Annotated in this window: 56 protein-coding genes and 1 riboswitch (1 of these 57 cut by a window edge); of the genes, 16 read left to right on the forward strand and 40 right to left on the reverse strand. The window is 55.5% G+C overall.

The window, feature by feature from the left end; all coding sequences use genetic code 11:
• Positions 1 to 101: 101 nt before the first annotated feature.
• Positions 102 to 485 carry a hypothetical protein gene (locus tag C2U68_RS09175; protein WP_140912188.1) on the forward strand — a complete coding sequence of 128 codons (384 nt, stop codon included), beginning with the start codon at positions 102 to 104 and terminating at the stop codon, positions 483 to 485.
• 94 nt (positions 486 to 579) lie between these two features.
• Here the strand turns inward: C2U68_RS09175 and trmL are convergent, their stop codons facing one another.
• The 3 genes from trmL to secA form a co-directional block, all read right to left on the reverse strand.
• On the reverse strand, positions 580 to 1,062 hold the full coding sequence (trmL, locus tag C2U68_RS09180; RefSeq protein ID WP_140912189.1) for a tRNA (uridine(34)/cytosine(34)/5-carboxymethylaminomethyluridine(34)-2'-O)-methyltransferase TrmL: 483 nt from the start codon (positions 1,060 to 1,062) through the stop codon (positions 580 to 582).
• A gap of 8 nt (positions 1,063 to 1,070) precedes the next feature.
• On the reverse strand, positions 1,071 to 3,572 hold the full coding sequence (locus tag C2U68_RS09185; RefSeq protein WP_140912190.1) for a glycogen/starch/alpha-glucan phosphorylase: 2,502 nt from the start codon (positions 3,570 to 3,572) through the stop codon (positions 1,071 to 1,073).
• Between the two features lie 127 nt (positions 3,573 to 3,699).
• Positions 3,700 to 6,450 carry a preprotein translocase subunit SecA gene (gene secA, locus C2U68_RS09190; RefSeq protein WP_140912191.1) on the reverse strand — a complete coding sequence of 917 codons (2,751 nt, stop codon included), beginning with the start codon at positions 6,448 to 6,450 and terminating at the stop codon, positions 3,700 to 3,702.
• A 350-nt stretch (positions 6,451 to 6,800) separates the two neighbouring features.
• On the opposite strand from secA, the gene trkA reads away from it, so the two are divergent.
• Entirely contained in the window at positions 6,801 to 8,156 is a 1,356-nt protein-coding gene (trkA, locus tag C2U68_RS09195; protein WP_140912192.1) for a Trk system potassium transporter TrkA, read from the forward strand.
• Here trkA and C2U68_RS09200 read toward each other — a convergent pair.
• Genes C2U68_RS09200 through C2U68_RS09225 form a run of 6 tightly spaced genes read right to left on the reverse strand, consistent with a single transcriptional unit; the run spans position 8,144 to position 11,814 of the window.
• Positions 8,144 to 8,695 (reverse strand): hypothetical protein, encoded by a 552-nt coding sequence (locus C2U68_RS09200; RefSeq protein ID WP_140912193.1) that lies wholly within the window; start codon positions 8,693 to 8,695, stop codon positions 8,144 to 8,146. The genes trkA and C2U68_RS09200 overlap by 13 nt on opposite strands.
• On the reverse strand, positions 8,686 to 9,219 hold the full coding sequence (locus tag C2U68_RS09205) for a hypothetical protein (protein WP_140912194.1): 534 nt from the start codon (positions 9,217 to 9,219) through the stop codon (positions 8,686 to 8,688). Before C2U68_RS09205 ends, C2U68_RS09200 begins: the two co-directional genes overlap by 10 nt.
• A gap of 4 nt (positions 9,220 to 9,223) precedes the next feature.
• Positions 9,224 to 9,598: a VOC family protein gene (locus C2U68_RS09210; protein WP_140912195.1), complete on the reverse strand. Its 375-nt coding sequence runs from the start codon at positions 9,596 to 9,598 to the stop codon at positions 9,224 to 9,226.
• A gap of 32 nt (positions 9,599 to 9,630) precedes the next feature.
• The gene (locus tag C2U68_RS09215; RefSeq protein ID WP_140912196.1) at positions 9,631 to 10,428 is read right to left on the reverse strand and encodes a hydroxypyruvate isomerase family protein; all 798 of its coding nucleotides are present in this window, start codon (positions 10,426 to 10,428) and stop codon (positions 9,631 to 9,633) included.
• A 2-nt stretch (positions 10,429 to 10,430) separates the two neighbouring features.
• The gene (locus C2U68_RS09220; RefSeq protein ID WP_140912197.1) at positions 10,431 to 11,309 is read right to left on the reverse strand and encodes an NAD(P)-dependent oxidoreductase; all 879 of its coding nucleotides are present in this window, start codon (positions 11,307 to 11,309) and stop codon (positions 10,431 to 10,433) included.
• 10 nt (positions 11,310 to 11,319) lie between these two features.
• Positions 11,320 to 11,814, reverse strand: a complete 495-nt coding sequence (locus C2U68_RS09225; RefSeq protein ID WP_140912198.1) for a nucleoside triphosphate pyrophosphohydrolase family protein — start codon at positions 11,812 to 11,814, stop codon at positions 11,320 to 11,322.
• A 225-nt stretch (positions 11,815 to 12,039) separates the two neighbouring features.
• Between C2U68_RS09225 and C2U68_RS09230 the strand changes: the two genes are divergently transcribed.
• On the forward strand, positions 12,040 to 14,217 hold the full coding sequence (locus C2U68_RS09230) for a TonB-dependent receptor family protein (protein ID WP_186289556.1): 2,178 nt from the start codon (positions 12,040 to 12,042) through the stop codon (positions 14,215 to 14,217).
• A 105-nt stretch (positions 14,218 to 14,322) separates the two neighbouring features.
• On the opposite strand, the gene C2U68_RS09235 is transcribed toward C2U68_RS09230, so the two are convergent.
• Together C2U68_RS09235 and C2U68_RS09240 are read right to left on the reverse strand one after the other, a co-directional pair.
• Positions 14,323 to 14,811: a hypothetical protein gene (locus C2U68_RS09235; RefSeq protein WP_186289557.1), complete on the reverse strand. Its 489-nt coding sequence runs from the start codon at positions 14,809 to 14,811 to the stop codon at positions 14,323 to 14,325.
• Positions 14,811 to 15,362, reverse strand: coding sequence for an FMN-binding protein (locus tag C2U68_RS09240; RefSeq protein WP_140912201.1), 552 nt, complete (start codon positions 15,360 to 15,362; stop codon positions 14,811 to 14,813). The genes C2U68_RS09235 and C2U68_RS09240 overlap by 1 nt, the downstream gene beginning before the upstream one ends.
• A gap of 251 nt (positions 15,363 to 15,613) precedes the next feature.
• On the opposite strand from C2U68_RS09240, the gene C2U68_RS09245 reads away from it, so the two are divergent.
• Together C2U68_RS09245 and C2U68_RS09250 are read left to right on the forward strand one after the other, a co-directional pair.
• Positions 15,614 to 17,137, forward strand: coding sequence for a hypothetical protein (locus tag C2U68_RS09245; protein WP_140912202.1), 1,524 nt, complete (start codon positions 15,614 to 15,616; stop codon positions 17,135 to 17,137).
• Between the two features lie 51 nt (positions 17,138 to 17,188).
• Positions 17,189 to 18,406, forward strand: a complete 1,218-nt coding sequence (locus C2U68_RS09250) for a cytochrome-c peroxidase (protein WP_140912203.1) — start codon at positions 17,189 to 17,191, stop codon at positions 18,404 to 18,406.
• Between the two features lie 58 nt (positions 18,407 to 18,464).
• Here C2U68_RS09250 and C2U68_RS09255 read toward each other — a convergent pair whose 3' ends face one another.
• Genes C2U68_RS09255 through C2U68_RS09270 form a run of 4 tightly spaced genes read right to left on the reverse strand, consistent with a single transcriptional unit; the run spans position 18,465 to position 20,200 of the window.
• Positions 18,465 to 18,734 (reverse strand): GIY-YIG nuclease family protein, encoded by a 270-nt coding sequence (locus C2U68_RS09255; protein ID WP_140912204.1) that lies wholly within the window; start codon positions 18,732 to 18,734, stop codon positions 18,465 to 18,467.
• A 13-nt stretch (positions 18,735 to 18,747) separates the two neighbouring features.
• Positions 18,748 to 19,020: a hypothetical protein gene (locus tag C2U68_RS09260; protein WP_140912205.1), complete on the reverse strand. Its 273-nt coding sequence runs from the start codon at positions 19,018 to 19,020 to the stop codon at positions 18,748 to 18,750.
• A gap of 11 nt (positions 19,021 to 19,031) precedes the next feature.
• Complete coding sequence (gene rnhA / locus C2U68_RS09265) at positions 19,032 to 19,484, reverse strand: ribonuclease HI (RefSeq protein WP_140912206.1); 453 nt, start codon at positions 19,482 to 19,484, stop codon at positions 19,032 to 19,034.
• Positions 19,485 to 19,486: 2 nt separating this feature from the next.
• Entirely contained in the window at positions 19,487 to 20,200 is a 714-nt protein-coding gene (locus C2U68_RS09270; protein WP_140912207.1) for a class I SAM-dependent methyltransferase, read from the reverse strand.
• Positions 20,201 to 20,495: 295 nt separating this feature from the next.
• Between C2U68_RS09270 and C2U68_RS09275 the strand changes: the two genes are divergently transcribed.
• On the forward strand, positions 20,496 to 21,881 hold the full coding sequence (locus C2U68_RS09275) for a LysM peptidoglycan-binding domain-containing protein (RefSeq protein WP_260839277.1): 1,386 nt from the start codon (positions 20,496 to 20,498) through the stop codon (positions 21,879 to 21,881).
• A 109-nt stretch (positions 21,882 to 21,990) separates the two neighbouring features.
• On the opposite strand, the gene C2U68_RS09280 is transcribed toward C2U68_RS09275, so the two are convergent.
• The 11 genes from C2U68_RS09280 to rsxA all read right to left on the reverse strand — a co-directional run bounded on the left by C2U68_RS09280 (position 21,991) and on the right by rsxA (position 30,819).
• Positions 21,991 to 22,920: an HDOD domain-containing protein gene (locus C2U68_RS09280; protein WP_140912209.1), complete on the reverse strand. Its 930-nt coding sequence runs from the start codon at positions 22,918 to 22,920 to the stop codon at positions 21,991 to 21,993.
• A gap of 13 nt (positions 22,921 to 22,933) precedes the next feature.
• Complete coding sequence (locus C2U68_RS09285; protein WP_140912210.1) at positions 22,934 to 24,229, reverse strand: sigma-54 interaction domain-containing protein; 1,296 nt, start codon at positions 24,227 to 24,229, stop codon at positions 22,934 to 22,936.
• Between the two features lie 317 nt (positions 24,230 to 24,546).
• Positions 24,547 to 25,011 (reverse strand): bacterioferritin, encoded by a 465-nt coding sequence (gene bfr / locus C2U68_RS09290; protein ID WP_140912211.1) that lies wholly within the window; start codon positions 25,009 to 25,011, stop codon positions 24,547 to 24,549.
• 28 nt (positions 25,012 to 25,039) lie between these two features.
• Positions 25,040 to 25,237 carry a bacterioferritin-associated ferredoxin gene (locus C2U68_RS09295; protein ID WP_140912212.1) on the reverse strand — a complete coding sequence of 66 codons (198 nt, stop codon included), beginning with the start codon at positions 25,235 to 25,237 and terminating at the stop codon, positions 25,040 to 25,042.
• A gap of 3 nt (positions 25,238 to 25,240) precedes the next feature.
• Complete coding sequence (locus C2U68_RS09300) at positions 25,241 to 25,504, reverse strand: RnfH family protein (RefSeq protein WP_140912213.1); 264 nt, start codon at positions 25,502 to 25,504, stop codon at positions 25,241 to 25,243.
• Positions 25,505 to 25,516: 12 nt separating this feature from the next.
• Positions 25,517 to 26,239, reverse strand: a complete 723-nt coding sequence (locus C2U68_RS09305) for an electron transport complex subunit E (protein ID WP_140912214.1) — start codon at positions 26,237 to 26,239, stop codon at positions 25,517 to 25,519.
• Between the two features lie 94 nt (positions 26,240 to 26,333).
• Entirely contained in the window at positions 26,334 to 27,077 is a 744-nt protein-coding gene (gene rsxG / locus C2U68_RS09310; RefSeq protein ID WP_140912215.1) for an electron transport complex subunit RsxG, read from the reverse strand.
• A gap of 8 nt (positions 27,078 to 27,085) precedes the next feature.
• On the reverse strand, positions 27,086 to 28,147 hold the full coding sequence (locus C2U68_RS09315; RefSeq protein WP_140912216.1) for an RnfABCDGE type electron transport complex subunit D: 1,062 nt from the start codon (positions 28,145 to 28,147) through the stop codon (positions 27,086 to 27,088).
• On the reverse strand, positions 28,144 to 29,682 hold the full coding sequence (gene rsxC / locus C2U68_RS09320) for an electron transport complex subunit RsxC (RefSeq protein WP_140912217.1): 1,539 nt from the start codon (positions 29,680 to 29,682) through the stop codon (positions 28,144 to 28,146). The genes C2U68_RS09315 and rsxC overlap by 4 nt, the downstream gene beginning before the upstream one ends.
• Positions 29,683 to 29,693: 11 nt before the next feature.
• Positions 29,694 to 30,227: an electron transport complex subunit RsxB gene (rsxB, locus tag C2U68_RS09325; RefSeq protein WP_140912218.1), complete on the reverse strand. Its 534-nt coding sequence runs from the start codon at positions 30,225 to 30,227 to the stop codon at positions 29,694 to 29,696.
• 10 nt (positions 30,228 to 30,237) lie between these two features.
• Complete coding sequence (gene rsxA, locus C2U68_RS09330; protein ID WP_064023544.1) at positions 30,238 to 30,819, reverse strand: electron transport complex subunit RsxA; 582 nt, start codon at positions 30,817 to 30,819, stop codon at positions 30,238 to 30,240.
• Positions 30,820 to 31,088: 269 nt separating this feature from the next.
• Here rsxA and nifL point away from each other — a divergent pair, with 269 nt between their 5' ends.
• From nifL to C2U68_RS09345, 3 genes are all read left to right on the forward strand, one after another.
• Positions 31,089 to 32,726 carry a nitrogen fixation negative regulator NifL gene (gene nifL / locus C2U68_RS09335; RefSeq protein ID WP_140912219.1) on the forward strand — a complete coding sequence of 546 codons (1,638 nt, stop codon included), beginning with the start codon at positions 31,089 to 31,091 and terminating at the stop codon, positions 32,724 to 32,726.
• Positions 32,719 to 34,245 carry a nif-specific transcriptional activator NifA gene (nifA, locus tag C2U68_RS09340; RefSeq protein ID WP_140912220.1) on the forward strand — a complete coding sequence of 509 codons (1,527 nt, stop codon included), beginning with the start codon at positions 32,719 to 32,721 and terminating at the stop codon, positions 34,243 to 34,245. The genes nifL and nifA overlap by 8 nt, the downstream gene beginning before the upstream one ends.
• Before the next feature lie 320 nt (positions 34,246 to 34,565).
• Positions 34,566 to 35,648 carry an acyltransferase family protein gene (locus tag C2U68_RS09345; protein ID WP_140912221.1) on the forward strand — a complete coding sequence of 361 codons (1,083 nt, stop codon included), beginning with the start codon at positions 34,566 to 34,568 and terminating at the stop codon, positions 35,646 to 35,648.
• Positions 35,649 to 35,680: 32 nt separating this feature from the next.
• Here the strand turns inward: C2U68_RS09345 and C2U68_RS09350 are convergent, their stop codons facing one another.
• Together C2U68_RS09350 and C2U68_RS09355 are read right to left on the reverse strand one after the other, a co-directional pair.
• Positions 35,681 to 36,280 carry a hypothetical protein gene (locus tag C2U68_RS09350; protein ID WP_140912222.1) on the reverse strand — a complete coding sequence of 200 codons (600 nt, stop codon included), beginning with the start codon at positions 36,278 to 36,280 and terminating at the stop codon, positions 35,681 to 35,683.
• Positions 36,281 to 36,340: 60 nt separating this feature from the next.
• Positions 36,341 to 36,676: a DUF1508 domain-containing protein gene (locus tag C2U68_RS09355; protein ID WP_140912223.1), complete on the reverse strand. Its 336-nt coding sequence runs from the start codon at positions 36,674 to 36,676 to the stop codon at positions 36,341 to 36,343.
• Positions 36,677 to 37,101: 425 nt separating this feature from the next.
• Here C2U68_RS09355 and C2U68_RS09360 point away from each other — a divergent pair, with 425 nt between their 5' ends.
• The 5 genes from C2U68_RS09360 (at position 37,102) to C2U68_RS09380 (ending at position 41,545) form a co-directional block, all read left to right on the forward strand.
• Positions 37,102 to 38,382 carry a DUF2130 domain-containing protein gene (locus C2U68_RS09360; RefSeq protein WP_140912224.1) on the forward strand — a complete coding sequence of 427 codons (1,281 nt, stop codon included), beginning with the start codon at positions 37,102 to 37,104 and terminating at the stop codon, positions 38,380 to 38,382.
• Between the two features lie 208 nt (positions 38,383 to 38,590).
• A complete protein-coding gene (locus C2U68_RS09365) occupies positions 38,591 to 38,845 on the forward strand; it encodes an AbrB/MazE/SpoVT family DNA-binding domain-containing protein (RefSeq protein ID WP_140912225.1) in 255 nt (84 codons plus the stop codon).
• Positions 38,839 to 39,240, forward strand: a complete 402-nt coding sequence (locus tag C2U68_RS09370) for a type II toxin-antitoxin system PemK/MazF family toxin (protein ID WP_140912226.1) — start codon at positions 38,839 to 38,841, stop codon at positions 39,238 to 39,240. Before C2U68_RS09365 ends, C2U68_RS09370 begins: the two co-directional genes overlap by 7 nt.
• Before the next feature lie 208 nt (positions 39,241 to 39,448).
• A riboswitch (cyclic di-GMP riboswitch) is annotated at positions 39,449 to 39,525 on the forward strand.
• Positions 39,526 to 39,815: 290 nt separating this feature from the next.
• A complete protein-coding gene (locus C2U68_RS09375) occupies positions 39,816 to 41,033 on the forward strand; it encodes a hypothetical protein (protein ID WP_140912227.1) in 1,218 nt (405 codons plus the stop codon).
• Positions 41,034 to 41,146: 113 nt separating this feature from the next.
• Positions 41,147 to 41,545, forward strand: coding sequence for a transposase (locus C2U68_RS09380; RefSeq protein WP_260839279.1), 399 nt, complete (start codon positions 41,147 to 41,149; stop codon positions 41,543 to 41,545).
• A gap of 251 nt (positions 41,546 to 41,796) precedes the next feature.
• Here C2U68_RS09380 and C2U68_RS21170 read toward each other — a convergent pair whose 3' ends face one another.
• Positions 41,797 to 42,093 (reverse strand): hypothetical protein, encoded by a 297-nt coding sequence (locus C2U68_RS21170; protein WP_186289576.1) that lies wholly within the window; start codon positions 42,091 to 42,093, stop codon positions 41,797 to 41,799.
• On the opposite strand from C2U68_RS21170, the gene C2U68_RS09385 reads away from it, so the two are divergent.
• Positions 42,034 to 42,579 (forward strand): flavodoxin, encoded by a 546-nt coding sequence (locus C2U68_RS09385; protein ID WP_140912228.1) that lies wholly within the window; start codon positions 42,034 to 42,036, stop codon positions 42,577 to 42,579. The two genes, C2U68_RS21170 and C2U68_RS09385, sit on opposite strands and share 60 nt — an antisense overlap.
• Before the next feature lie 178 nt (positions 42,580 to 42,757).
• Here C2U68_RS09385 and C2U68_RS09390 read toward each other — a convergent pair whose 3' ends face one another.
• On the reverse strand, positions 42,758 to 44,464 hold the full coding sequence (locus C2U68_RS09390; protein WP_140912229.1) for an AAA family ATPase: 1,707 nt from the start codon (positions 44,462 to 44,464) through the stop codon (positions 42,758 to 42,760).
• Between the two features lie 3 nt (positions 44,465 to 44,467).
• The gene (locus C2U68_RS09395) at positions 44,468 to 45,826 is read right to left on the reverse strand and encodes a (Fe-S)-binding protein (protein ID WP_140912230.1); all 1,359 of its coding nucleotides are present in this window, start codon (positions 45,824 to 45,826) and stop codon (positions 44,468 to 44,470) included.
• On the opposite strand from C2U68_RS09395, the gene C2U68_RS21570 reads away from it, so the two are divergent.
• The gene (locus C2U68_RS21570) at positions 45,825 to 46,433 is read left to right on the forward strand and encodes a DUF6156 family protein (RefSeq protein ID WP_260839280.1); all 609 of its coding nucleotides are present in this window, start codon (positions 45,825 to 45,827) and stop codon (positions 46,431 to 46,433) included. The genes C2U68_RS09395 and C2U68_RS21570 overlap by 2 nt on opposite strands.
• A gap of 150 nt (positions 46,434 to 46,583) precedes the next feature.
• Here C2U68_RS21570 and C2U68_RS09405 read toward each other — a convergent pair whose 3' ends face one another.
• The 9 genes from C2U68_RS09405 to C2U68_RS09445 form a co-directional block, all read right to left on the reverse strand.
• Positions 46,584 to 46,775 carry a hypothetical protein gene (locus C2U68_RS09405; protein ID WP_140912231.1) on the reverse strand — a complete coding sequence of 64 codons (192 nt, stop codon included), beginning with the start codon at positions 46,773 to 46,775 and terminating at the stop codon, positions 46,584 to 46,586.
• Positions 46,776 to 46,958: 183 nt separating this feature from the next.
• Entirely contained in the window at positions 46,959 to 47,339 is a 381-nt protein-coding gene (locus tag C2U68_RS09410; protein WP_140912232.1) for a NifB/NifX family molybdenum-iron cluster-binding protein, read from the reverse strand.
• Positions 47,340 to 47,508: 169 nt separating this feature from the next.
• Positions 47,509 to 48,882, reverse strand: a complete 1,374-nt coding sequence (locus tag C2U68_RS09415) for an autotransporter outer membrane beta-barrel domain-containing protein (protein WP_140912233.1) — start codon at positions 48,880 to 48,882, stop codon at positions 47,509 to 47,511.
• A gap of 125 nt (positions 48,883 to 49,007) precedes the next feature.
• Complete coding sequence (gene creC, locus C2U68_RS09420; protein WP_140912234.1) at positions 49,008 to 50,435, reverse strand: two-component system sensor histidine kinase CreC; 1,428 nt, start codon at positions 50,433 to 50,435, stop codon at positions 49,008 to 49,010.
• Positions 50,432 to 51,118, reverse strand: coding sequence for a two-component system response regulator CreB (creB, locus tag C2U68_RS09425; protein WP_140912235.1), 687 nt, complete (start codon positions 51,116 to 51,118; stop codon positions 50,432 to 50,434). The genes creC and creB overlap by 4 nt, the downstream gene beginning before the upstream one ends.
• Positions 51,118 to 51,534: a DUF350 domain-containing protein gene (locus C2U68_RS09430; protein ID WP_140912236.1), complete on the reverse strand. Its 417-nt coding sequence runs from the start codon at positions 51,532 to 51,534 to the stop codon at positions 51,118 to 51,120. Before C2U68_RS09430 ends, creB begins: the two co-directional genes overlap by 1 nt.
• A 2-nt stretch (positions 51,535 to 51,536) precedes the next feature.
• On the reverse strand, positions 51,537 to 52,667 hold the full coding sequence (locus C2U68_RS09435; protein ID WP_140912237.1) for a glutathionylspermidine synthase family protein: 1,131 nt from the start codon (positions 52,665 to 52,667) through the stop codon (positions 51,537 to 51,539).
• Between the two features lies 1 nt (position 52,668).
• Positions 52,669 to 53,850 carry a hypothetical protein gene (locus C2U68_RS09440; RefSeq protein ID WP_140912238.1) on the reverse strand — a complete coding sequence of 394 codons (1,182 nt, stop codon included), beginning with the start codon at positions 53,848 to 53,850 and terminating at the stop codon, positions 52,669 to 52,671.
• A 106-nt stretch (positions 53,851 to 53,956) separates the two neighbouring features.
• Positions 53,957 to 56,335, reverse strand: partial view of an EAL domain-containing protein gene (locus C2U68_RS09445; protein ID WP_140912239.1) — the 3' portion only. Its footprint extends 888 nt past the window's final position; only the last 2,379 of its 3,267 coding nucleotides appear in the window; the start codon falls outside the window, past its right edge; its stop codon occupies positions 53,957 to 53,959.

Below are 56,335 nucleotides of genomic sequence, written 5' to 3' on the forward strand. Positions count from 1 at the left end.
TTTTTTGGGGCCGGCTCTGCCCGCCACCTATTTGGCAGGGCAATTTGTACAGCACCAGCGTGTTAAATTACTATGTGGGAATACAACCGACGAGGAAAATCATGACCAGAACCGAAGCCATTCTGAACAAGGGCCAACCGCTTTTCGAGGACAATTCCTACACCCTGTTATGGACCAAATTTTTGGGCCTGAGCCTGTTAGCGTTCACCTCTTACTACGTTTACGACAAACAGAAGAAGCTGCTGATCAAACTCAACGGCCGGGAGAAAACCTATCTAATGGGGGTGTCTTATTACTTGACCAACCAGCACGGACTCAGCCCGAGAGCCGTAATCGAAAATACCAGCCTGTTCAAAGATATCTGCCGCGCGATTGCCGACCGCAAAGGCGGATTTTATCAAAACTTGTTTTCCGAAAAATCTAAAGACCAAGCCAAGAACTACGCCGCGCAAACCTATCGGAAACACAAGAACGGTAAAGACTAGGATTTGGTACCGGTTAGAATCCCGGCTTATACGCTCGCCCACCTCAGTCTCAACTCGCCGAACTAAAATCAGGAAAAGGACCGACGACCGGCAGTTAAGGCAAGCGCGGTTTGATCACCGCGTCCGGGAAGCCCAACTGCTTCATCGCTTCATAAAGTACAATTGCGACAGTATTGGAGAGATTCAGACTACGGCTTTCCTGACGCATCGGCAGATACAATTGGTACTGGGCCGGATGTTCGGCGAGGAACGACATCGGTAAACCGCGAGTCTCCGGGCCGAACAACAGCGCGTCACCCGATTGAAAACGGACTTCGCTGTAAACTTCCGAACCCTTGGTGGTCAACGCGAACAACCGTTTGGGCCTGATTTTTTCGACGTAATCCGCCAACGAAGCATATTGGCGAATACTCACCCATTCGTGGTAATCCAGCCCGGCTCGCCGCAGCCGTTTGTCGTCCAGATCGAAGCCCAACGGCTGAATCAAATGCAGATGTGCGCCCGTATTGGCACAAAGCCGGATAATATTGCCGGTATTGGCCGGGATCTCCGGCTCGAACAGAACGATATCCAGCATCGCTGCCTTTAATTGTCGACCTTAACCGGTTCCAGTTTCCAGATATCGCGGTTGTATTCGCTGATAGTACGGTCCGTGGAAAACTTGCCGCTGGCAGCGGTGTTGATAATACTCATTTTGGTCCAGCGTTCTTGATCGCGGTAGGCCAATTCCACCCGGCGTTGAGCATCAATGTAGCTGCGAAAATCGGCAATCGTCATCCACGGGTCGTGCGGGCTTTTGATCGAACCGATGATATCGTCGAAAATGCCCGGCTCGAATTGATTGAAATGGCCGCACTCAAGCAGGCGCATGACTCCTTGCAGATCGGTATCCTGATTAATATAGGGCTGCGGATCGTAATGCGGACGCAAGGCCTCCACTTCAGCTTCGGTCAAGCCGAACAGGAAAAAATTCTCAGCACCGACTTCCTCGCGAATTTCAATGTTGGCACCATCCAACGTACCGATAGTCAAGGCGCCGTTCATCATGAACTTCATGTTCCCAGTACCGGACGCTTCTTTACCCGCCGTCGAAATTTGCTCGGACAGGTCGGCGCCGGGGCAGATTTTTTCCATGGCCGATACGCAGTAATTCGGCATGAACACCAGTTTCAGTTTATCGCCGACGTCAGGATCGTCGTTGATCACATTCGCCACGTTGTTGATCAACTTGATGATTTTTTTGGCCATCACGTAGCCGGGCGCGGCTTTGCCGCCGATCAGCACACAACGGTCGACCCAGTTGGCCGTATCGCCGCGCTTGATCCGGTCGTAGAGATGGATCACGTGCAATACATTCAGAATCTGGCGTTTGTACTCGTGAACGCGTTTGACTTGCACGTCGAACAAAGCATCGACATTGATTTCGATATCGTGCTCTTCTTTCTTGTAATCGACCAGTCGTTGCTTACTGGCACGATTGAGCTCGTACCACTTCTTGCGGAACGCGGCATCCTCAGCATAAGGCCTGAGTTTGGCAAGTTGCGACAAATCGGTGACCCAGGCGTCTCCAATCGTCTCGGTAATCAATTGCGCCAATTCAGGGTTGCAGCCTGCCAGCCAACGCCGCGGCGTTACGCCGTTGGTTTTGTTATTGAATTTTTGCGGCCACAATTCGTAAAAGTCTTTGAACAGGCCGTCCTTCAGCAACTTGGAATGCAGTTCGGCGACGCCATTGACCGAAAAACTGCCGACAATGGCCAAAAACGCCATGCGCACTTGTTTTTGATGACCTTCCTCAATGATCGACATCCGGGCCATCCGGGCGCCATCCCCAGGCCAACGCGCCGAGACCTCGGACATGAAATGAGCATTGATATCAAAAATAATCTCCATCAAGCGCGGCAACAGGGTTTGCATTAAGCGCACCGACCATTTTTCCAGCGCTTCGGGCAACAAGGTATGGTTGGTATATGCCATCGTACTGCGGGTGATACCCCAGGCCTCCTTCCAGGACAAGCCGTGAATATCCATCAAAAGACGCATTAATTCGGCGACAGCGATGCTGGGATGGGTGTCATTCAGCTGAAAACAGTTTTTCTCGGCAAATTTAGCGAAATTATTGCCGTGACGGCCGACCCAGTTGGCAATCACGTCCTGCAAACTGGCAGACGCCAGTAGATACTGCTGTTGCAGGCGCAGAGCCTTGCCGTTTTCGTTGGCATCGTTCGGATACAACACCATCGTGATGTTTTCGGCCGTATTTTTTTCGGCCACCGCCTCAGCATAGTCGCCGGCATTGAATTCCTGCAGATTGAACTCTTCGGTCGCAATCGCTTTCCACAGCCGCAGAGTGTTTACCGTGCCGTTTTTATAACCCGGCACCGGCGTGTCGTATGGCATAGCCAACACATCGTGAGTATCGATCCAACTGGTACGCTTGTTGCCTTTTTCGTCGATATGGCTTTGGGTCCGGCCGCCGAATTTGATCCGATGCATGTATTCCGGGCGCTCGATTTCCCAAACGTTGCCCATTCGCAGCCAGTGGTCCGGGCGCTCGATCTGCTCGCCGTTGACGATTTGCTGAGAAAACATGCCGTATTCGTAACGCAAACCGTAGCCGGTGACCGGCAATTGCAAGGTGGCACAGCTATCGATAAAACAAGCCGCCAACCGCCCCAGGCCGCCGTTACCCAATCCGGCATCGGGCTCGCTTTCCACTAATTCTTCCGCTTCTAAGCCCAAATCGTACAAGGCTTGCGTGACGACATCGTCTACGCCTAAATTCAACATCGCGTTACTCAACGAACGGCCGATCAGGAATTCCATCGACAGATAGAACGCTTTTTTACAATCGGAATCGCGATAAACGTTGTACGTTTTCTTCCAGCGCTCAACCAAGCGGTCACTGATGGCTAGAGACAGCGCTTCATAGGCGTAGTGGGGCGAACGGCAATTTTCGTCGCGGCCGAGGCGGTGGCTGTAGTAGTGTTTGAAATCGGCAATGAAATGCTTTTTTTCCATGCCGAGTTTCGGCAATTTGGTGATATCGGCGGCGGGACTGCTTTTATGAAAAACTCTATGCGGCATAGTGATTACCTCAGGAACTAGTGGACTATTAAGCCTCGAGCCGCGATTGCGGGCGGCGAGCCGAGCTCTAAACTCCGAGCACCGAGTCGGTGCGGTGCCGCGCTTGCAAGCGGCACCGCAATCCCGATCACTCTAGCTTACCATGGCACTGCTTGTACTTTTTACCCGATCCGCAGGGACACGGATCGTTACGGCCGACCTTGGCGCCGTGACGCACGAAAGGCTGTTCCGCCAAACCGGACTCTGACTCCGGTTCCTGCGCGGCTGGAGCCGGTGCAGTCTCTTCAAATACGGATTGGGCTTCGGCGTGTTCGAAATGCATTTCCTGCGGCGCCTGACGCTGCTCGTCGATGGCCTGCACGTCTTCTTCCCGTGCGATCTGCACTCGGGCCAAAATCATCACGACTTCGTGCTTGATGTGGTCCAGCAAGCTGTTGAACATTTGGAAGGATTCCCGCTTGTATTCCTGCTTCGGATCCTTTTGCGCGTAACCGCGGAAATGGATACCTTGACGCAATTGATCCATTGCGGCCAAGTGTTCTTTCCAGGCGTTATCCAGGACTTGCAGCATGACCGATTTTTCGAAATGGCGCATGACTTGCGTCCCGACAGTCTGCTCGCGGCGCAGGCCTTCTTCCGCGGCCTTTTCCACAATCAGCTCACGCAATTTTTGCTCGTTCAAACTGCGGTCGCTATCCAACCACTCGCCCAGCGGCAAGCTCAAATGAAACTCTTGCTGCAAATGGGCTTCCAGACCACGCACGTCCCATTGCTCTTCCATCGTCTTCGGCGGAATGAACTGGGTAATCGCGTCGTTCAACACGTCGGCGCGAATCGCAGTAATAATGTCGCTGATATCCTCAGCTGCCATCAATTCATTACGCTGCGCGTAAATCACCTTACGCTGGTCGTTGGCGACGTCGTCGTAAGCGAGAATTTCCTTGCGGATATCGAAGTTACGGTTCTCGACTTTGCGTTGCGCGCTTTCGATAGACCGCGTCACCCAAGGATGTTCAATCGCTTCGCCCTCTTCCATGCCCAGCTTCTGCATCAGCGACGCCACCCGTTCCGACGCGAAAATCCGCATCAAATCGTCTTCCAGCGACAAATAAAACCGGGTCGAACCAGGATCGCCCTGCCGACCGGAACGGCCGCGCAATTGGTTGTCGATCCGCCGCGATTCGTGGCGCTCGGAGCCGATCACGTGCAGACCACCGCTGGCCAACACTTGCTCGTGCCGATCCAGCCAAGCACCGCGAACCCGCTCTTTGTCGGCTTCGCTGGCGTCAGGCCCCAGCGCATCGAGTTCGGCATTCAAGTTACCGCCCAAAACGATGTCGGTGCCGCGACCGGCCATGTTAGTGGCAATCGTGACGGCGCCGGGCAAACCGGCCATTTCGATAATGTGCGCTTCCCGCTCGTGTTGTTTCGCGTTCAAGACTTCATGCTTGATGCCCTGCTCGCGCAGCATCGCCGAAATCCGTTCGGAATTTTCGATCGAGGTGGTGCCGACCAAGACCGGTTGGCCGCGCTTGGCGCAGTCCTTGATGTCTTCGATCACGGCTTTGTATTTCTCGCGGGCCGACAGATAGACCAAATCGCCCATGTCCTTGCGAATCATCGGCCGGTGGGTCGGAATCACCACGACTTCCAGACCGTAGATTTTATTCAGCTCGAAAGCTTCGGTGTCGGCGGTACCGGTCATACCGGACAACTTATGATACAGGCGGAAATAATTCTGGAAGGTAATCGAAGCCAGAGTCTGGTTCTCGTTTTGAATCGGCACTCCTTCTTTGGCTTCCATCGCTTGGTGCAAACCCTCGGACCAACGCCGACCCAGCATCATCCTGCCGGTAAACTCGTCGACGATAATGACTTGGCCGTCTTTGACCACGTAATCGACGTCGCGCTGGAACAAGACATGCGCCCGCAAAGAGGCGTTCAAGTAATGCATCAAGCGAATGTTGACCGGGTCGTACAAAGTGGAGCCTTCCGGAATCAAGTCTTGCTCGGTCAGCAAACGTTCGACTTTCTCGTAACCGGCTTCGGTCAAGTGAATTTGCCGCTGTTTTTCATCGACCGCGTAATCCCCCGGCATCTTGTCTTGCTGCTCCGGATCCTCGGCTTTTTCCTGCTTGGTCAGATGCGGAATGATGCGGTTGGTAATCGAATAGATGTCGGTACTACCCTCGGCTTGACCGGAAATAATCAACGGCGTTCTGGCCTCGTCGATCAGGATCGAGTCCACCTCGTCGACGATGGCAAAATGCAACTCGCGCTGGACTTTCTGTTCCAGGCTAAACGCCATATTGTCGCGCAGGTAGTCGAAACCGAATTCGTTGTTGGTGCCGTAGGTGATATCTGCCGCATAGGCAGTTTTACGTTGTTCGTGGTTCAAATCGCTGACAATGACGCCGGTGGTCAATCCCAGAAATCCGTAGAGCCGCCCCATCCACTCCGCGTCGCGCCGGGCCAGATAATCGTTGACGGTAACGACGTGTACGCCTTTGCCGGGCAAGGCGTTCAAGTATGCGGCCAAGGTTGCCATCAAGGTTTTACCCTCGCCGGTTTTCATCTCGGCAATCTTGCCGCTGTGCAACACCATACCGCCGATCAACTGCACGTCGAAATGGCGCATGCCGAAAACGCGGGTGGAAGCTTCGCGGACCGCGGCAAACGCCTCCGGCAACAAATCGTCGAGTTTTTCACCCTGGGTCAAACGATCGCGGAACTCTTGCGTTTTAGCCTGCAAAGCGGCGTCGGATAATGTTTCGTACTCGGCGGCCAGCGCATTGACTTTCTTGACCAGCTTGCGTTTCTTCTTGACCAGCCTGTCGTTGCGGCTGCCAACTACCATTTTAACCAGCTTACCCAGCATGATACTTCCAGTGTGAGAGTGAACCAAAGTTTGCGATTATAAACGTTATGAGGCGGCAATGACCAGAAAACAAGCCTAACGCACTGGGCCGGCCGACGGCTTACATAGCGAACGAGGCCGGTTTAGCCCGGTTGTGCGCGCAGGTCGAAATCGTTGGCAAACTCTAATCCCCGCCGCGTTTTATACCAGCACCGCCCGCGCCGGTATCCGCAGGCAATTCGGCGCCGCCAAGCTCGGGTTTTAGCATGGACATGCCGGGCGATAGGCGTATAATCCGCGGCCTTTAACCCAGCTGGCTTAGCATCTAGCGGAATCTGTCCGCCAAGCCCTTATCCCCGGCGTTACGTGTCATGAAAATAGTTATATTAGGTGCCGGCGTGACCGGCTCATCGGTTGCCGGCGCCCTGGCCAGCGAAGAAAACGATATCGTGGTTATCGACAAAAACCCCAGCCTGCTAACCGAACTGAAGGGGCGCCTGGATATCGCCACCATCGAAGGCAACGCTGCCCATCCGAGTATTTTGGAACAAGCCGGCATCCGCGACGCCGACATGGTGATCGCCGTCACCGACCGCGACGAAACCAATATGCTGGCCTGCCAGGTGATCAACACGCTGTACAGCAAACCCAAAACCATCGCCAGGGTGCGAGCGATCGACTTCCTGAACCATCCGCAATTATTCCAACCCGGCGGCATCGATATTGTCATCAGCCCGGAACAGGTCGTCACCGAATCCATCCACAATCTGATCAAATACCCCGGCGCACTGCACGTTTCCGAATTCGCCGACGGTTTAGTCCGTTTGTTTTCGATCCGGGTAGTGCCGACCGGCTTCCTGACCGGCAAACGCATCCACGCCGTCAAAGAAAAACTGGCCGACAGCATGATCCGGGTTGCGGCGATCTTCCGCGACGGCAAGGCAATCGCGGTTAACGGCGAAGCGGTCATCGCCAGCGGCGACGAAGTGTTTTTCGTCTGCCCGCGCGAAAAAGTCCTGAAGACCCTGATCGACCTGCACAAGCTGGAATCGCCAATCAAAACGATCATGCTGGCTGGCGGCGGCCATGTCGGAAAGCGTCTGGGCATCGCCTTGCAGCACAATTACCAGGTCAAAATCATCGAGAAGGATATCAACCGCGCCCGGGAAATCGCCAACGACCTGCGCCGCACCCTGATTTTGCACGGCGATTGCACCGACGAATCCCTGCTGCAGGAAGAAATGATCGAGAACATCGACCTGTTCTGCGCGATTACCAATAACGACGGCATCAACCTGATCGCCGCCGGCCTGGCCAAGAAACTGGGCGCGAAAAAATCGATCTGCCTGGTCAACAATAACTCTTATTTGAAACTGCTGGACGGCAGCGATATCGATTTGGCGATTCAACCCAAACTAGAGACGCTGGGCGGGATTTTAAAGCACGTCCGCAAAGGTGACGTGGTCGGCGTCAGCTCGGTATGCGGTGGCAGCGCCGAAGCCATCGAGGCCATAGCCCACCGCAGCAAGAACTCTTCATCGGTAGTCGGCTTGCGCGTCGACCAGGTCAACTTACCCGACGGTGTGATTCTGGGCGCTTTGATTCGGGAGAAGGAAGTGATTCCGGTCCATCACGATACCGTGTTCGCCGAAGGCGACCACGTAGTGATGTTCGCGCTGAATAAAAAGCTGATTAAAGATATCGAAGAATATTTTCAGCCGATCTGATTTTCGAAATCGGCATCGATACAAGCCAACGCCCGCTGCGGCAGGCCTTCGGCGGTATCCGACTGTAACGACGCCCGACTGTCTTCGTGAACAGCCGTCATGAACTGCAACAGTTGCATTTCAATCTGCAATTTCTGCTGCGGTTCGTCAGTCTCCCACATCCGGTTCAGCAACTGTTTGGCGTGGTGATGGATCGTGAATGCGACCGCTTCCGGCAAGTGGCCGTAACTACGGCATAGCGAGTCTTTCAATTTATCCAGCGACTGCAAATATTGCTGGTAATCCTGCAAGTCTTGCCGACAACGGGTTTTCAGCATCGCCAGTTCATTCTGGTTGCGTGCCTTGTTCAAAGCCAATTCGTGCGCGAGTTGCTGGCTGCGTTTTTTTAATTCCGCCACCAGTTCCTGCTCAGCCAAAGCTTGTGCGCGGCGCAGTTGCACCAGGTCGTCCTGCCGGGACAAGCGCCAATGCAGATTGTCATCGCTACTACGCCGCCAAAACGTCAAGGCTTCCGCCAACCAGCGCCGCATCACGGACATGGCAATTGTTTGCGCAATGCCAGCATCGCGGCCGCATCCGCCTGCTTGTAATGTTGCCTTAGCGATTTGCGCAGTGCCTTATAAGTCGCAGCGGGCACCCGCTTGCGGACCGCCGCCAGCTCAGCTGCGATAGCTTGCCGTAATTGCCGCAAATGTTTACGGTTGTTTGCGGCAGAGATACGCCCGCGCTCAAGTTGCATCCGATAACGCAGTTGCCGCGCCTCCGCAGCGGCGCGCAAGCCGGCGTCACGGAGTTGGTTGCGCAACGCCCACCAACAGCGAATTTCCGCGGCATCGCGCCGAAAATAGCTACGCAACTCCTGATACAGCGCTTTTGCCAAAGCAATCAGACCAAGCACTCCCAACCCAACCAGCGCAAGTAATAGAAACTTACTCGCTACAGCGTAAAAAAAACCGGCCAGTAAAGCCAAACCAAGCCGAAAACAGAAAAAACCGGTTACAAACAACAACATTGCCAGACTGCCAACCGTCAATCCCAGGTACATGATGCGCCCTAATCGCATACACTCAAGCCCGCTCGATGAACTCCAGCGCATTACCGTCGCGATCCCGGCAAAACAAGGCCCGACGTCCGGAAATACTTAGCGTATAAGCAACACCGGACGCCTCCAAATCGCTCCGCAACGCGTCCACCGAATCGATATGCATCGCCACGTGGCGGTCGCGACCACCGTGGGCCGGCCGACCGGTAGTCGGATCCGGGTTTTCCAGCTCCAACAAATGGATCTGCTGGTCGCCGATTGCCAGCCAAGCGCCTGGAAACGGCAACGGCGGACGTTCGATAAGCTGCATGCCGAGTACATCCCGATAAAAACGCAGCGACTGCTCGGTATCGGAAACAATCAGACTGGCATGGTGAATCGTGAAGTTATGCTTGGACATATTTCTGGTCTAACAATTGGACGTTATTTGGATTATACCGCGCGAACATTGCCTGCCGAGCAGCTTTTCAGCCAAGTAAGGCTATCGGCGGTTACTGCGCTTGGCCGGTATTCGGCTCCGGTCCAGCCTGCGTAATCGGAATCGCGAATAATTTGGAACAAGGCTGAAAAATCCACTGCCCCGCTACCCGGTTCACCGCGTCCCGGACAGTCGGCAAACTGGATATGGCCGACTTGGCCAATGTGGCGGCGCAGAAAATCGGCGCAATCCTCGCCCATCCGGCTCATGTGGTAAATATCGTATTGCAAGCGCAATTGCGGATGATTCAAGTCGTGCAGTATTTTCAGCATCTGCGCGCTGCTATCGACAATAAAACCCGGCATATCGAAACTGTTCACCGCTTCGAAAACGGTGATGATATCTCTCTCAGCAAACACCCGAACGGCGTAATCCAGATTTTCCAGAAAGGTTGCCCGGTATTCAGCGAAACGTTCCGAGTTCAGGCAGCGGCCGGGCAACACGTTTATCGCTCCGGGCCGCAACACTTCGGCATAGCCTAGCGCCTGTTCCACTGCCCGTTGAAAATCCTGCCGCTTTTCCGGCACCGCGGCGAGACCTTCGCTGCCTTGCAACAAGGTATCGGCATCGACATTGAACAACACCAGCCGCAAGCCGTTGTCATCCAACAGCTGCCGCAATTCCGCGGCCGGAACGCTGTAGGGGAACTGAATTTCTACCGCATCGAATCCGCTGGCCTTGGCGGCCGCGAACCGTTGCGCCAGCGGATATTCGTTAAAAAGCAGGCTGAGATTGGCGGAAAACTGCAACATGGTTAAGATCGGAGATATTGCTTGACCAAGGTCGAAGGGTCCTGCTCCAGAAATCCGCGACTGCCGTGCAATTGCATCAGTTGCGCCGCCAGCCCGGACATCGGCACCGCGCTGCCCTGCTTGGTAGCCAGTTCGACCGCCATGTTCAAATCCTTCAGCAAGGTTTTAACCCGCCACTTCACCGGTTCGAAACGCTCTGCCGCCATTTCCGGCCCTACGATTTGCAAGGGTTTGGAATCGGCGAAACCGCCGGCCAAAGCTTCCGGTATTTTGGCCGAGTCAACGCCGGCCGCTTTGGCCAGGGCCATCATTTCCGCAATCACCAGTACGTTGCAACTGACGATCATTTGATTGCAAATTTTGGTGGTCTGGCCGCTACCGACCGGCCCCATATGAGTCAGGCGGCTGTATAAAGGCCGCAGCACCTCGCGCGCAAGGGCAATATCGGCCGCATCCCCTCCCGCCATGATGGCCAAAGTTCCTTGCTCGGCGCCGGCGGTGCCGCCGGAAACGGGGGCGTCGACCCAAGCCATGCCGCACGCGGATTCCAATTCACGGGCCAGCCGCCGGGTGGCTTCCGGGTCGATACTGGACAAGTCGATCAGCAATTTACCGGGACCGCCGTTGTCCAATATTTGGCCTGCGACAACCTGTTCTACGGCGGCGGTATCCGACAAACATAAAATCGTCACATCGACTGCGCGCACCAGTTCGGCAACGGAACCGCAAACCACGGCACCGGCCTCGGCTACCGGCTTGGTTTTTTCCGGATTTCGATTCCACACCCAAACCTGGTCACCAGCTTGCAGCAGGCGCAACACCAGCGGCCGGCCCATCAGGCCGATGCCAACGAAACCTAATTTGTAGGGTCGCCCAAGCATAGTAGCCCGCTTATTCGAACAAAGCCGGACTCAAGTCGATCCGTACCGAATCGCCCTGCCCACTCAATAGATGGCGCTGCAAAATTTGGAAGGCCTGGTCGAAATCGGCATTGACAAAACGCTGCGCCAGATGCACACAGATGGAATACAAACCCGAGTAATGCACGGTTTCGCCCGATGCGCATTGGTTGACCTTATCGGATAAAACCCTGACCACCGACAAGACCGAACCGTCCTGGCGCCAGTTGGCCGCAACCGTCACCACATCGTCGCCACGGGTCGCAATGGCCGCCAATGCGTTGAACGCCAAGTCCACCAAACCTGCCAGTATTTTTTCCAGATCGCCGGCGGCGATCGCTTTAAAGGTGTCGCTGGCGCAATCCAGCAACAAAGCCTGGCGTAGGACAATATCCATATCCGAAAGACGGCCGGCATCGCCTTCTTCCGGTTGGACGATGCCGAAAGTGTCGTGAAAAGCCCTGACTTGTTGCAGATGTTTATTCATCGTTTTCCCCAAACTTAACAAATGACCGGGCATGGTACAGGGCTAAAAATAAAACAGCAAAAAATCCAATCCAATGCGGCGCAAGACACTCACGCCACCACTACCAAAGTGAATGGTAAATAATATGCATTATCATTTACCTTTTGCATTAAGGAACGTATACTTCCGTTAACTTTGGTAAATACCCTACTTGTCTTATAGAAACTACCGATGCGGATCAACACCATGCCGAAAAAATATTCACACCTTTTGATACCCGGTCAAATCGCCATACTCCTCGGCCATTCTCCGATTTTGCTCGCAGCACCCGCCGCCGAAGATTCTGAGCTGGAAATGCCGGTGGTGGAAATCGTCGATTCCGCGGAAACCCTGCAAAAAATCCCCGGCACCATCAATGTACTGACCCAGGAAGAGTTGTTCGAAAGCCATGTGTTTAACGTCAACGAGGCGTTGCGAAAAATCCCTGGCGTCAATGCCCGCGACGAGGAAGGTTTCGGCATGCGGCCCAACATCGGTATCCGCGGCATGAACCCCACCCGCTCCACCAAAACCTTGTTATTGGAAGACGGCATCCCGCTCTCGTACGCTCCTTACGGCGATAATGCCAGTTATTACCATCCGCCGATCGAACGTTTCGCCAGCATCGAAGTGTTGAAGGGTCCGTCGCAAATCTTGTACGGCCCGCAAACCATCACCGGCACTATCAACTATCTGACGCCGAATCCGCCGAGCAAGCCCGGCGGTTATCTAAGCTTTACCGGCGGTACCCGCGACTTTTACGACGGCCATTTCAACTATGGCGGCACGGTCGGCGATTTCGGCGGTCTGGTCGATATCACTCACAAAGAAAGCCGCGGCGCCCGCGACAATACCCATTCCGACATCAACGATTTCAACATTAAAGGTGTCTACGATATCGACGCGAGCAATGCCCTGACCATTCGCGCCAACTATTTCCAGGAAGACTCGCAATTGACCTATTCCGGCATCACCGACGCCGAAATGCGCAACTTCGGGATTCGCTACAACCCGTTTAAAAACGACCGGATGATGACCGACCGCTGGGGTACTTCAGTCACCCACCAGTACAGCATCAACAATAACGCAACGTTGACCACCAATGTCTATTGGTCGCATTTCCATCGCGACTGGTGGCGCCAAGCCAGCACGACCACCGACAACCAGTGCGGCTTCAATACCGCCAGACTCAATGGCGTCGCGGTCAATCCCGACGCTTGCAACTCGATTCAGGGCCGGTTGCGGGATTACTACAGCTACGGCGTCGAACCGCGTCTCCATGTCAACCACAAAACCCTGGGCATCGACAACGAACTCGACATCGGCTTCCGCGCCCATTTCGAAGAACAGCAGCGGATTCAGGAAAATAAACAATTTTTGACCGGCACGATAACCTCGTTCGCCGAACGTAACGAGCGCGAAACCGATGCCTACTCCGGCTTTGCCCAAAACCGGTTCATACTCGGCGATTGGAGTTTGACGCCGGGCGTTCGTATCGAACACGTCGATTTTCGCCGCCTGAACAAACTCACCAACGCTGCCGGCGATACCACGCTGACCGAAATCTTGCCGGCGTTCGGTATCGCGCATACGCCAAACGACAAGATCACCACCTTTTTCGGTTTTCACGGCGGCTTTGCCCCGCCGCGCGCGGAGGATACGCTGAGCAATGTCGGCACCGTCGTGGACGTCGGGCCGGAGAAAAGTTGGAATTACGAGGTGGGCGTCAGGACCAAACCATATAAAGGCGCCAAATTGGATGCCACCTTGTTCCACGCCGATTTCTTGCAGCAAAACGCAGTCGGCAGCATCGCCGGCGGTTCCACCCCGCTGGCCGCCGGACAGGCTCTATATCAGGGCGCCGAACTGTCGGCCCGCCAGGACTTCGGCCCGTTGTTCGACAGCGATCATAACGTTTACCTGCAAGCCGCTTACACTTGGGTCGGTACTGCCGAGATGACTTCCGCTTTCCACTGTCTGGCCACCGGCACCGATTGCAATAACGACACGGCGCGTGCGATGGCCAACGGCAACTTTGTCGGCAACCGCCTGCCCTACTCGCCGGAACACAACCTGACTACCACCATCGGCTATGCCCATGCCAGCGGCTTCGATCTGCATCTGGAAACGGTTTACGTCGGCGAACAATTCAGCGATTTTGCCAATACCGGCACGGCGCCGGTCAACGGTAACGGCCAAACCGGCAAAATCGACGACTATGTAGTGTTAAACGTCGCCACCACCTACCACGCCAAACCGATCAACACCGATTTCTTCGTATCGCTGAAAAACCTGCTCGACGAGACTTACATCGTCGACAGGACCCGCGGCATTCTGCCCGGCTCGCCGCGTTTGGTCCAAGCGGGATTTAAAGTCAACTTCTGATATTTGGGTAGGGTGATTCAAGATACAAGGATGTATCAGTGTGCAGCATCCACTCTGCCAATATTTTGCTCAGGCTTCGATATGAGAGCCATTAATACGCGTTGGTTAATGCAATTGCCGGCGCGATTCGATCAAGGACAAAACGACGACGACAATCAACACCAGTAAAGAGGCCTCCAAGGCCAGGAAAGCAGCGATTTTGAAGTAGGCAAACCAAGGAGAGACGAAACGCACCAACCATCCGGCCACTTCATCGGCAATTGCCGCGAGATAAATAAAAACGCTGAGCCAAATTTTGATCCAGGTTGGCAAAGAAGTCATGATCATCAGATGGGTCAACGTCAAGACCAGCATGCCCATTGCAAACAAATGAAAATGGCTGACTTCGAGCAGGCTTTGGTAACTTCTTGGCTGAGTAAAGTTCTGTTCAGATCCCATGTAATAGGACATTACCGATTCGGCGGTCAAATCCATTTTATGAAAGTACATCAAGCCGTTGCTGATCCACAGCAAGGCCACATAAGCCAAAAACATTAAAATCAGCGAATTGATTAACAGCTGGCGATTCTGTTCGCCGGTAACGAAAAAACGCATCAGTTTGATTTACTTTGTAAAAGAACTTGATAAATCGCCAGAATTTTTCTGGCACTATCCACTGCGGCTCGGGCGCTCAGCGTTGCTCCAGCAACCCCTTGAATGTCCTTGTCCAATGTCAGTTGGTCTATACCGCGATTGCTGAGCAAGGCCATCCAACGTTCGGGCGGTTGGTATTCAGGCGGTTCGTGAAAGGCCAGAGTGTATACATTGCGCAACTTGCCATCAGCAGTCAGTACCAATAGCAAGGTTTCCGCTTGCGTTCTTACCGTATGCGAATCGATCATTGCATATCCGACAATTGCATCATTCTTCTTCCCAACATAAACGCTGATCAGGTTTGAATCCAGCTTCAACTTGGCGAGCTGTTCGATCTTAGCGACCTCTTCGGCACTTGGAAACAACGACATGGTGTCTACCGTTGCGTCATCGCCGAACGCCAGTTTCATTGCCTCGTCCTTACTGTAAAACACAGTCGCTAAAACTGGCGCCGACATTACGCCCAATATCGCCACCAGATGTAAAAGCCTTTTAGGTTTGATTCTGAACATGAAGATTCCGAACAGTGAAAATTAGTTAATGATAAAGACAACGGCCTGACTTTGCCAAACCGTTGGCGAAAACCACATCGGCCAATGTAGTCATCTTGCCTTCCATCCGAACAAAATCACTTCCCGTTCATATAAAGAAATACTCTTTTTCGTCCATTGGATCAGCCAACATGCTTGCTAATGAGAATGCTTTTTATTTATTATTCTATCAAATAGACTTATTTTTCCTAAGACAATTCCGAGGTAACCCAATGAGATCGAAAACCACAACCAAGACGACGCTGTGCCTAGGAACAGCCATCAGCCTGGCTTTGGGCTGTGCAAACGCAGCCCCCAAAAAACCGAACTCGATCGACGAGATGTGGAAAATCATCCAGCAACAACAAAAGGAAATCGAAAACCTGAAAGCCAAATCGTCGGAAAACGAATCACTGAAACAAGAAATTAGCGTTTTGAAGGAAACCCAAAAAAGCCAGGAACAAGCGATTTCGCAAGCCACCGCCTCTCAATCCACTCCTAACGCTACCACCGGCAAATCCGGCAAAGCCGGTCTGGAACATAAAACTGACGTGCTTGCTAGCGAGGTGGAGAAACTCAAGACCCAACTTTATATCCCGGAATCTCGGGAATATAAGAGCCAGTATGGTTTGGGTCCCGCAGCATCTAACGTGTACGGCGTCAGCCGCGGCATATCCATCGGCGGTTACGGCGAGATGATGTACACCAATTACGCCAACGCGCGCGGCGACAATGTTACAAACAAGGACACCGCCGACCTGGAACGTGCGGTCATCTATCTCGGTTACAAGTTCAACGATTGGATCATTTTGAACAACGAAATCGAGTTCGAACACGCTTCGACCGGTGAAGGCTCCGAAGAAAAAGGCGAAGTATCGGTTGAATTCTCGCAATTGGATTTCTTACTGAACCCGAAATACAACATTCGCGCCGGTCTGATGCTAGTGCCGATGGGCTTCATCAACGAAATGCACGAACCAACCACATTCCATGGCAATCGCCGGCCAGACGTAGAACGCTACATCATTCCGTCTACCTGGCGCGAAATGGGCGCCGGCCTATTCGGTGAAATTTTGCCTGGCCTGCAATACCGGATGTACGCGATGAACGGCCTAAATGCGAGCAGCTATTCCAACATTGGCATCAAAGAAGGCCGCCAGGGCGGCAGCAATGCCAAAGCGGAAGATTTCGCCTTCACCGGTCGGCTGGATTATACCCCGGCGTTCGCGCCCGGCTTAATGGTCGGAGCTTCGACGTTTTTCGGCAACAGCGGGCAAAAAGACGTGTTATCCGACGACCGCAATTTCGACGTATTTACTCAACTCTACGAAGGACACGTCCAGTATCGTTACAAAGGCTTGGAGCTGAGAGCTTTGGGTGCCTGGGGCAAAATCAACAACACCACCACGCTCAGTCCTATCATCGGCGAAACCATTGGTCAGGAAAACTTCGGCTGGTACGTGGAAGCGGCTCACGATGTGATGCCCTTCCTGTGGTCTGAAAGTAACCAGTATCTAGCCCCATTTGTCCGTGTCGAGCGGTACAACACTCTGGCATCTGTCGCCAACGCGGCCGACACCGACTTCGACCGCAGCACCGGCTTGGACCGCTGGATTTATCAAGCCGGCCTGAGTTACAAACCCATTCAAAACATCGTCATTAAAGCCGACTATCGGCAAATTCACGACCGGAAGATCGTGCCAAGCGGGATCCCATTCGGCAACGAATTTAACTTAGGTGTCGGCTTTATTTATTGACCTATCAGCGCCCGGGCACGCCGGGCCAATTTAACTACTGGGAATATTCCGATGAAATCATCCATTCGCGCTATCGCCCTTCTCAGTGCAGGCTTAGCGTTCGGTTCGGTGCGCGCTGACGTCGTAGTCCCGGTATTACCGGGCAGTAGCGGCTTGAGTCTGAAGGCGCAATTAGGGCAGAAATTGTTTTTCGATACCAATTTATCGGAGCCCGCAGGCCAAGCCTGCGCCAGCTGCCATAATCCTAATTTCGCATTTACCGACGCGGATAAAACCAAGCCTACATCCAAGGGTGTGGACCCTACGCTGCACGGCAACCGCAACGCCCCGACTGCGATGTATGCGGCATTTTCACCAGCTTTCTATTTCGACCGCAAAACCGGCCTTTACATGGGGGGACAATTCGTAGACGGCCGGGCGGCAACGCTAACGGCGCAAGCCAAGGGGCCGTTCGTAAACCCGGTCGAAATGGCTAATCCCGATCCGGCGACAGTAGTAAACAAAGTCCGAAACGCCAACTACATTGACTACGTCACGCTATTTAACGCCATCTACGGACCAAGTGCGTTGAGCGATACGTCGTTAGCCTACGACAGGATCGCCGACGCGATTGCGGCCTACGAAAATAGCCCGGTATTTAACCGGTTTACCTCGAAATACGATTTCTATTTGTTCGGTAAAGCCAGCTTCACCGCAGCAGAAGTGCGGGGCCGCGGCGTTTTCGAATCGGCCAGCAAGGGGAACTGTGCGGCATGCCACCCGAGCCGCCCGCCTGCCGCCGGCAAACCGCCAATGTTCACCGACTTCAGCTACGACAATATCGGAGTAGCGAAAAACCCGGACAATCCGTTTTATACCATACCGGCACAATTCAACCCGGATGGTGCCTATTTCGTAGACCTCGGCCTCGGCGGCAGCTTGGGCGTTGCGGGCGAAGATGGGAAATTCAAGGTGCCGACGCTACGCAATATTGCGTTGACCGCCCCTTACACCCATAACGGCTATTTCAAGAGTCTACGTACCGTGGTCGAATTTTACGCAAAGCGCGATACTAAAAAGCGCTGCTCGAATCCTCTGACGAACGACACTAACGCTCTGACGCAAAATTGTTGGCCGGCACCGGAAACCTTGGCAAACGTCAACCATGCCGAATTGGGGTCGTTAAAGCTCACCACGCAAGATATCGACGACTTGGTGGCGTTTTTGAACACACTGACCGATGGCTACAAAACGACCTCGCCGTGGACTTATACCACTCCTAGCCCTTGAACATACGCTTGGCGAGACAATCGTCAAGCGTTTCAAAACCGTTAGAAACCGGCCGTGGCTATTCCCCAACGCCCGATAGCGAACGTTCTGCGATCAAGACTAATTTTTGCGCGCGGGTCAATTTTTTGATCGCAGCCTCCCTGCGACTGGCGGAGCCTTTATCGTGGCCGCCTTCCAAATAAGCGATATTTAACGGTCGTCTCGCGCGGAAGTATTTGGCACCTAAGCCGGCTTGGTGTTGCCTAAATCTGCGCTGCACATCGGTCGTTATGCCGGTATATAAACTACCGTCGCAGCATTCGATCATGTAAACCGACCAACCCGCCATCGCACCGGCCGGGTCAAGCCGACTTATTCAACCAGGCGTTGATAGCCAGCGCGACCGCTACGCCAAAAGCGATGTAGGCGTACTGCACGGTGAATACCAACAAACCATTTTGAGTGTGACTTGCCGTATCTTTAATCATCGGCGTCACGATCAACGTCCAAAGCACCGCCGCCAAAAAATAGACCACTACCCCGGACACCGCCCAGGAAATCGCCGGCCGGCCCGAGCGCGCGGCCGTGTTGTAAAACCATACTGCGATTAACGCCGCCGCTACCGAACCTATCATGTATCACCTGTTTAATTATTGAGTAACCCGGCAACCGGGGGAATACCCAGGTTTGCCAACTGGTCGGCGCGTTCGTTGCCGGGAACGCCGGCATGGCCCTTGACCCAGACCCAATCGATCCGATGGCGTTGGATCGCCGCATCCAGACGCTGCCACAATTCAACGTTTTTCACCGGCTGATTGGCAGCCGTTTTCCAAGCGCGTTTTTTCCAGTTGGGCATCCATTCGGTAATACCCTGCAACACGTACTTAGAATCGGTATACAGCCTGACGCTACAGGGTTTGTTCAAGGTTTCCAGCGCTTGAATCGCCGCCATCAATTCCATCCGGTTATTGGTGGTTTCTGGCTCTCCGCCGAACAACTCTTTGCGGTGAGCCTTATAGTCCAGGCACACCCCCCAGCCGCCGGGCCCCGGATTGCCCTTGCACGCGCCGTCAGTGTATATGTTGACCGTTTCCGCCATGTTTATGAATCCTCGTGTGAGCGCGACTCCAAGCCCGCCGCCGCAGTCGCTAATTTGGTTTTACGCCGTTTTTCGACGGTCAGGGGTATCAGGGTATATTGTCTCTTTACCGCTCTAATGCCGTAGGCCATCGCAAACAACGCAGCGAATCCGGTTTGGAACTTGCCGTGGGAAATGGTGTAACTATCCAGACCGAACTCGGCCGCAGTCAACAGCTCGAAATTCATCAATTTTAACCAATCCAACATCCGCGATTTACTGATGAAATGCGCGCGCCAGGAATCGGCCATTTTTCGGTCCCACAGAAACTGAAACCGAACCGCCAGACTAAACGGACTGAAATTCAATACCACCAATTCGCCACCCGGCTTAAGCACCCGGTTGACCTCGCGCAGAGTCTGGAACCGGCGCGCATCGAACTCGAGTATATGCGGCAAAATCACCAAATCTATCGACTCGGTCTGTATCGGCAAGCTAAAGGCCTTAGCGGCCACTTTGAGCGCGTCGGCATCGCCCAACGCCTTGCCGTCGAGAATCAGATAATTACGGTAAAGCGAAAAATCGACGAACTCTTTCTCCCAGCCCAGCCCGCCGATTTGCAATTGGTTTTGTTTGCAACTGACGGTAATCGAGCGTTTCAGGTAACTGGCTTCCATGGTTTGCAACAGCTTCCCCCTTGGGGTTTCGTATAGTGCAAACAAGAATTGTCTTTTCATCTATTCAACCGATAAGGCTATGTTTTTTGGCTATTTTAGAAAGCCATGCTACGATCTAATTTTTTTATTTTAGCGAGTTCAGACAATGCCCCGCTCAATTTCTAAAAAATCAGCCCGTCATCTGTCTTATCTACTACCTATTTTGCTGGTTACAGGTTGTAGCCAACAAGCTCAGAAAGATCATCTGACCCAGTCTTCCACGAGTAAGTTTTCCGTATTTACCCGCAATGGCAAAGCTATCAGCTCGTCTAAGAAGCAGGAAGCAGCCAAAGAACATAACACGCTGTGGGACAGAATGTTGTCGCTGTATGCATTGCCTGAAATCGACCACCCCCGGATAGACCGCGAAGTAAATTGGTATCTGCGTAATCCGGACTATCTGTCCCGAGTCCAGCAGCGGGCGGAACCTTATCTGTATTTTATATTGAACGAAATCGAAGCCAAAAACATCCCCGGCGAGCTGGCCTTGTTACCGGCGGTGGAAAGCGCTTTCCGCCCGGATGCAATGTCGCCGGCGCAAGCATCGGGCTTGTGGCAGTTTATTCCGCCGACCGGCAAGCTTTACGGCCTGAAACAAAACAGCTGGTACGACGGCCGCCGCGACGTGGTCGAATCGACCCAGGCAGCCACCACGTTCTTAAAAGAGCTCAGCGAAACCTTCAATAACGACTGGCTGCTGGCGCTGGCGTCTTACAATGCCGGCAAGGGCAATATCAAGAATGCCGTGGACCGGAATGTTGAACGCGGCCAACCCACCGATTTCTGGTCGCTGGATTTGAACAGCGAAACCTCGGCTTACGTCCCCCGGCTGTTGGCAATCGCCAAAATCTTTGCCAATCCGGAAAAATACAACGTCAACTTGCACCAATTCGCCAACCAGCCTTACTTTGAACTGGTCGACGTCAAATCTCAGATCGACCTGGGTAAAGCCGCGGAACTGGCTCAAACCCCGCTAGACGATTTTTTGAAGCTGAACCCGGGCTACAACCGGTGGAGTACCGATCCGAACGGCGCCCAGCACTTGCTGATTCCGGTCGACAAAGCCGATAAATTCAAGGAAAAACTGGCGGAACTGCCGCACGAAGAACGCATCCGCTGGGAACACCATACGGTGGGTAAAAAAGAGACGCTGAAAAGTATCGCCAGCAAACACCACACCACGGTTGAAGAAATTGCCAGCGTCAACCACCTGGAAGACGAAGCGGTGGCGCAAGGCAAAATCTTGCTGATTCCGGCGTCCAACCAATCGCAAAAAGGCGAAGCTACCAGCCTAGCCTCGTCGGCACCGGCAGCCCAAACCTCGGCGCCGATGCCGGCCGGCAAACAGGTGTATACGGTCAAGAAAGGCGATACTTTGTCCCGCCTGGCTCAGCATTTCGCCATCGATCAGGATGACATCGTCAGTTGGAATAAGCTATCGAAAAAAGCCGCGTTAAAACCCGGCCAAAAACTGACCATCAAAAAGACCAGCGGCAGCATCACCGTCGCATCCACGGCACCAGCCATCAAACAAATCAGTTACACCGTCAAACCGGGCGACACGCTGGGCCAAATTTCGAAAAAATTTAATGTCAACGTTACCGAATTGCGTAAATGGAACAATGTGCCGCGCAACAAAGCGGACATAAAACCCGGCTCGAAACTGAAAATCCTGGTCGAAACCAGCCATTCCTCAACCTAATCCCAAATGCGACCCGATCCTGACGCCCTCGGAATCCGGGGGCGGGATCGAATCGTAATCACACCAAGCGTAACCGGGATTCAACGCCGCTTGCCTTTAGCAGCAGTGCTCAGTCCGTCAACTGTTCGGCCGTTGCCAGAATATAACTGATCTCGTCATTTTGGCTGTCGAGAATGCGTTCGCAGGCCGCCTCGTCCAAGCCCAACAGCGTCGGCACGTCGTCGGGACAAGCCTGATTCGCGGCATCGCCTATACCCAACTTGCCCAACAGACAATCGCTGTAAAAAGTCAGCAAATTCAGCACGTGATGCTCACCCCGATAACAAGGGTTGTGGTGGTGATAAACGATATCGGTGATTGTGCGCGGCATCGACCAGACATTCATTAACCAAGCGCCGATTTCGGTGTGATTCAAACCGAACGCGAAATTTTCCAGGTTAAAGATCGCCAAATTCGGATTTGCGTTGATCAGGCCGCTCAGATAGTTGAATTCGTCAGGGAACCGATGCCCCAACAACGGAAAGCCGATGTTGTGCATCAAACCGGCCAGAAACAACTCCTGGGAACTCGGCCGCATCGACTCCGGCATCGCCGCCGCCAATTGCGGCATCAACCGGGTACTGGCCAAGGCGTGAGTCCAGAACATCCGGGTCCCGATCTGCCCTTCCTTCGGCGATTTCAGCGGCGCCAGCACCGCCAGGCCCAGCGCCAGATCCAGGACGAAATTAAATCCCAGAACCCGGCTAATCGCGTCGTGTACGGTCGTGATCTTGCCGCGGTAGCCGTACAACGAAGAACTGGCCCAACGGATGATTTGCGCCGTCAATAGCGGGTCCAGCTCAATGATTTCAGCCAATTTGGCGACATCGGCATGCGGATCGCCAATCAGATTCAATATGCGCATTGCGCTGCCCGGCAACGGCGGCAACGCTTTGATCTGGGCAATCATTTCCCGCATATCCCGCGGCGGCGTGAAACCGTTACGTTGCTGGTTACCGATGTTGTCCAGCGTCCAGTTGATCAAATTGGATTCCATCATCGCGTCCCGTGGCCTAGTTCAAGTGCAGCCGGTTCAATTTCCGGTAAAGCGTTCGTTCACTGATATTCATTTCGGCCGCTATCAGCTTGCGGTTGCCCTGATATTTTTTCATCAGACTGCCGATAAATTCCGCCTCGTACTGCGCCAAGCCGGTCAGGGCTGTTGGCTCGCGTTGCTCGGCAACGCCGTTTCCGGTTTCAGCGATCTCGGCCGGACGCTGCATAAAGTGAATGTCGGTGTCTTGAATCTTGTGTTCCTTACACAAACCGGCGGCCAGTTGTAGACAATTGCGCAACTCGCGGATATTCCCCGGCCAATCGTATTGGATCAACTTGACCAACGCCGCTTGCGTCAGGCTGTAACGCCCATCTCCCACCGCGAGTTGCCCCAGGAAATGGTCGATCAATATCGGCAGGTCTTGCTTGCGCTGGCGTAACGGCGGCGTTCCCACCGGAAACACCGACAACCGGTAGAATAAGTCCTCGCGAAACCGGCCGTTTTTGACCATTTCCGCCAAATTCCGATGGGTTGCACAAACCACTCTGACTTTCGCTTTTTGCATCGTGGTACCGCCCACACGACGAAATTGACCGCTTTCCAAGGCCCGTAACAACTTGGGTTGTTGCGACAACGGCAAATCGCCGATCTCGTCGAAAAACAAAGTGCCATTGTCCGCCAATTCGAATAGGCCTTTCTTCGCCGCGGTGGCGCCGGTAAACGCGCCTTTTTCATGGCCGAACAACTCGCTTTCGAACAAGTCTTCACCCAGGATGGTGCAATCGACAATCACGAATTCGCCATTCGCCTGCTTAGAGTTCCGGTGGACAAACTCGGCGGCCAACTCTTTGCCGGTTCCGGTCTCGCCAAGCAGCATCACGGCAGCTTGAGTATCGGCAGCCTGGCATAACCGGGTTTTAAACTCGGCAAAGGCTGGCGACTTACCTACCATCAAGGTCTCAGATTCTACAGACGGGCCTTTGTGCAATGGTGTCTGCACTTCCCCCAGATACAGCGTGGCATCGGCATCCAACAGCGGAAAACCGCGTACATTTAACGAGGACGGCGCCTCTGGATTACTGTAATCGGGATAGACCCCCGCATACGATTCCAAGGTTCTGAACATTTTCCGGTGCCGGCAATCGCTGTTGTCCGGACAGCACGGTTTACCTACCCGACTCTGCCGGGAAGCGCCGAACCCCAATTCCCAAGCCCGGTTGACGGCTACCACATTCAAACCGGCATCGACGATAACCAGCGGCAAGTCGTGTGTTTCCAGCAAGGATTCCAGGGTAAAAGCATTTTGCGGCATACGCTCCATTCCGGCAGTTTTGATAGAAAAATCGGCAACCTCACGCCGCTAGACGGCAACGGCGGGATACGACCGTATCAACCAGCCCAAGGCCGCTCCCAGCAATCGGATTAAGCATAACCCATAAGCGGAAAGTGGTGGCGAGGCGCGGAAAATATTCGCTGAAGTACCTTCGCCGGCCCTGTCGGCAAGCGAGCTGATATTTCGCCGCCGGCGCGACTATTGAATTAAAGACAGGAAGTTGGAAACACGCGCGAGAAACGGCGGTCGCGCCGCCAAAGGTATTCTCGGCGCGACCGCTGTTTGCGAAAGGTGGGTTACATTTGCGACTGCAAATAGTTTTGCAAGCCGATTTTTTCGATCAAATCCAACTGGGTTTCCAGCCAGTCAACGTGTTCTTCCTCGCTTTCCAGGATGTGCTCCAATACTTCGCGGGAGATATAGTCGTTGACCGATTCGCAGTAAGCGATCGCTTCTTTCAACAGCGGCAACGCCAGCAATTCCAACTTAAGGTCGCATTCCAGCATTTCCCGCGGATTTTCGCCTATCATCAAGCGGCCCAGGCTTTGCAGATTGGGCAAACCTTCCAAAAACAACACCCGCTCGATCAGCTTGTCGGCGTGTTTCATTTCGTCGATCGACTCGTGGTATTCCTTTTCGTTGAGCTTGTGCAAACCCCAGTTTTTAAACATCCGGGCATGCAAAAAATACTGGTTGATCGCGGTTAATTCGTTTTCCAATACCTTGTTCAGATACTCGATAACTTTCTTGTCGCCTTGCATGTCTAATCTCCTGGGTAATGTGGTTTGGTCAGTGCCGACGATTCGCCGTCTGCTGCAAAGGTCCGGCGGATTTATCGGTCAAGATTCGGGCAATATCCTTGTTGCATTTGCCGCAGTCGCCGCCCACGCCGAAACAATGGAACAGCTGCTTGCGCGAACACAACCCTCTGGCGATTGCGGCATCGAGCTGGCTATCGGTCACCGCTTTGCAAATGCAGACATACATCGCTTATGCCACTCGTCGCCGTTGAACTTGAGTGGGATCGGCGGTGATTTTACGGTAGATTTCCACCCGGTCGCCCTCTTTGACCGGAGCATCCAGCTTGGCTAGTTTACCGAAAATACCGACCTTTTGCGTTTCCAGATCGATCTCCGGAATTTGCTTCAACACGCCGGACAACTGGATCGCATCGGCGATGGTGCTGCCGTCAGGCACTTCCAGACGCAACCAAATTTGCCGATCGGCCTGTGCGTAACATACCCCTACGTTCATCTTCGACTCCTGTTATTCCACCGCGACCGCATCCTCGTCAACCACCTCCACCGCCGCCTCCACTAGCGGGGCCGGCTTGAGCGCAATTCTGCGATCCAACAACCGCTTCAAGGCCACCATGAACCCAAGCATGATAAAGCCGCCCGGCGGCAACGCCATTAGTAAGAAACCTTTGTATTCCGGTATCAACACGGTCTCCAGAAAGCGAAAGCTTTCGCCAAGCAGAACCGAAGCGTTGGCAAATAAAGTACCGGTCGAACTAATCTCGCGCATCGCCCCCAACACCACCATCGCCCCGGTAAAGCCGACACCCATCATCAGACCGTCCCACATCGACGGCATCACCGGCTGCTTGGAAGCGAAGGCTTCGGCGCGGCCGAGAATCACGCAGTTGGTCACGATCAACGGGATGAACAAGCCCAACACCTTATGCAACTCGTGCATCCAGGCATTCAGAAAAATATCGACCAGCGTCACCAGCGCCGCAATCAGCAGCACGAAAATCGGAATCCTAATTTCCGACGGGATCAAATGCCGGCTGACCGAAACCGCGGCGTTGGAAGCCACCATCACCACCATCGTTGCCAAGCCCATGCCCAAACCGTTGGTTGCGGTTCCAGTCACGGCCAATAGCGGACACAGCGCCAGATTTTGGGTCAAAACCACATTGTTGTCCCACAAGCCGTCGCGGGCGATTGTTCGGTATTGTGCAGAGAATAGAATCGACAGATTCATGACAGCTATGCTCCCTTATAAAAACTTGGTTGCGATTCGTGTGCTATCGGCGGCGCCAACGCAGTCGCTGCTCAGTGAGCTTGCTAACCGACGGTTAACCGGCACCCAGCAATTCCGCCTGGTGCGACTTGTAAAAGTCCAAACCGCGCTTGATGGCCTGCACCACTTTGCGCGGCGTGATGGTCGCGCCGCTGAATTGGTCGAACACGCCGCCGTCTTTCTTCACGGCCCATTGTTCGACGCTCAGGTTATCCAGCGATTTGCCGTTGAACCCTAACACCCATTTCGATTTGGTGACTTCGATCTTGTCGCCCAGACCGGGCGTTTCGACGTGAGAAATGACCCGTACGCCGAGAATTTCGCCGTTGCGGTCGACGCCCATCACCAGAGTAATCGGCCCGGCATAGCCGTCCGGCGCCACGAATTTGAAACATACCGCATTGACCATCCCGGCTTGCTTGGCTAAATACACCTCGATTTGCTCGCTTCCCAGATTGTTGTCGCGGGCATCCAGCATCACGCTGTCCTGCAGCAGATCGTTATCGTGCAATTCGGCCGGCACTACCTGGGCCAGATTGGCCTGCAAATCTTCGCGCAAGCGCAATTCGATCACGCCGCGGGTCGCCAGGTCGGCAACGCCCAACAGAATCGCAGCCAACAGCGCAAACCCGGCCAACACGCCGGCCTGAAATTTAACTTGCGGCCTTAATTGCTGCAAATTATCGGGTTCCAGCCAAATCGCCAGTTTTTGCCTGAACCAAGCCCAACGTTGCCGCGCCGATTCTAAAAATTCGCCGGCTTTGAGCCCGGTTTGAGGTTTTGCGGGTTCGGAACTCATGGCCGGCCTCAGGAGCTGGAAATATCGAGCGGTTTGCCGTTACGGTAACGGCCGTAGATCCGCGGACGGATGTAATGGTCGATCAACGGCGTCACGGCGTTCATCAACAAGATTGCAAAGCCGGTACCTTCCGGATAGCCGCCCCAGGTGCGGATCACGTAAATCAACATGCCGCAACCGGCACCGAAAATAATTTGGCCCAACGGCGTATTCGGTGACGTGACGTAGTCGGTGGCGATAAAAAACGCCACTAACATCACCGCACCGGAATTCAAATGCACCCAGGGCCCCAGATAGTGCTGGCTATCCAGTAAATGAAACAGACTCGACAACAGAAAAATGCTCAGCAACAGCGATACCGGAATATGCCATTTGATTACGCCCTGCCGCATCAGCCAGATGCCGCCCGCCAAAAGTAGCAGCGACGAGGTTTCGCCCAGACTGCCGCGCTCCCAGCCTAAAAAAGCCAGAAAACCGGAATAATCCAACAAACTGCCGGGCAACAACCGGCCTTGGGAGAATTCGGTTTTGACGTAACCCAAGGTGGTGGCGCCGGTCATGGCATCGGCATTTTGCAAGCCGCCGAAGGTGATACCCAAACTATCGATCATCCCCGGACCTGTGAACAACGGCGACACGTTGGCCCAGGTCGTCATCTCGATCGGAAACGAAATCAGTAAGGCCACCCGCGCCAGCATGGCCGGGTTGAACAGATTTTGGCCCAAGCCGCCGTAGACGTGCTTACCCAGCACGATCGCGATGGCCGCGCCGACCACGCCTATCCACCACGGCGCCCAGGGCGGTAAGGTCATGGCCACCAGCAAACCGGTGACAATGGCAGAACCGTCGCGCAAAAACGGCGTGGCGGCAACGCCCTTCAGTTTCAAACTGAACGCTTCGAACAAGAGTGCCGCGGCTACGGTCGTCGCCAGTAAGTAAAGGGCCGGCCAACCGAACAGAAATATGCCGCAGGCGATCGCTGGCGCCATGGCCTTAATCACCAGCCACATGATCTGGTCTACGCGGCGGGTGGCCACAACGTGCGGCCCGCTGATCGGTTTGCTGCTCATGCGGTCTCCTCGGCGGCGACGCCCGGCGCGGTTTTTTCGGTACCTTCGGCTTTAGCTTGCTGCGCCTGCTGCTGGGCGGCCAATCTGGCGGCACGGGCTTCGGCGGCGCGCTCGGCTTCGGCTTCGGCTTCCAAGCGAATGCGTTCCATCCGGTTGTTGCGGTCTTCGATCAAACGCTTGGTTTGCTCGGCTTTATGCTCGGCTTGTTGGCGCTTGACCAGTTCGCCGGACGCAAACTTGAAGTAGTGCACCAACGGAATGTTAGAGGGACAGACGTAAGAACAACTACCGCAACTGATGCAATCCTTCAGACCCAAATCCACCGCCGCATCGAGTTGGTTGACCTTGATCCGGCTGGCCATCTCCAACGGCAACAAACCGACCGGACAGGCCGTCACGCAACTCGAGCACCGAATGCACGGTTGCACCTCCGGCTCTTCGATATCGGCTTGCGACAATGCCAGAATTCCGTTGCAGGCCTTGACCACCGGCACCTCGGCGATCGGCAATGCGTCGCCCATCATCGGCCCGCCCATGACCAGCCGCGCCATTTTGGCTTTGTCCAGGCCGCAATAGGCCAATACTTCCGACATCAGGGTACCGATCGGCACTTCGACATTCTGCGGCTGCGCGACCGCCGCGCCGGACACCGTCACCACCCGGCTAATCAAGGGCTGGCCCAAACAAACGGCTTTATAAACCGCGTACGCGGTGGCAACGTTATGCACTACGACGCCGATGTCGGTGGCGCGGCCGTCGGCCGGAATCTCCTGGCCGGTCAGATAGCGCAGCATTTGCCGATCCCAGCCCATCGGATAGCGGGTAGGCACTTGCGAGACGACGATATTGGCGAAGTCGCGGCTGGCCTCGCGCATCGCCGCAAAGGCTTCCGGCTTGTTGTCTTCGATCCCGACCAAGGCTTTGGGCGCATCCATCCCGCGCAACATCAGCCGGATGCCGGCCACTATTTCCGCCGCCCGCTCCTGCATCAAGCGGTCGTCGCAAGTCAGATAGGGTTCGCATTCGCCGGCGTTGATCAGCAGGGTATGGATTTTGTTCTTCCGGCCCAGACTCAATTTCACCGCCGACGGGAATACCGCGCCGCCCAGACCAACCACGCCGGCCGCACCGACCCGCAGGCAGATTTCTTCCGGATCGAGCTGAAACGGGTCTTCTGCGACGTTCAACTCCGCCCATTGTTCGAGTCCGTCGCTTTCCAACACGACGGTGCGGATCGGCAAGGCCGACGGGTGCGGCGCCGGAAAGTCTTTGACATCGACAATGGTGCCGGAGGTTGGCGCATGTACCGGCGCCGAAATCGTGCCTTGACTGTACGCCAGCAATTGGCCTTTCAACACCTTGTCACCGACCATGACCAACGGCTCGGCCGGCTTGCCCACATGCTGCTGCACCGGAATATACAGTTTCTTCGGCAACGGAAAATCGGTCGCAATCGGTAGCGCCGAGGTCTCGGTTTTGTGTTCTTCGGCGTGAATACCGCCGCGCAAACGGGGATTTTCGAACAATGCGAGCATAGGCTTCTCCGTCAGGCCGCCAGCGGTTTAGGCCAGCGCCAATTGCGCAGGGTCACTTCGATCGGATACATTTGCAAACATTCGGTTGGGCAGACTTCGACGCATTTTTTGCAACCGATGCAGGCATCGGCAACCACGGCATGGATTTGTTTCGGCGCGCCGACGATCGCATCGGTCGGGCAGACTTTGAAGCAGCGGGTGCAGCCGGTGCAGGTTTCCTCGCTCACCCGGGCCACCATCGGCTCCTGGTCCTGAGTCTGGCTCAAATCGACTTCCACGCCCAGCAACTTGGCCAGTTGCTCCACCAGCGACGTTCCCCCCGGCGGGCACAAAGTCACCGGCGCCGCGCCCGATACCACCGCTTCAGCCGCGGGCCGGCAGCCCGGATAACCGCACTGTCCGCATTGCGAACCGGGCATCAACGCCTCCACTTTTTCGATCAGCGGATCGGCCTCTACTTTCAAATACTTTCCGGCAATCCCCAGCGCCAGCCCCAGTAACAGTCCCAGTGCAGTCAGAACAACGATGGCGGACAGTACGTACATAATGCGCCTCTTATTTAGTATAAAGACCCGCAAACCCCATAAATGCCAGCGATAAAATGCCGGCGGTAATAAAAGCGATAGGCGTCCCCGAAAAAAGCGCCGGTACCGCCATGAGCGCCAAGCGTTCACGCAGACCGGCGAAGAGCACCATCACCAGGGTAAAACCCATTGCCGAGCCAAAGCCGAACAGCAGGCTTTGCACGAAATCGTATTTCTCCTGGATGTTGAGCAAGGCCACACCCAGCACCGCGCAATTCGTCGTAATCAGCGGTAAGAAAATCCCCAGCACCTGGTACATGACCGGGCTGGTTTTATGAATCACCATTTCGGTAAATTGCACCACGGCGGCGATCACCAATATAAATCCCAGCACCCGCAAAAAGCCGATATCGAACGGTATCAGCAAGCGGTGTTCCAACACCCAGCTGGCGGCGGATGCCAGCGTCAACACGAAGGTGGTTGCCAAACCCATACCCAGTGCCGTGTCGAGCTTATTGGACACGCCCATGAACGGGCATAATCCGAGAAACTTGACCAGCACGACGTTATTGACCAACGCCGTACCCAATATCAGAAGTAAGTATTCGCTCATCGCCTTAAACCTGGTGTTTTGCAATGTAATCAGCATCAATTGTGCCAACGCTGCAAAGGCCCGTCAGCTCACCGTTTTAGTGCAAAAACCGCAAAATCGGCCCCACAAATTTCTGTGTCAAAAAACACAGAGGCAAAACAACCGGGTTTAAAATTGTCGCAAACCGCACAAATCGTCAGGATTTATCGAGCGTAGGCAGGCAAATTCGTATTTGGCGCCCAAATTGCATGTGTTTTGTGGACTTCATCAATCAGACGAGATCTATGCGCATGAGCAAATCGACTCCAGACTTTCTGCAAAGCCAGATCGATAGCGAAACCGCCGAACTGCTAACGGCCGCGCCCGGAAGCAGTCCGGCAGTAGCCGTTGCCAAAACGCCGAGCAAAACGCTGCCGTTTTCGTTGTTCGTTAAGGCCGTCGAGCAGGCGCCGGTGGCGATTTCGATTACCGACAAGAAAGCCAACATTCTTTATATCAACGACGCATTCACCGAAGTGACCGGCTACAACGCGGCGGAAATTCTCGGTAAAAACGAATCGCAACTGTCCGACAAGTCCACCCCCAGACAAATCTATTACGACTTGTGGCACACCATATCCCGTAAACAGGTCTGGCATGGGCAATTAGTCAACCGGCAAAAGATGGGACAACGTTATCTGGCCGATTTGACCATCGCACCGATGCTGGACGAAAGAGGCGCGATCAGCCATTACATCGGCATGCACCGCGACGTGACCCAGGCCCACTACGCCGAACAACAGGTCAACAACCAGAAGCAACTGATCGAATCGGTATTGAACGCTTCGCCGGTAGCGATGGCGGTACTGGACAGCGACAAACGCGTGGTACTGGACAACCAAATGTACAAGATGCTGATCAGCGAATTGGACAAAGACGAGCCCGCCCTGTTTTTTCTGGATGCGTTGGAGCAGGAAATGGGCGACTTGTGGAGCGCCGACATCAACCGCCACCAGGGTTTCGCCAACCGGGAAATCCGGATCGAAGGCAGCGGCTTGCGCGGGGCTCGCTGGTTTTCCTGCTCCGGCAACTGGTTCATCGAAAACGACGTCTGCGCCGACAGTTTTTTTGCCCGCCAATCCAAGGATTATTTGTTGTTGACGCTCAACGACATCACCACCTTGCGCCGGCAACAAGAAAAGTTGCAGATTCAGTCGTTACGGACCTTGCTTGCCGAAGAGGAACATATCCGCAGCATACGCGAGACCTTGCTGGGCGCGATGCACCAAATTCGCCAGCCCTTGAATCAAATCAATGCAGCGATTCAAATCATGGGCCAACGTAACGACGCCAGCAACGGCCCGTTACGCGAATTACTCGGCCAAGTGCAAAAAATGGGCGAAGAAACCCTGGAAACGCTGCAACGTTGCGTGCCGGAAATCCCGGAAGCGGCGGTGGTACCGGTCAATCTGAACCAACTGCTGCACGAAGTCATGCTGTTACACAGCAATAAATTCCTGGCCAACGGCGTCGTGGTCGACTGGCTGCCGAATCCGGTATTGCCCAATGTTCTCGGCTCCGAAAACAAATTGCGCATGCTGTTCAAACAACTGATCGATAACGCAGTAGATGCGATGAACCGCGCCGGCAGCCGCGAACGGCTGATCAAAATCACGACGGCGACCGACCGCGACTGGGTCAACGTCACTATTTCCGACAGCGGGCCGGGGATTCCGGCCAACCAGCGCAGCAAGGTGTTCGAGCCGTTTTTCACCACCTCGCAAAACCTGAAGAGCGCACAGGCCGGCATGGGTCTGGTGATGGTCAAGGAAATCGTCAATCAGCACAGCGGTATGATCGAAATCGATCCCGATTACCAAAACGGCTGCAGTTTCAAACTCGGCTTTCCCTGTCAAAAAAATTCCGCCATGGTGAGCATCCATGACTGAACGATTATTACTGGTCGAATCGGAGCTGGATACGCTCTACATGGTCAGCCAGTTGCTGAACAGCACCCACGAGTTACGCAGCAAACTCAAAGGCATCCTGGAGATTTTGCACAAACGTAGCGGCTTGCGCTTCGGCATGATCACCCTGCGCGACATCGAAGACGACAGCATGGGCATCTGCGAGATATACGGCGAAGGCATCGACCGCTCGGTACGTTACCAGCCCGGCGAAGGCCTGGTCGGGGCGATTTTGGATGAAGGCAGCACGATTGTAGTCGAACGCATCGCCGACGAACCGCGGTTCCTGAGCCGCTTGGGGCTTTACGATCCGGACCTGCCCTTCATCGGCTCGCCGCTGGCGGTGGAACAAGGCGAAGTGGTCGGGATTCTGGCCGCCCAGCCCTGCGACGCCACGTTTCTGGGCGAACGCGCCCGCTTCATGGAAATGGTCGCCAACCTGATCGCGCATAGCGTCAACATGCTGCGGGTGATGGAACGCAAACAAAACGAGCTGTTGAATGAACGCGATTATCTGAAGCAGACCCTGGTCAAAAACTATCGCTTCGAAAACATCATCGGCCACTCCGAACCGATGTTGAAGGTGTTCGACATCATTCGTCAGGTGGCGAAATGGCATACCACGGTGCTGATCCGCGGCGAATCCGGCACCGGTAAGGAAGTGGTCGCCAGCTCGATCCATTTCAATTCCGCCTGCGCCAACGGCCCGTTTCTGAAGCTGAACTGCGCCGCGCTGCCCGACACCTTGCTGGAATCGGAATTGTTCGGCCATGAAAAAGGCGCCTTCAGTGGCGCGATCGGCCAACGCAAGGGCCGCTTCGAGTTGGCCGACGGCGGCACGCTGTTTCTGGACGAAATCGGCGAGATCTCGGCGTCGTTCCAGGCCAAGTTGCTGCGAGTATTGCAGGAAGGCGAGTTCGAACGGGTCGGCGGCGTGCGCACGCTGAAAGTCAACGTCCGCATCATCGCCGCGACCAACCGCAACCTGGAGCAGGAAGTGGCCGACGGTAATTTCCGCGAGGACTTGTATTACCGGCTCAACGTCATGCCGATCAACATGCCGCCGTTGCGCGAGCGGATCGAGGACATCCCGGAACTGTCGGCCTTTTTATTGAACCGGATCTCCAAACAACAAGGCGGCCGGCCGCTGGAAATCAAGGAAAGTGCAATCCGCATCCTGATGAAACACGACTGGCCCGGCAACGTCCGCGAACTGGAAAACCGGCTGGAGCGCGCCGCAATCATGAGCGCCGACGGCACTATCGACCGCGACGTGATTGCCAGCACCGGCCTGGAAAACGAAATCGGCATCAGCCGCACCCCGCAATCGATCAAGCATATCGATCTGCACGACGAGAGTATGGACGAGCGGGAACGGGTGATTGCCGCGCTGGAGCAAAGCGGCTGGGTACAAGCCAAGGCGGCCCGCTTGCTGGACATGACGCCGCGGCAAATCGCTTACCGGATCCAAACCTTGAATATCAACGTCAAACAAATCTAAGCAGGCTCGAAAACCCGCAACAGCAGGCCGGCAGACTGCCGGCCCGAGCCTCCCCGCAGCCACAGCTTTCCTGCCGAAACCGGATACTCTCCGTGCGTATTCCCGATAGCAGCGGTTCGGCCTGACGAATCGATCACTCCCGGCAAGCTTGCCAGGGTTTGCCGAATACTAGCCGACGCACTGCCTTTGGCTACAGCATTCTCGTCCCCCTGCCCTTCTGCTATAGTCAGAAGCATCCGTTGAATTGGATTTGGCCCATAAAGCCAAACAATAGGCGGACCTGATCTTTAGAAAACCTAGTCGCAATTAATACAGAACTGATGAAGTGGCCCAATAACCCGTTCCAGATTACCCACGCCGACCATAATACGATCGTTTCAATGGAAGGCATTCGTGGCTTTGCGGTATTTTTGGTTTTTCTCGTGCATTACACGACGCTGGCAAAACCCTGGATCAATCCCGGCAGTTTCACTTACGCGGTTGCAGCCTATTTACAAAGCGTAGGCAATATCGGCGTCGACTTATTTTTCGTGTTGAGCGGCTTCCTGATTTACGGAATGCTGATTAAAAAAAGAAAGCCTTTATTAAACTATGTCAGGCGGAGAATTCAGAGAATTTACCCAACGTTTACCGCCGTATTTATTATTTATCTAGTGCTGTCGATAGTTTTTCCAAACGAATCCAAAATACCGTCCAGTCCGGTCCACGGTACGATTTACGTTATTAAAAACTACTTATTGTTGCCCGGCCTGTTCAACATCCAACCCATAATAACCGTTGCCTGGTCCTTAAGTTACGAATTTTTCTATTATTTAATCACGCCTTTAGTTATTTTTTGCTTCAATCTCAGATCTTGGCCCCACAAATTTCGGGTCCTGTTATTTTTGTTCGTCAGCGTTTTAATGTTCGTTTACTTCAGCCATTATCCCAGGCATATACGTCTGCTAATGTTTATTTCCGGGATACTGCTTTACGAAACGGTGAGCCACTATCCGCTGCGAAAGTCGCTATACCTGGGCCTACCGGCTCTGATTATGGCGCTCGGTTCCGTTGCGATCTTGCAAAAACTAAATATCGACGACTATTGGCGCTACCCGATTCTATTCGTTCTTTTTTATATTTTTTGCTTGGAATGTTTCAGCCCGCCTAATTTCAGCGCAAGGTTGTTTTCTTTGGACCCTATTCGCTGGCTGGGCAATATGAGTTATTCATACTATCTCATGCACGGGCTGGCGCTAAAATTCATATTCCTGATTGCCACGCGTACCTATCCGCCGATCAACGATCACGCCTGTTTATTTTGGGTATTTCTGCCGGCAGCGTTTTGCCTGACATTAGTGCCATCGGCTTTATTGTTCGTTTACGTCGAGAAACCCTATTCATTGAGTCCAAGGTCAGCCTGACGCCCGTCGATGACCCTCCGCTTTGATCCTGCTCAAACCGGTTCTTCGACCACTTTCCGGTAATTTTGCAGCATGGCGTAATACGGGTGTAAAGCGATCATCAACGCTCGGTAAAGCGTAAAAGCATCGGTCGGGTCTTTCTGTTTCAGCTCGGCGATTTCAGTCAGAAACCGGTACAGCATTTTGACGAAATTCTCGATCGTCATCGCCAGCCAGGCATCGTTGGTGATCCATTTGTCGATAAACTCGTCCAACCGGGCGAAAGTCGTCTTCAACAACGGGTATGCGGTTTGAGTTTCCTTGAATTCCCGCAGCAGCATATAGTCCACATACGCCCGCTCGGACGTCAGCCGCGGCCGATTGGTGATGCCGAGGTAGCTGGCTTTGTAATCGGCATAGGCAGCATCGTACCGATTGCAAAACTCGGTCTCGTTGTCTATCTCCAGCCAAGGCGCCAGCACGGCAACCGTTTCGGCGAAGCAATCGCGTATCGAATTGCCTATTTTGTCGAGTTGCTCGACGAAGGCGGGTTTGGCCAATTCGCCCTTGATCAGCGTTTCAATTGCAGCCAACTCGCTTGCCGTGACGCAAACCGTGGCCAGTTCCTTGGTTAATTTAAGTTCTAGTGCCATAGTGCCGTTACCCGATTCCGCTACCTGAATAAAGCCGATGCATCACCGCGCCCTGCCCCGTCAGGCAGTCAAATCGACGATTTCGGCAACGCAGGCGTTGTCTTTGACGGTGTGCAGCGCGTTATCGAACACCATGGCCGAGCTGTATAAAGCGCTTTTGACGATGATGTCGCCCTTGGTATCTTTGATGACGAAGAAGGTATCGCCCTCGGGCACCTTGCCGGCGGCGATCTGCTGGCTCATCAGCGAGCCGGTCCGGACTTCCTTAATCGCCTCCAGCGCTTCGTCCTTGTTGCCGTAATCGGCGCTCATCAAAATCAGCTCGCCTTTACCGTTTAAAAAATGAAAGAAATACTGGTTGTCGTCGTTGGTTTTCAGTTCGAAAGTCGCTGGCATGGGCTGCTCCAAAATTTAAGGCTGGGATTAAACGGGTCGCCGATTAAAATTCAGCCCTTCGCTGGCTTGAATACCGTTGCAGCAAACCTACTGCCGGACAATCGAAGGGTTGCAGGCTGCCCTCAGTAGCCGACAGCAAGCCTTATGCCAATAAAAACCCTTTTAAAATCAGTCGCAAATCCAATGTCATACCTCACATTGTCGGCTTTGCCACACAACATCGACGCCGATTTATTCACTGCTACAGTGAAATGTTCCGCCAATATAAGAAACGGCTTGGCAGCATGCGCCAGGCATCGGGCCGATTACTCAACGTAAGCATAACGATCTAACCCGCCGCGGCGCTCCGCATCGCAAGCTTCGGCGTTAGACGCAGCACCGATTCGGCTTTATCATGCCCCCTCCGCCAATCCGCAAAATCGCCCATGACCGAAGCTACCATCACCTGCCCCAATTGCAGCACCGCCGTGCCGCTGACCGAATCGCTGGCCGCGCCACTGATCGCCGCCACCCGCAAGCAATTCGAAGCACAGCTCAAACAAAAAGACGCCGACATCGCCCAGCGCGAGCAAGGCCTGAAACAGCAACAACAGCAGTTGCAGGACGGCCTACGCGAACTGGAAAACCAGGTCAAACAGCAGGTCGAAAAACAATTGCAGACCGAACGCCAGCGGGTCGTCGAAGAAGAAAGCCGCAAGGCCAAACAGGCGGCCGCCGCCGAGCTGGAGCATAAAAACCGCGAACTGGCCGACCTGACCGAAGTATTGAAAGTCCGCGACGCCAAGCTCGCCGAAGCCCAACAAGCCCAGGCCGAACTGATCAAAAAGCAGCGCGAACTCGACGACGCTAGGCGCGAACTGGAACTGACCGTGGAAAAACGGGTGCAGGACAACCTGAGCCAAGTCCGCGATCAGGCCAAACGCGAAGCCGAGGAAGGCCTGAAACTGCGGGTGCTGGAAAAAGACCAGACCATCGCCGCGATGCAGCAAAAAATCGAGGAACTGAAACAAAAAGCCGAGCAAGGCTCGCAGCAATTGCAAGGCGAAGTCCAGGAGCTGGAGCTGGAAAACCTGTTGCGCGCCAAATTCCCGTTCGACAGTATCGAACCGGTCGCCAAAGGCGAATTCGGCGGCGACGTGTTGCAACGCGTCGCCGGCCCTTCGGGCACGCCGGCCGGCAGTATCTTGTGGGAATCCAAACGCACCAAAAACTGGAGCGACGGCTGGCTGGTGAAACTGCGCGAAGACCAGCGCGCCGCCAAGGCCGAACTGGCCGTCATCGTCAGCCAGGCCCTGCCCAGGGACGTGGAAACCTTCGACGTCATCGACGGCGTCTGGGTCACCGGCCCGCGCGCCGCGCTGCCGGTCGCGACCATCTTGCGCCACACCCTGCTGGAAATCGGCCTGGCCCGCCTCGCCGCCGAAGGCCAACACGGCAAGACCGAGATGGTCTACCAATACCTGACCGGCCCGCGTTTTCGGCAACGGGTGGAAGCCATCGTCGAAGCCTTCTCGACCATGCAGGAAGACCTGGACAAGGAACGCAAAGCCATCCTCAAGCAATGGGCCAAACGCGAAGCGCAAATCGAGCGGGTCATGCACGCCACGGTCGGCATGTACGGTGATTTGCAGGGTATCGCCGGCAAGTCCTTGCAGGAGATCGAAGGCTTGGAGATGCGGGCGTTGGGGATGGATGAGTTGGATTGACCGACTTGCCGGCCCGATCGCAGCAGACTCTGGTTCCCAAGCTCCGGCTTGGGAACCCTGACCTTGGAAGCTCCAGCTTCCAGTCTGATTGTGAATAGGAAGCTGGAGCTTCCGAGATAGCATTCTCAAGCCGGAGCTCGGGAACTAGAGATTTGACGTCAATTCACGACCATGTTTATACTTGCGTTTAAACGTTTGGGAGCAGTCCATGACCGAAGCTATACTCGACATCAAACAATGGGGCAATAATCTCGGTGTGCGCCTGCCGGCAGCCATAGCCAAGGCCGCGCATTTGCACAACCATCAACGGGTAAGGATTTCCGTGGAAGACGATAAAGTAGTCATCACGCCATTGGCCGAAGAAGTTTTGACGTTGGAGCAGCGCTTGGCCCGCTTCGACCCCGAACGGCACGGTGGCGAGGCGATGGCGAACACGCAAGCGATAGGCGCCGAACGTTGGTAGCCCGCAAGGAAACAGCGATTTGGGTGCCGGAACGGCAAGACATCATCTGGATCGATTGCAATCCTCAGGTCGGCCAGGAAATGCGCGACATCCATCCGTTTTTGGTGCTTTCGCCGCGCATTTTCAATGAAAAAACCTCGCTGGTGATCGGGCTGCCGATGACGACCGCCGCCTACAATGCCGACAATCCGTTTGCGGTGGCTGTCGACAAAGCCGGCGGCCGTAAGACCGGACAAACCAGCTATGTGCTCTGCCACCAACCCAAATCCTTCGACTGGCGTTTGCGCCAGGCCAAACCGCATCCTCTCAAATCCTTGCCGGGCGATGCGTTCGCTCAGGTTTGCGAGCGGTTGAATCAGATTATTCAGATTGCAGGTGATGATGAGAGAGCCTAAGCGCTCTAGGCTCTGGTTCCCAAGCTCCGGCTTGGGAACCCCGGTCTTGGCAGCTCCGGCTGCCAGTCTGGTTGTGGATGCTTCCGAGATAGCATTCGCAAGCTGGAGCTTGGGAACTAGACAGGTCTAAGCGTGGGCGCCAGAACTCCAAGCAGCTGGCTGAATGCTGCCCCAAAGTACAACTTCGTCACGCAGTTTTTATCAGGTAAAATCTCACTGCCACACCGGCCGCAAGGCCGGGCCGGAAAATCACGGAGCTTGACCCAAGCTGGCCGGATTGCAAAACCTGACGCAATTGACGGTTTCCGGTGGTTTGCGTCGTTTACCCAAAACACGCAATGACCTTAAAGGTCAAGGATCGAACATGAGACAATCGTTCTCAAGCAAGCAAGCAAGCAAGCGAGCAAGCAAGCAAATTAATTATCCCGATTAAGTGCAGCCCTTGGCTAGCGCTGGCCTATCGTGCGGTAGCGGCATGCACGAACGTGCAATCTGCTGGCAAAGGCTGTCTGCATCGCCGCACTTCGAATACAGTCAAAAGCGCTATTACCCTGTTATTGCTATCGGTTTGTTTCATGAACACAGCCAAGGCAATCAACCCTGCCGATCTTCCGCCGTTTATAGAACAAGAAAAACTTATAGAAAGCTATTTAGAGTCAGAGCAGTATGATCAGGCGGTTCAAAGCATCAGTGATGCCTTGGAATATGTTTTTTCAGAAAAGGGTTTGCATGATTCTACCGTTTATAAGCCAGGCTACCTTATTACACGCAACCTTACTATCCGTGGGAACCAGCAGTCTCCCATTTATCCCCAACTAATGCCAATCGTTAACAGATACCGCAATGAGGTCATGACAATGTTAATTCCTCAAGCGGGTAACGAGACTTATAGTCTGAAAAGGATGCTTATGATTGAACTTGTTGCACAACTTAACAAGTACCTTGAAAGTTATCGAAACATCGCTTTGGCTAAAGCACTTGCAGATAGCGCTACTGATTTTAAGGATTTTAGTAGCGACTTCTCACACTCATTGGACGAAAATGGCGCCTACCCCCTCCTTCAACGATATTTAGGCAAAGATGCGCTTGAACATAGGTTTGATTACGATTTGAAACTCGCTATAGAAACAAGCGATGAGGCGAATCAATATTCAGGCCGGAGGCGTGAAATGTTTATGGGGGCAGCAAAGCTGACGCTTTCTCAGGCGGTAAATATCATCAAATACCTCGAAAACACCGGTGACACTAAACTGGCCAAAAAATTAAAAAGCCGATTAATTGCAGAATGGAATGGCCCGGAGGCTGCCGAGTTGCTGGGGCCATTAAGTGGCAATGAGGCTTCCCCCACCGGTATCAGCAACGTCGCGGTTAAAACCTCAACTGCGGGCAGTTGCCCAAGCAACCTCCGCCACTTGGCGGGCAAAATCCCTAATTACTCGTCCGCGCTGTTAGGGAACGTCAGGCAAGCGATGTTGGACCTGAATGTGGCGGCGGAGGTGGCCAGGGCGAAAGCCCAAGGCGTTAGCAGGCAGCAATTTGTCAGTTCCTTGCAAACCACCGCCAGCAGTATGGCCAACGACGCACTGAATTCCGCCAATATCGCTTCCGATTTCAGCACCAGCCTCTCGGCCGGCACGGTGATGCAAAAAGCCCGCAATGGTCAATACCCCGCCAATCTGCAATGCGATGGTGCCATTTCCGCCGTGGATTCCGCCATCTGCAACACCATCAATTTATTGATCGGCGAAATGGGCAACCTGGAAGTTGCCAAGCTAGCCGCTAACTGTTGGTAAGCTGGGTATGGGTCGTAGAATGGGTAGAGGCAACGCCGAAACCCATCAAAATTAAAGTAACAAGACCCAACCCGATTGATGGGTTTCGCTAGCGCTCTACCCATCCTACAAAATTGGCCTGCTTTCCGTTTTACGACGGTTATGTAATCCTGGAAAACCACTTGCACCTGATTGCCGCGTCGCCGGATTTGAGCCGGGATATGCAGCGGTTTAAGGCTTATACCGCAAAGCAAATCATTGCCTATCTGCAGCAAAGCAGCTCGGAGCGGGTGTTGGAGTTATTGGCGTTGCTGAAGCGGCCGCATAAGATCGAGAGCGAGTATCAGGTCTGGGAGGAAGGTAGTCATCCGCAGTTGATCGGCAGCGATGCGGTGATGCGGCAGAAGCTGGATTACATCCACCGCAATCCGGTTGAGCGGGGTTATGTGGATTTGCCGGAGCATTGGCGCTATTCCAGCGCGCGAAGTTATGCTGGGTTGGAAGGTTTGATAGAGGTGGTTCGGGACTGGTGACTGGGTCGGGAAGCTGGAGCTTCCGAGCGGTGGCTTCCCAAGCTGGAGCTCTCATCGTTATACACATCTTTGTTTGGTAAACGTCTTTCCGGCGGGGATTGCCGGAATCCAGGCTGCAAGGATCGCTTGAAGCTGCCGTCCATGCCACTGGATGCCCGCGTCCTGCGGGCATGACGGCACTTGTGTATAAGGATGAGAGCTGGAGCTTGGGAACCAGAGGTTAACGCTTCTCCGAGCTGTTTGTCGCAAACTCATCCCCCTGTCGGCCGGATTGTCGGCAAAATCACCAAGCGCAAGCCCGCAAGGCCCAGATCACTCGGCTGCTTTTTAAGCCGGCAGCGAATCGGCATTGACAAAACCGGCGAAATTTCAGGCTTGTCGGTATCTGGAAAGATTTCCCGCGCCCGGCGCGCATCGCCGCCGTTCCAAAACAGCGAGTGGTTTACATTTTGCTTCGTTAAATGGACACCGTAATCCGAGGTTAAACCATGAACAAAATTGGCATTTTCTACGGAACCGAAGAAGGCATGACCGAAATGATGGCTCAAGTCATGTATCGCGTGCTGGGCGATGATATCGCCAGCGAGCCGGTAAACGTGAATCAGGCGTCGGTCGCCCAGCTGTTGAGCTATAAAGCCTTGATTTTGGGGATGCCCAGCTACGGGGTCGGCGAAATCCCCGGCCGCACCACCGGTAGCGAAGAAGGCAATTGGGAAGAGTTTTTGTTCCGGCTGGACGAAGCCGATCTGTCCGGCAAGCGTATCGCCTTGTTTGGCTTGGGCAATCAGAAAAAATACTACGATCGCTTCGCCGGTTCCTTGATTCATTTGTACCACTACGTGGCCGGCTACGGCGCCGAGGTGGTCGGCGCCTGGAGCACGGCCGGCTATCACTTTACCCATTCCAACTCGGTGGTGGACGGCAAATTTGTCGGCTTGGTTCTGGACCACCACAATCAACCCGAGATGACGAAATCGCGGATTCTAGATTGGCTGGATCAAATAAAACCAGCGCTGCTGGAGAAGCTGAATTAGTAATTCTTCTATTGAATAGCCTTTCGCTTTTATGCCCTTGGGCTCTGAACCTGCGCAAGGGCGCACTCAATAAGGCTTCAAGCAGCGAGCCAGATGTCGAATGCCACCGGTTCGCGACGCGCGCCGCTGCGAAAAGGCACGACGCTCTATCAACGCTGGCGAGTACGCGAAACCGTAATCAAGCCGCCTGATCCACCAACTCCAAACCCCTGAACACCGAACAACGGATAAACACGTCCAGCGTCGGTGCCAGTTGTTTTTGCAGGCAGAACTTGGCGACCAGTTTGGTCAGGCCCTTGATGTCGCGACCGGAGGCGCCGGGGAACAGGTCGACCAATTGTTCGATCAATTCGTCCGCGACCGGCAGCGCGAACTGTTCGGTCATCACTTTCCAGATTTTGCGGCGGTCGGCGCTGTTGGGCGAGTGGTAGCGGATCATCGCGATGCAGCGGGAAATTATGGCTTCGTCGATGTCGTCGACCCGGTTGGTGGTCAGGAACAGCAGGCCGTTGAAGTATTCCAGCACCCGCAGGAACACGCCGACCACGGCATTGGAGGCCAGGTTGTCGGCGCGCTTCTTAATATAGACGTCGGCTTCGTCGATCAGCATCACCGCGCCCCAGCGCTGGGCGCGGATCAGGGTTTCCTTCAAGGTTTTCTCCATTTCGGCGACGTTCAAACCGAGCTGGCCGGAATGCACCCGGTACAGCGGCCGCTTGATGATTTCCGAATAGACCTCGGCGGTCAGCGTCTTGCCGACCCCGGCCGGTCCGGCGCATAGCACCGTGGTGCCGCCGGATTTGCCTTCGACAATGTCGTCCATCAGCATGTCCATTTCGGCGGTGAGGATATCGATCAAATCGGTTTGTTCGGGCGGCAGAATCAGTTTTTGTTTCAGTTCCGGCTGGTAGACGTAGGGCTGTATGTCGTCGACGTGGACCCAAACGTGGTGGTGCAATTCCAGATGAAACAGCAGGATGTAGCCGTGTACCGGCAATTCGGTGAACAAGCCCTTGCCGACCTCGGCCTTGGCTTTTTCCATCTGGCTCTCGGTTTTGCTGTCGTAGCGCATGCTTTTGCCGGCCTTGCGCAGATAGGTGCCGAAAATGTCGCCGGAGGCCTCCAAAGTCAGCGCCCGGTCGCTGAGGATGTTTTCGTCGTTAACCAAGCGACAGGCGCCGCCGCCGGACGACAGCACCACGGTATTCTTGCGGGTCCAGTCGTTGCTGCGGTGGCTGGCAGTCGGATCTTCGGCGTAGATGCCGGTGCCCCAGCCGGAGAATTGCTCGCCGTAACGGCCACGCCAGTCGAAATAACGGCCGGCGGCTTCGTCGTAGCTGGCGATCAAATCGGCGGTTTCCTTTAAATAGCCCTTGCCGGCGAAGATTTCCGGGATGGTTTTATGGTCCAGGTCCTTGCCGCGGATGATCAGGGTTTCGATGGCGATCTTGCCCTTGCTGTTGGCTTTTAACTCGATCAGGATGCGGCCGGCTTCTTCCTCGCCGGGCGGCGTGTAATCGACCCGGGTGATCAAATAGGCCAGGGTTCTACCGCCGTGTTCGACATGATACAACCAGCCGCGAATCGCTCCGTCCAGTAAGTAGCTGGCGATGTCGGGCAGCAGTTTTTCCAGATCGTCCGGGCCGTAGCGGCGCTGGTCGTCGCTCAAGGCTTGCTGCAAGGCGGTCAGCAGTGCGGCTTGTTGTTGCAGGCTCTCGCCTTGCTGGGCGTAAATGCCGGCCAAGGTTGCCATCTCGGCGCTGCTGAGTTGGTCGTAAAACACCTGCGCCTTGCTGCCGAAGCGCAGTTGCTCGCTCAGTCCGTTCAAACGCGGGTGAGCGGCCAACAGTTGCTGCAAGTGCGGTTTTTCGATGGATAATTTCATGCATCACTCCTGTGACGGTAAGGCAAGACAAAGTAATTCGGATAAATGCAGCGGCTTGCTGAAACCGCCGCCGACGATTTGTTCGCGGCAGGAAAAACCGCTGCCGACCAGCAGCGCGTGGGGCTCGGCGCGCAGTGCCGGGAACAAGGCCAGTTCGGCCATTGCCTGGGCGTCGGCGTAATGCTCGGCTTCGACGCCGTAGTTGCCGGCCATGCCGCAGCAGGACGCTTCGATCAATTCGAACGACAACTCGGGGATTTGCTTCAGAATTTTGCGGACCGATTTGATCGAGCCGACCGCTTTTTGGTGGCAATGGCCGTGCAGCAACACGCGGGATGAGTGCGGAATGGCTTGAAAGGCCAAAGTCCAGCGCTTGGCGCTTTGCTCACGGACGATGAATTCTTCCAGCAGCACGACTTTTTCGGCTAATTTCCGCGCCGATTCGCCCAGATCCAGTTTCAGATATTCGTCGCGCAGGCTCAGAATGCAGGACGGTTCCAGGCCGACGATGCTGCGGCCGGCATCGATGTGCTCGCCTAACGCGGCCATCATCCGGCGTGCCTCAAAGCGGGCTTGTTCGAGCATACCGTTGGAAAAATAGGTGCGACCGCAACACAGCGGCCGCTGGTCTTTATCGTCGGCTGACGGCGTCGCGACGTGGACGTGGTAACCGGCCGCGCTTAACAGCTTTTTCGCTGCGTCGGCCGAGGCCGGATTGAAGTAGTAATTGAACGTATCGACCAGCAATACCACTTGCCGGTCGCTCAATTCCGGGTGCAGAGCCAGGCTGGTTTGTAGCGGCACATGGAACGGCCGCTCGGCCGGCAGCGGCAATTCGGCCTTGGCGCTGATGCCTAATGCGGTTTCGGCCAGTTTGGCCAGCAGTGGCGAGCGGTTGCGCCAAGCGATCAAACGGCGCAGCAGCGGGAATTTGAGCAAGCGCGGCAAATGCCCCCACAATTTGCGGCGCAACGGCAACCCGCGCCGGGCGGCTTGTTGGGCCAGGAATTCGGCCTTGATCGCCGCCATATCCACTTCGTTTTCGCATTCGCGCTTGCAACCCTTGCAAGCCACGCACAAGTCCATTGCGGCAACCAAGGCCGGATCGAACAAGGCCTCAGGATTATCGGCGTTCAGCGCGGCTTTCAATAACTTGACCCGACCGCCCGGCGACAAATCCGGATTGGCGCTGACCCGAAAACTCGGGCACATCACGCCCTTGTCGGCCTGTTGCTGGCATTGCTTGCTGCCGATGCACACCGCCACCGCCTTGGCGAAATCGGCGCCGTGCTTGGGAATGTCGGCGTAGGCGTCGCCCATGCCGGCGTTGCGGTAAGACGACCAGTCGAGAAACAGTTTCATGAAGGCTGAGCAAGTTAAAACTTCGCTCAAGCAAAATCGGCGCCAGCACCGGTTGAATCCGGCGTGGCAGCGGAAATCGGCACCGACGCCGATGCTACCGCCGCGCGTATCGCCTAGCGCCCGGTTTTCGGTAGCGAAGTCCGAATGTCGCAAATCCGACAAAGCCTACCGTCGCCGCAGCATTTACCACAGCAAATACGCGATTAATCGGCAGCAACCCGGAGAATTCGGCGGCGGATATTCCGGCACAATATTTGCGGAAATGTGGCTTTTGGTTTGTGAGGAACGAAACGTGGAATTGGATAACTGTGTTTGCCGCTATTTCATCAGCTATAGCGGGGTCAAATTACCGCTGAAACCGGTCAACGAACTGCCCGATGAAAGCCATCTGGAAAACCGCAACACTTACTTCCGCGGCTTTTTCGACACCGACCAACGCCTGCTGTTATTGGAAAAACTGGTCTATGGCGATATCGAACTGCGCCATCGTTACCGCTACCACCCGAACGGCGTTTTGGCCGACGCCGAAATTACCGATGCGGACGGCGAGATCGCGGTATTGAGCTTCGACCAGAACGGTACTGCGATGGAAGACCAATCGGCTTAACCGGCTTTTACCCACGCCGGACAAGGACTGCTTCAGTCCCCCGCACCATTGTAATTAACCCGGCCCTTAAATACCGTCCGCCTTTGTCCCCCGGAGGGTAGCAACGGAATACCAGTAAGAATTAGGGCCAGGCTAACAAAAGCTTGACGATCAATGCCGATCCAGTTCTTTAGGCTGGTCGGCACCGTTGAGCGCCTTTTCAATTAACGCAACGCTACCGCGTACCAACAACGCGAACAACACTGCCGGCACAACAAAATCGATCGGTAAAATGCCCGCCAAACCGGCCGTAGCCAGTGCCGCGATCGTCAAACCGAAACTTCCGGTATTAGCGATTTTCATGTTGCCTCCCAGACCGTGATTCGGTCGCAATGAAAATACGCTTTCACTATACCGGTGCATTACAAATCGACAATACACGCTATGTTCAATTGATTGTTTTGATTAATAAAACAGTGCAAAAGGTAAGTGTATTACCCAAGCCAACGCGAACGGCGTCAGGCCGGCAATGCTAACTATCGGTGATCAGGGATGGCCGTTCAGGCATTGCTGTTCGTCGTGCGGCAGACCGGCGGCGAGCGTTCCGGCCAGATAGGCCGCGATCGCTTGCAGCGGCGAGGTTTCGCTGGTGGTGAGCAGTTCGGTATTGCGTTCCGCCAAGCGGCGAATCACGCCGTCGCCGGCCGATGCCGCGATCGCCACGTCCACATCATGCAGCGGATGCCGGTTGCCGTCGCCGCGCACGTGCCATTCGTGCAGGCCGCCGAATTCGGTCAAATTCAGCGTCCAGGCCAGTTCCACCCCGGACTCGGAAGCGACGTAGACCCGCCAATTCGCCGCGCGGCCGGCGTGTGCCGCAATCGTGCCGTCTTGATTCACTGCCACCGCAATAATTTTCTGTGTCATCGTGCGCTCACCCCTACCAAGAAAAATCCGCCACTCTCCGAACGCCCGGTTGCGGGCGCCAACGGAAAAACCAGCCGCAGATTACCGATTTAACCTCACATAAGGCAAGGAAATAGTGCTCGAAGCGGAACTGAATTTCAGCAAAGCACCAGGCCTGTGTCCCGTTTTGTTACAAGCCCAGGCGGATGCCGATGGTCCCGATGTAATTGTCGAAATAGGCGTGGCCGAGCAAAGCGTCGAAATTGGCGTAAGCCTGCCAGCCGTTGGGCATTACCGCGACCAGGCCGCCGCCGACATGGAAAAAATCCCGGTCGGGCCGGTCGGTTTGGAAACCGAACGTGGTCGGCAGCGCGCGGAAATCTTGCGCGAATTGCACGTAAATCGTGCGCTGGCCGTTGTCGTATTCGTGGGTCCAATCGGCGTTGACCTGCGGCACCAATACACCCCACGAGGTACTGATTGCATACGATGCCTGGGCGCCGACGCTGGATTGCACCGAGGTCAGCCGGTCCGCCAGATAGCGCAGTTCCAGGCCGGAGCTACCCTGCTCGCTATACGCGTCCATCGCCGCGTGGCGGTAGCGGACCGTGGCGCGGGGACCGAGAGTCAAACCGCCTAGCGTCAAGTCGTAGCCGGTAGACAGATTGCCCTCGAATTGGTCGGCACCGGGCGTTCCGCTGATCGCACCGCCGAAATTGGTGTTGTCTTCGCGCAAGTAATCGCGGCGATTGGCGTTGCTGCCGTCTTTGCGCAGGTATTGAAATGACAGGTCGGCGAAAAAGCCTTGCCAGGGAAACAAGGAGGCGAACAAGGTCGGCCCGTAGGAGTCGGTGTCGAAGCCGCCACCGTTAAGCTGGTCGCCGTGCCAGCGCGAGTAATTGACCGCCAACCCGGCCACGGCCCAGTCGGTCGGCATGGTGTCGAGACCCAGGCTGAAGCCAGCCTCGTTGGAGACATATCCCCGCTCCAATTCGGTTTGGCGCCGATCCAATGCTCGGTAATCGGCGTTGAAAAACAGATTCACGCCGGGTAACAAGGCCATCTCGCCGTCCCCGGCAGCACCGCCCTTGGCGACATCCTGGCCGGCGTCCGCTTGGCCGCGGCGTTTTTTCAGGACGAGATCGGCTTGGCCGAGGGCGGAAAACGCCGCGCCGGCAGCCGAACTTCCCGCCGCGCCGCCACCGGGCGCACCGCCTGGCGGCGGCGGATTCCCGGCCGGGATGGTGCCGCATAAACTGGCCAATTGCGGACCGAAATTCAACGGCTGCTGACCGCCGCCCGTCTGGCGCGGCGAACTGCCCACCAATTGCGCGCAACCGAGTTGGTTGCCGTCCTTGGCCAGCAGCGCGCGAATCTGTTGATCCAACGACGCGGCGTCAGCCGGGATGGTGGCGACCGCCAACAGCCCAACGGCGGCCAACCGATACGGATTTTTCAATAAAGGCGGTTCATTGGCGCGGCAAACAGCCGCCGAACCGTTGAAGGCAATCGACCGCGCGTCCGCGCGTCCACTCGGTTGCGGCATCAGTTTGGAATGCTTCATCTGGTCTGACTTTCCGGGTTGCAAGGGTTAGGCCCAGCCGAATTCGCTGCGGCAATGGTCGAGAATAATAGCGAATTATGTGATGCGGATAACATATTTTTCAAGGATTCGCCGGCCCGGCAGCACTAAGCCGCGGGGAAACTCAAAACCGCCTTCGCCCCGCCGCCCTCGGCGTTGCCGACCTCGATTTCGCCGCCGTGCAACACGGCCACTTCGCGGACGAAGGCCAGACCCAGACCGGTGCTTTTGCGGCCGGTATCCGGCCGCGGCAGCGAGTAAAAACGTTCGAACAGGCGCGGCAAGGCATAATCGGGGATGCCCGGACCGTGGTCGCGGATACACAAGTGCGCGCGCTGGTTTTCGCTGCGGCCATCGATTTCGATCAGCGAGCCGGCCGGGGCGAAGGCGATGGCGTTATCCAGCAGATTGGACAAGGCTTGGCGCAACAGGAATTCCTCGCCCAGCACCGGCAACTCCCCGGCACACTCGAAGGCGACGCCGAGCTGCCGTTGCGCCAGCGGCGCGGCTTTTTCGGCGGCGACGGCTTGCGCCAACGCGGCCAAATCCAGCCGCTTGGGTTCGGCCAACTGCTGGCGTTGCTCCAACGCCGCCAATCCCAACAGGCGTTCGATCAATTGGTCCAGCCGTTCCGCCTGCTCGCGGGCGTTGCCGGCAAAGCGGCGGCGCTCGGCGTCGGGCAACGGGTCTTCCAGCAATTCCGCCGCACCGCGGATTGCCGCCAGCGGGCTCTTCATTTCGTGGGTCAGAGTTTGCACATAGCGTTCGACGTATTGCTTGCCTTCCAACTCGCGGCGCATCGTTTCCAGGGTTTGGGCCAAGGTCGCCAATTCCACGCTGTGCAATTTCGGCGGCGTGGCTTTGCCGCCGGAGGTCACGGCACGGGCGTAAGCCACCAACAAATCGATCGCCCGGGTCAAACGCCAGTTGAACACCGCGCCGAACAACAGCGCGCCGCCGAACAACCACAGCGCACCGCGCTGGACCGCGGCCTTCCCGGCCTCGACGATGGGTTGCAGCAACGCGGTCGGATAAGCCACCGTGACGACGCCGATCAATTTTTCGCCGTCGCGCACCGGCGCCGCCACATGCATGGTCGAACTGCGCTTGTCGTCGGGGTCCGATTGACTGGAACGGGCGCCGTAGCGGCCTTGCAAGGTCAGATAAACGTCGTTCCAGCGCGCGTAATTTTCGCCGAGCGCGCTGCCGGCCGAATCGAAGCGGACGATGCCGGCGGCATCGGTGACGTACACCCGGTAATCCAGACTTTGTTTCGGAAAGCCGAATATCGTCGCCGACACCGGCCGCTTGCTGTAGCGCCGCACCGCGTCGGCGAATTGGCCGTCGGCAATCGCCCCCCGTGCCAGATCGGGTGCCGCGAGTTCGGCCAGCAGGTTGGCGGTGTCGACCAGGCTGGCCTCCAGCGCCATGCGCACGCCGGGGCTGATTTGCTTGACCACCAGCAGCAACACCAATTGCCCGGTGACCGCGACCAGCAGGAAATAGCCCAAAAACAGCCGTACCGACAATTTCATCGGCTTTCCAGGCTGTAGCCCAGGCCGCGATGGGTACGGATCGGATCGGCGTCGGCGATGGCGCGCAGTTTGGCGCGCAAGGTTTTGATATGGGTATCGACGGTGCGATCGAACACGTCGCCCGGATCGCGCCAGACCCGTTCCAGCAGTTGCTCGCGCGAAAAAATCCGCGTCGGGTGTTCGATCAGCAGTTTCAATAGCAAATATTCGTAGCGAGTCAGTTCCAGCAAGCGGCCGCAATAACGGATGCGACCGGCCTGGCCGTCCAGCTCGAAATCGGCGTTACCCGGCTGGATCGGCGCCGGCTGCATCCGGCGCAGGATGGCGCCGACCCGCGCCGCCACTTCGCGCGGGCTGAACGGCTTGGTCACATAATCGTCGGCACCGATTTCCAGGCCGACGATGCGGTCGATCTCGTCGCCGTGCGCGGTCAAAAACATCACCGGTATTTGCGAAAACCGGCGCAATTGCCGGCACAACTCGAAGCCGGAGCCGTCCGGCAAACCGACATCCAGGATCGCCAGCGCAAACGACTCGGCTTGCAAGCGGGCCAAGCCGGTTTGCAGCAAATCGGCATGCTCGGGCTGATAACCGTTTTGGCGCAGCGCGTAAATCAAAGTATCGGCAATTGCCGGTTCGTCCTCAACGATCAAAATCCGCTGCGGCCCAATCGACTCGGCCATCAGTAACTCATGCAGGCGGCGCTCAGTACCCCGGCCGCCAGCGAAAACCCGGCCAATACCACCGCCGGACCGATTTCGTCGCCGGCGATGCGTTCGCATAAATCGGCAAAAGCCAGACGCACGCCGACGAACACCAAGGTTTGAACGAAAAAGGCGACTCCGGCCCAGATCAGCATGTCGGTAAAGGAAACGCTGTTGGCAATCGCCCCGGCCAAGGCCAGCGCAAACCCGAGCACGGCACCGGTGAAGGCCAGCGCCGGCGCGGTTTTACCGGCGCGGATCAATTTGAACTCGGCATACGGCGTGATCTGCAAATAGCAAAAACCGAACAGCGCGCTGAGCGCGACAGCCGCCAGAAAATGCAAAACAAAGCCGTTGGCTGCGGCCGCTAACTCGGCTAAATCGATGGTGGGCATAATCAGTCCTCGACGAAAAAATGCGGTACGAACCGGCTATTGTTGCCGGTGATTTCGGTTTTGTCCTCGCGAATGCCGATACCGGCCGGCTGGCCGGCGACGACCCAGGAACCGATCACCGGATAGTTGCCGGCGAACTCGGGCAGCGGCGTATAACGCTGGTAGATATAGCCGTCGTCGCCGTACAGGCCGGCGGACTCGACGACGCTGCTGCCGCGGCGGATTTCGATGTTAGCGCCTTCGCGCGAATACAGCGGCTTGCGTACAAAGTCGCCGAGCATGGGCTTATCGGCGAAGCTGGCCGGCAGCAAGTTGGGGTGGCCTTCGAACAATTCCCACAAGATCGGCAGAATGCCTTTGTTGCTGAGGATTTGCTTCCAGGCCGGCTCCAGCAGGCTCGGATTGGCTTTGGGCAGATAGGGGCCGAATTCCTCGCGCAGCAGCCATTCCCAGGGGTACAGTTTGAATAGACTCCGAATCGGCCGATCCTGCAAATCAACGAATTGTTGCGCCGCCGCCTGCCAGCCGATGTCTTCGATCGCCAGCCAATGTGGGCGAATACCGGCCTGCAACGCAGTGTCCATCAAATAGGCGACATTGCCGGCATCTTCGTCGCTGTCGGCGACGCCGGCAAAATAGACCTCGGCGTGGCTGTGCCGATAGCCTTGCCAGAAGGCGATCAGTTTTTCGTGGATGGAATTGAACTGATCGGCCTGCGGGAAACAATCGGTCAGCCAGAACCATTGCACGACGGCCGCCTCCGGCAACGCGGTCGGCGTGTCGGCATTGTATTCCAGCAATTTCGGCGGCCCGCTGCCGTCCCAGGCCAGATCGAAGCGGCCGAACAAACTCGGGTCGCCGCGTTCCCAGGATGCGGTCAGATAGGGCGCGGCCCAACGCGGAATCCGCAGCCGCTCGAACCAATCGCGACGGATCACTTGTTCGACAGCTTGCAAACAAAGTCGATGCAGTTCGGCGGTGGCGTCGTCCAGCACGTCGATCTGGCTGCGGCTGAAGCGGTAGCAGGCCGATTCGTCCCAATAAACGGCGCCGTCTATGGTATGGAAATTCATGCCGACCGCTTCCAGCCGTTGCCGCCAGTCGGCGCGCGCTTGCCGTTCCAGGCGTTGCATCTCAGCCGCCGAAAAAGCCGTGCGAACCGCCGAACGAGCCGAAACCGCCGCGGCGGGTGCCGCTGTGGCCGTCGTCGCTGCCGCCGCGGTAACTGGAACCGGAACCGCCGCCGTGGCCGCCGCTATGGCTGTTGTCGCATTCGACCGGATTGCCGTTGGCGTCGGTGCAATCCTGCCGAATTTTGAAATCGCCGGGCTGGCCGGCGTAACCGGCCAAGGACAGGCTGCCGAGCAAAGCCAGCGAGACCTGCAGCGAGCGGCGCGGAATCGGCGGCACGCTTTGACCTTCCGGGGCCACTTGCAACAACTGCTCCCAATCCGACAGCCGCGGATAGAAATCGCGATGGTAAACGCCGCCGACCAACAACAGCATGTAAAAATCCAGTTTGTTGCCGGTTAACAGGCACAGCGGCAAACCCAGCCAGGCTACGCCGTTCGCCAGCAAGGCCGAGCGTAAGGCCAGGCTTTGGCCGCGCTGTACGCGCTGGTTGTAATTGCGCTCGGCCAACGGCAGGCGGGCTTGCAGACGCAACAGCGGATAGGCAGCCAACGCTGCCGCAACGAACAATACCCGAATCGGCCAAATCGACGCCGCCGGCGCATAACCGTTGAAGACCGGGTAATGCCAGGACAGGTAAGTGGCGTAGACGACATACACCAACAAGTACAAGATGGTCAGGATGGTAATGAAACGAAAGCTGGCCACCGCCTTTTCGAACTCGACGCAAGCCGCGCTATTGCTGCTCGGCGCCCGCATAAAATCGCCGATCCGGTAAATATTGCGCCGGTAGGAATCCAGCCACAGTCGGTGCTCTTCCGACAGATAACTACCGTTTACAGTGACCGATTCGCGGCTATTTTTGTCGGTGCCGTGAAAAAAATACAGCGATTCGATGCCGTCTTGTTTGTTTTGTTTTAAGGCCAGAGAGTGGGTCGGAATTGCGGTTTCTCCAAACCAACCGCGCTTGACAATTTTATCGGGGTAGAACGTGAACCAACGCGTATTCAGAATCTGGCCGCACCATCTGAACACATACACACTAAACAGTACAAAACTCACTTCCAACAAATAAAAGTTACTGCTCAAACCCACCCAAACCAGCACTAACGCCAGGGGCAAGCCCAAACACAAAACCAACAGCTTTTTCCAAAAGCGATAGGTGACGGTCAGTTTTTTATTCAAAGACGGCGGCATGGCTGGCGAGGGTTAATAAAGTCGGGTAAGCATAGTTGCGAGATCGCAATTTGTCCGCCATCCGCAACCCGACACAGGCAGGCGCTCCGTCTGCTCAGGCCTGCGGCAAACCGCCGCGCAACAGGGCCTCGAAATCGGCGATCGGCATCGGCTTGCCGAACAAATAACCTTGAAACGCATCGCAACCGTGCTGCTCCAGAAAGGAACGCTGCGCACCGGTTTCGACCCCCTCGGCAATCACATCCATCCCCAGATTTTTCGCCATCGCGATGATGGTTTGCACGATCACGGTATCGTCGGGGTTTTCTAAAATGTCCCGGATAAAACTCTGGTCGATTTTCAATTGCGCAATCGGCAGCTTGCGCAGATTGGACAGGGACGAATTGCCGGTACCGAAATCGTCCATCGCAAAGCAGACGCCGAAATCGCGTAGCGCATGCATTTTGACGATGGTGTCGTCGATGTCGTCCAGTACCAAACTTTCGGTCAATTCCAATTTCAAATGACCGGGTTTGATTGCCGCATCCCTGACGATACGCACCACCTTGCCGACAAAATCGGCCTGGCGAAATTGTCTGGGGCTGACATTCACCGCCAATTGCAAATGCCGGGTATTGGGATTGGCTTCCCAGCGTTTTAACTGCCGGCATGCCGTTTCCAACACCCATTGGCCGATCGGAGTAATCAAACCGATTTCCTCCGCCAACGGGATGAAATCCTTCGGTGGAATCAAGCCGGATTCCGGATGCAGACAACGAATCAGCACTTCGGCGCCGGATACCTCATGGTTTTTACCGACCTGGGGTTGGTAATGCAGCAGAAACCGGTTTTCGGCCAAGGCCCGGTGTAACTCGGCTTCCAATCGCATTCTGGAGTTAATATTGGCCTGCATTTGCGGATCGAAAAAGCGCACGGTGTTTTTGCCGGCCTTCTTGGCTTGGTACATCGCAATATCGGCCTGCTTCAACAAGGCCTCGATATCGAATTCGTGGTCGCGGAATAATACGGCGCCGATGCTGGGCGAGTTTCTGTATTCGTGTTCTTTCAACAAATAAGGCTTGGTCAGCCTTACCAGAATCTTGTTGGCAACGATCTCGGTTTGCGCCGAAGCATCGAGTTTGTCGTCACCCAGTTCGCTCAACATCACCACAAACTCGTCGCCGCCGAGACGGGCCACCGTATCGCCCTCGCGCACGCAACCCGACAAGCGCCGGCCGACTTGTTGCAGGAGCAGATCGCCCATATCGTGGCCCAGCGTGTCGTTCAACATCTTGAAATTATCCAGATCGATAAACAACAACGCCCCCGGTCGGCCGCTGCGAGAACTGATCGCCAAACAGTGCTTCAAGCGGTCTTGCAATAGCCGCCGATTCGGTAATCCGGTTAAAGCGTCGTAGAACGCCAAACGTTCGATTTCTTCGGAGGCGGCTTTCAACTGGCTGATGTCGATGAAGCTGGCGACATAGTTTTTTAGATTGCCCTCCTGGTCCGTGACCGCGGAGATGGCCAAATGGATCGGGAACAAACGGCCGTCGATGGACCGGAGAATCGTTTCCCCTTCCCAGGCCCCATCGGCCTCGACCGCATCCCACATCGCGGCGTAATCGCTAATCCGCTGTATATCCAGTTGTAAATCGCGCGGATTCTTACCGACCACGAATTCCGCCGGGTAGCCGGTAATCCGGGAAAAAGCCCGGTTCACCCGCAAGATATTGTGGGCGGAGTCCAGCACCAAAATGCCTTCCTGCGACTCGAACGCCGTCGCCGCGATTCGCAGCTCCGCATCCAGCAAACGCTGCGCCTTCAAGGCCTGGTCCAGCCGGCTTTTTTGGGCCAGCCCCTCGGGCAGCGTTATCGCCAGCATATTCGCCACACCCAACTCGACGTGGGTCCAGGGTGCGCTGCGGCCGCGCCATAACTCGCTCCAAACCTCGAAAGACTTGCGCGGCGTCAGCCGATAACCGCCGGCCTCGTCCGCTACCAGACCTTTCTCGGCATGACCGGCCCAGTTCACCGTGCGCGGCTTTTCCACCCGAAACCAGACAATCCCGTTTCGGACACCTCCGGACAACGGGGTACACAGTACACCGGAGGCGATATCCCGGTAGTTCATCGCCGGCGGAAAATGTTGCTCCAGATGGTCGCAACTGAACGAGCTGGTGCCGGACTTGCCGCTCAACCATTGCAACAGGCCGTCCAGTTGTTCGGAATCGGGCGTCAGGCCGTGGCAATGGCGCTTGCCTTCGACCAAGGCAACGACCCCGTCGGCATGCAACAACTGCATCAACTCAGGCAGCAAGCGCTGCAAAATGGTCTCTTCCTGACTGGTAAAGATGTAGTTCAGCAGTTCGCCGATCAAGTGGTTAGCGCTCGTGACGTGACGGTGCTGTTCTACCGCTTCTATGCCCGAAAGCTTGGCCGAGGTCATCCGGCTGATAAAGGTCACGGCCTCGCGTTCGGCCAGCGACACCTG

Origin of the sequence: Methylomonas koyamae (assembly GCF_006483455.1) — a bacterium.
Classification (GTDB): domain Bacteria; phylum Pseudomonadota; class Gammaproteobacteria; order Methylococcales; family Methylomonadaceae; genus Methylomonas; species Methylomonas koyamae_B.

Bases quoted from the DNA above. Each gene is read 5' to 3' on its own strand.
- C2U68_RS09255 (WP_140912204.1), bottom strand. From the start codon at position 18,734: ATGGCGGGTTGGTCGGTTTACATGATCGAATGCTGCGACGGTAGTTTA.
- C2U68_RS09230 (WP_186289556.1), top strand. From the start codon at position 12,040: ATGCCGAAAAAATATTCACACCTTTTGATACCCGGTCAAATCGCCATA.
- C2U68_RS09355 (WP_140912223.1), bottom strand. From the start codon at position 36,676: ATGCCAGCGACTTTCGAACTGAAAACCAACGACGACAACCAGTATTTC.
- C2U68_RS09210 (WP_140912195.1), bottom strand. From the start codon at position 9,598: ATGTCCAAGCATAACTTCACGATTCACCATGCCAGTCTGATTGTTTCC.
- bfr (WP_140912211.1), bottom strand. From the start codon at position 25,011: ATGCAAGGCGACAAGAAAGTTATCGAGTATCTGAACAAGGTATTGGAA.
- nifA (WP_140912220.1), top strand. From the start codon at position 32,719: ATGACTGAACGATTATTACTGGTCGAATCGGAGCTGGATACGCTCTAC.
- C2U68_RS09220 (WP_140912197.1), bottom strand. From the start codon at position 11,309: ATGCTTGGGCGACCCTACAAATTAGGTTTCGTTGGCATCGGCCTGATG.
- C2U68_RS09315 (WP_140912216.1), bottom strand. From the start codon at position 28,147: ATGAGCAGCAAACCGATCAGCGGGCCGCACGTTGTGGCCACCCGCCGC.
- C2U68_RS09235 (WP_186289557.1), bottom strand. From the start codon at position 14,811: ATGCGTTTTTTCGTTACCGGCGAACAGAATCGCCAGCTGTTAATCAAT.
- C2U68_RS21570 (WP_260839280.1), top strand. From the start codon at position 45,825: ATGAAGGCTGAGCAAGTTAAAACTTCGCTCAAGCAAAATCGGCGCCAG.
- C2U68_RS09270 (WP_140912207.1), bottom strand. From the start codon at position 20,200: ATGAAAAGACAATTCTTGTTTGCACTATACGAAACCCCAAGGGGGAAG.
- C2U68_RS09365 (WP_140912225.1), top strand. From the start codon at position 38,591: ATGACCGAAGCTATACTCGACATCAAACAATGGGGCAATAATCTCGGT.
- creC (WP_140912234.1), bottom strand. From the start codon at position 50,435: ATGAAATTGTCGGTACGGCTGTTTTTGGGCTATTTCCTGCTGGTCGCG.
- C2U68_RS09390 (WP_140912229.1), bottom strand. From the start codon at position 44,464: ATGAAATTATCCATCGAAAAACCGCACTTGCAGCAACTGTTGGCCGCT.
- rsxC (WP_140912217.1), bottom strand. From the start codon at position 29,682: ATGCTCGCATTGTTCGAAAATCCCCGTTTGCGCGGCGGTATTCACGCC.
- C2U68_RS09395 (WP_140912230.1), bottom strand. From the start codon at position 45,826: ATGAAACTGTTTCTCGACTGGTCGTCTTACCGCAACGCCGGCATGGGC.
- C2U68_RS09415 (WP_140912233.1), bottom strand. From the start codon at position 48,882: ATGAAGCATTCCAAACTGATGCCGCAACCGAGTGGACGCGCGGACGCG.
- C2U68_RS09205 (WP_140912194.1), bottom strand. From the start codon at position 9,219: ATGCGATTAGGGCGCATCATGTACCTGGGATTGACGGTTGGCAGTCTG.
- C2U68_RS09260 (WP_140912205.1), bottom strand. From the start codon at position 19,020: ATGATAGGTTCGGTAGCGGCGGCGTTAATCGCAGTATGGTTTTACAAC.
- C2U68_RS09225 (WP_140912198.1), bottom strand. From the start codon at position 11,814: ATGAATAAACATCTGCAACAAGTCAGGGCTTTTCACGACACTTTCGGC.
- C2U68_RS09305 (WP_140912214.1), bottom strand. From the start codon at position 26,239: ATGAATCTGTCGATTCTATTCTCTGCACAATACCGAACAATCGCCCGC.
- rsxG (WP_140912215.1), bottom strand. From the start codon at position 27,077: ATGAGTTCCGAACCCGCAAAACCTCAAACCGGGCTCAAAGCCGGCGAA.
- C2U68_RS09430 (WP_140912236.1), bottom strand. From the start codon at position 51,534: ATGCCCACCATCGATTTAGCCGAGTTAGCGGCCGCAGCCAACGGCTTT.
- rsxB (WP_140912218.1), bottom strand. From the start codon at position 30,227: ATGTACGTACTGTCCGCCATCGTTGTTCTGACTGCACTGGGACTGTTA.
- C2U68_RS09385 (WP_140912228.1), top strand. From the start codon at position 42,034: ATGAACAAAATTGGCATTTTCTACGGAACCGAAGAAGGCATGACCGAA.
- C2U68_RS09295 (WP_140912212.1), bottom strand. From the start codon at position 25,237: ATGTATGTCTGCATTTGCAAAGCGGTGACCGATAGCCAGCTCGATGCC.
- C2U68_RS09375 (WP_140912227.1), top strand. From the start codon at position 39,816: ATGAACACAGCCAAGGCAATCAACCCTGCCGATCTTCCGCCGTTTATA.
- C2U68_RS09435 (WP_140912237.1), bottom strand. From the start codon at position 52,667: ATGCAACGCCTGGAACGGCAAGCGCGCGCCGACTGGCGGCAACGGCTG.
- C2U68_RS09275 (WP_260839277.1), top strand. From the start codon at position 20,496: ATGTTGTCGCTGTATGCATTGCCTGAAATCGACCACCCCCGGATAGAC.
- C2U68_RS09185 (WP_140912190.1), bottom strand. From the start codon at position 3,572: ATGCCGCATAGAGTTTTTCATAAAAGCAGTCCCGCCGCCGATATCACC.
- C2U68_RS09175 (WP_140912188.1), top strand. From the start codon at position 102: ATGACCAGAACCGAAGCCATTCTGAACAAGGGCCAACCGCTTTTCGAG.
- C2U68_RS09345 (WP_140912221.1), top strand. From the start codon at position 34,566: ATGAAGTGGCCCAATAACCCGTTCCAGATTACCCACGCCGACCATAAT.
- secA (WP_140912191.1), bottom strand. From the start codon at position 6,450: ATGCTGGGTAAGCTGGTTAAAATGGTAGTTGGCAGCCGCAACGACAGG.
- C2U68_RS09405 (WP_140912231.1), bottom strand. From the start codon at position 46,775: ATGAAAATCGCTAATACCGGAAGTTTCGGTTTGACGATCGCGGCACTG.
- C2U68_RS09360 (WP_140912224.1), top strand. From the start codon at position 37,102: ATGACCGAAGCTACCATCACCTGCCCCAATTGCAGCACCGCCGTGCCG.
- C2U68_RS09285 (WP_140912210.1), bottom strand. From the start codon at position 24,229: ATGCCGCAAAATGCTTTTACCCTGGAATCCTTGCTGGAAACACACGAC.
- C2U68_RS09350 (WP_140912222.1), bottom strand. From the start codon at position 36,280: ATGGCACTAGAACTTAAATTAACCAAGGAACTGGCCACGGTTTGCGTC.
- C2U68_RS09410 (WP_140912232.1), bottom strand. From the start codon at position 47,339: ATGACACAGAAAATTATTGCGGTGGCAGTGAATCAAGACGGCACGATT.
- nifL (WP_140912219.1), top strand. From the start codon at position 31,089: ATGAGCAAATCGACTCCAGACTTTCTGCAAAGCCAGATCGATAGCGAA.
- trmL (WP_140912189.1), bottom strand. From the start codon at position 1,062: ATGCTGGATATCGTTCTGTTCGAGCCGGAGATCCCGGCCAATACCGGC.
- C2U68_RS09250 (WP_140912203.1), top strand. From the start codon at position 17,189: ATGAAATCATCCATTCGCGCTATCGCCCTTCTCAGTGCAGGCTTAGCG.
- rsxA (WP_064023544.1), bottom strand. From the start codon at position 30,819: ATGAGCGAATACTTACTTCTGATATTGGGTACGGCGTTGGTCAATAAC.
- C2U68_RS09240 (WP_140912201.1), bottom strand. From the start codon at position 15,362: ATGTTCAGAATCAAACCTAAAAGGCTTTTACATCTGGTGGCGATATTG.
- trkA (WP_140912192.1), top strand. From the start codon at position 6,801: ATGAAAATAGTTATATTAGGTGCCGGCGTGACCGGCTCATCGGTTGCC.
- C2U68_RS09200 (WP_140912193.1), bottom strand. From the start codon at position 8,695: ATGTCCGTGATGCGGCGCTGGTTGGCGGAAGCCTTGACGTTTTGGCGG.
- C2U68_RS09215 (WP_140912196.1), bottom strand. From the start codon at position 10,428: ATGTTGCAGTTTTCCGCCAATCTCAGCCTGCTTTTTAACGAATATCCG.
- creB (WP_140912235.1), bottom strand. From the start codon at position 51,118: ATGGCCGAGTCGATTGGGCCGCAGCGGATTTTGATCGTTGAGGACGAA.
- C2U68_RS09300 (WP_140912213.1), bottom strand. From the start codon at position 25,504: ATGAACGTAGGGGTATGTTACGCACAGGCCGATCGGCAAATTTGGTTG.
- C2U68_RS09280 (WP_140912209.1), bottom strand. From the start codon at position 22,920: ATGATGGAATCCAATTTGATCAACTGGACGCTGGACAACATCGGTAAC.
- rnhA (WP_140912206.1), bottom strand. From the start codon at position 19,484: ATGGCGGAAACGGTCAACATATACACTGACGGCGCGTGCAAGGGCAAT.
- C2U68_RS09245 (WP_140912202.1), top strand. From the start codon at position 15,614: ATGAGATCGAAAACCACAACCAAGACGACGCTGTGCCTAGGAACAGCC.